Below are 55386 nucleotides of genomic sequence, written 5' to 3'. Positions count from 1 at the left end.
TAGCCAAGCGCCCATGACATGTCTACCTGCCAAAGGGTGTGCCGGAAGGCCGACGTTGTAACCGCCCTTGAATTAATTAACGCAAAAATTAATATTCACTGGAGACCGCTTGCATCCGTTTGCCCATGCCGCGCCCGCCCGCCAAACCGAAACCTTCCGCCCGCCGCAGCCCCGGGCGTCCTGCAGCCGGCCAGCCCGGCCAGCGCGAACGCATCCTCGATGCGGCCACCGACCTGTTCTCGCGCCAGGGCGTGGCCGGCACCGCGGTCAAGGCGATTGCCACCCAGGCCGGCGTGACGCCAGCGCTGGTCCATTACTACTTCAGCGACCGCGAATTGCTGCTGGACGCCGTGGTCGAGGAAAAGCTGCAGCCGCTGGTGGCCAGCGTCTTCGCTGCCGCCGGGGATGCCGAGCCGATGGCCATGCTGATCGGCATTGCCGGCCAGCTGATCCGCACCGCGGCCGCCACGCCCTGGTTTCCCGGGCTGTGGATCCGTGAAGTCGCCAGCGCCGACGGCGCCCTGCGCGAGCGCGTGCTGGACCGCTTCGCGCTGCAGCGCGCCGGCGCACTGAGCGCGCCGCTGGCGGCCGCGATCGCGCGCGGGCAGCTCAATAGCGGCCTGGAGCCGGCGCTGGTGATGCCGTCGCTGATCGGCCTGACGCTGCTGCCGCTGGCCACCACCCATATCTGGCGCAGGCTGCCCGGCGGCGAAGCGGTTGATACCGACACGCTGGTGCGCCACGTATCCGCGCTGCTGACGCACGGGCTGGCACCGGCGTCCGACGCCGGCAAGTCCAGGCTTTCTCCGGAGTCATCATGAACCCCGCCCACTCCACCCGCCCGCAACTGCCGGCAGCGGTGCTTGCCACCTTCGCGGCGGTGCTGCTGGTCGCCGCCTGCAGCCGTGAACGCGCCGACACCTGGCAAGGCTATGTCGAAGGCGAATTCGTCAGCGTGGCCTCGCCCTTCGCCGGGCGCCTCGACACGCTGTCGGTGCAGCGCGGCCAGCAGGTCGGCCAGGGCGCCGCGCTGTTTGCCCTCGAATCCGACGACGAGCGCGCCGCGCGCCAGCAGGCCGAAGACCAGTTGCGCGCGGCCGAGGCCCAGCTGCAAGACATGAAGACCGGCAAGCGCCCGGTCGAAGTCGAGGTCAGCCGTGCCCAGCTGGCGCAGGCACAGGCCCAGGCGCAGCGCAGTGCCGCGGCCTTGCGGCGCGACCAGCGCCAGTATGAGATCGGCGGCATCGCGCAGGCGCAGCTGGACGAATCGCGCGCGCAGGCCAACAGCGACGCCGCACGTGTGCGCGAACTGCAGCGCGATATCGACGTGGCCCGGCTGCCGGGCCGGGATGCGCAGCAAGCCGCGCAGGCCGCGCAGGTGGCCGCCGCGCGCGCGGCGCTGGCGCAGGCCGAGTGGAAGCTGTCGCGCAAGACCGTGGCCACGACCCAGGCGGGGCTGGTCTACGACACGCCCTACCGCCTCGGCGAGTGGGTGCCGGCGGGCAGCCCCGTGGTGCGCATGCTGCCGCCGGGCAACGTCAAGGTGCGCTTCTATGTGCCGGAGACGGTGGTGGGCGCGCTGCGCAACGGCCAGGCGGTGCAGGTGCGCTGCGACGGCTGCGCCGCGCCGGTGGCGGCCACCATCAGCTACGTTGCCAACGAGGCCGAATACACGCCGCCGGTGATCTACAGCAACGAGACCCGGCGCAAGCTGGTGTTCCTGGTCGAAGCGCGCCCGGCGGCTGCCGATGCGCCCAAGCTGCGGCCGGGCCAGCCCGTTGAAGTGGTACGGCAATGAACACGACAATCAACGGCGGCGCGGCCGGGCTCGCCATCGACGTGCGCGGTCTGAACAAGCACTTCGGCGACAAGCACGTGGTCAACGACCTGAGCATGCAGGTCGCGCGCGGCGAGATCTTCGGCTTCCTCGGCCCCAACGGCAGCGGCAAAACCACCTCGATCCGCATGATGTGCGGCCTGCTGACGCCCGATTCCGGCACGGGCACCTGCCTGGGCTACGACATCCGGAGCGAGTCCGACGAGATCAAGCGCCGCGTCGGCTACATGACGCAGAAGTTCTCCTACTGGGACGACCTGTCGATCCGCGAGAACCTGGACTTCGTCGCGCGCGTCTACGGCATGCCGAACCGGCGCGAGGCGGTCGACCGCGCACTGGAACACCTGGGCCTGGCCACGCGCTCGGCGCAGCTGGCCGGCGCGCTGTCGGGCGGCTGGAAGCAGCGGCTGGCGCTGGCGGCCTGCCTGCTGCACGAGCCCGAGCTGCTGCTGCTGGATGAACCCACCGCGGGCGTGGACCCCAAGGCCCGGCGCGACTTCTGGGAGCAGCTGCACCAGCTGGCCGCGCGCGGCATCTCGGTGCTGGTCAGCACGCACTACATGGACGAGGCCGAGCGCTGCCACAAGCTGGCCTATATCGCCTACGGCAAGCTGCTGGCGCAGGGCACCGCCGATGAAGTGGTGGCCAGCCAGAATCTGTCGACCTGGAGCGTGGAAGGCGACGACCTCGCCGCGCTGTCGGAGCAACTGCAGGGTGCGCCGGGCGTGGAGCAGACCGTGGCCTTCGGCACCGCACTGCATGTGACCGGGCGCGATGCGCAGGCGCTGGCCGATACGCTCGCGCGGCTGGCCGGACCGGGCCGGCGCGTCGAGCAAACCCAGACCAGCCTGGAAGACGTGTTCATCCACATGATGAGCGGGGCCGAAGACAATATGGCGGCCCGCAAGGCCAGGGAGGCGTCATGACAGCCGCCGCCCGCAAACCGGCCGCGCAACAGCGCTTCTCGCTGCAGCGCTGGTGGAGCATCGTGCTCAAGGAGTTCCTGCAGCTGCGGCGCGACCGCGTCACCTTCGGCATGATCATCGGGCTGCCGATCATGCAGCTGCTGCTGTTCGGCTTTGCCATCAACACCGATCCGCGCCACCTGCCAACCGCCGTGATTGCCGCCGACCAGAGCGAATTCACGCGCTCCTTTATCGCCAGCATGGAGCAATCGACCTACTTCAAGCTGGTCGGCACGCTGCCCGACGAACAGGCCGGGCGCGAGGCGCTGATGAAGGGCGAGGTGCAGTTCGTGCTGACCATCCCGCCCGACTTCACGCGCCGGCTGCTGCGCGGCGAACGGCCCGCGCTGCTGGTCGAAGCCGATGCCACCGATCCCTCCGCCACCGGCCAGGCCATCGCCGCGCTGCCCCAGCTGCCCTACCGCGTGGCCACGCATGACCTGAAGGGACCACTGGCGCCGCTTGCCGGCGGCAAGCCGCCTTTCGACGTGCAGGTGCAGCGGCTCTACAACCCCGAAGGCATCACGCAATACAACATTATTCCCGGCCTGATGGGCGTGATCCTGACGATGACCATGGTGATGATGACCGGCCTGGCCATGACGCGCGAACGCGAGCGCGGCACCATGGAGAACCTGCTGGCCACGCCGGTGCGGCCGCTCGAGGTGATGACCGGCAAGATCGTGCCCTATATCTTCATCGGCCTGATCCAGTCGACCATCGTGCTGCTGGCCGCGCGCTGGATCTTCAGCGTGCCGTTCGTCGGCTCGGTGCTGGCGGTGTACCTGGCGGCGCTGCTGTTTATCGCGGCCAACCTGACGGTGGGCATCACGCTGTCGTCGCTGGCGCAGAACCAGTTGCAGGCGATGCAGCTGACCTTCTTCTACTTCCTGCCCAACATCCTGCTGTCCGGCTTCATGTTCCCGTTCGCCGGCATGCCGGGCTGGGCGCAGGCCATCGGCAACATCCTGCCGATGACGTATTTCCACCGCATGGTGCGCGGCATCCTGCTCAAGGGCAACGGCTGGGTCGAGCTATGGCCCAATGTGTGGCCGATGGCGCTGTTCATCGTGGTGGTGATGGCGATCGCGGTGCGCTTCTACCGCCGCACGCTGGATTGAAGGGGTTCGCCATGTCTCGACTCACGCCTGTCTTTGTCGCCGCGGCACTGTTGTGCGGCTGCGCCGTCGGTCCCGACTTCCGCGCGCCCGCGCCGCCCGATGACGCCGGCTACGTGCCGGGCCCGCAGCCAGTGGCAACCGTCGCGGCCGACGCCGCGGACGCGGGCGGGCAATCCCACGCGCAAACCCTGGCCGCCGGCGCCGATGTGCCCGCGCAGTGGTGGGCGCTGTTCCGCAGCCCGGCGCTGGACGCCACCATCCGCGGTGCGCTGGATGCCAGCCCCACGCTCGCACAGGCGCGCGCCCGGCTGCGCGAGGCGCAGGAGAACCTGGCCGCGCGCACCGGCGCCACGCGCTGGCCCGCCGTTGACGCAAAGCTGAACACCACGCGCCAGCAGGTCGATTTCCAGTCCCTGGGCATCACCGCGATCCCCAGCCCCGGCCCGTTCACGCTGTACGGCGCCACGGTGCAGGTGTCGTACGTGCTCGACCTGTTCGGCGGCCAGCGGCGCGAACTGGAGGGACTGCAGGCAGCGGTGGATTACCAGCGCTATGAACTGGAAGCCGCGCGCCTGGCGCTGACCGCCAACGTGGCCACCGCGGCCATCCGCGAAGCCGGCCTGCGCGCGCAACTGGCCGATACGGCCGCCGTCGCTGCGGCCCAGCAGCGGCAGCTTGGCATCACCGAGGAGCGCCTGCGCGCGGGCGGCGTCGCCCGTGTCGACGTGCAGCGCCAGCGCGCCGAACTCGCGCAAACCCAAGCCCTGGTGCCGGCCCTGCAACGCCAGCTCGATGCCACGCGGCACCAGCTCGCGGTGTACACGGGCCAGACCCCGGCCTCGGCCACGCTGCCCGAATTCCGCCTCGACGAACTGCAGCTGCCCGACACGCTGCCGGTCAGCCTGCCGGCCACGCTGGCACGCCGCCGGCCGGACATCCGCGCGGCCGAGGCCCTGCTGCACCAGGCCTCCGCCAATATCGGCGTAGCCACCGCCAATCTCTATCCACAGATCACGCTGAGCGCCAACGGCGGCACGCAGGCCACCGCGGCGCGCGACCTGTTCAGCAGCCTGAACGTATGGAGCCTGGCTGCGGGGCTGGTGCAGCCTGTATTCCGCGGCGGCGAGCTGCAGGCCCGCAAACGCGCGGCGGAAGCGGCCTATGAGCAGTCGCTGGCCGCGTATCGGCAAGCCGTGTTGCAGGGCCTGCAGAACGTGGCCGATTCACTGCGCGCACTCGAAGCCGATGCCGCGGCGCTGCGCGAACGCGCCGACAGCGCGCGGCAGGCGCGCGATACGCTGGCAGTGGTGTCGGAGCAGTACCGCCTGGGCGGCGTCAGCCAGCTGGCGGTGCTGGATGCCGAACGGCAATCACGGCAGGCGTCGCTGGAACTGGCACAGGCGCGCGCCGACCGGCTGGCGGATTCGGCGGCGCTGCTGCAGGCGTTGGGGGGTGGGTGGTGGAAGGAGGAAGGCGGCGCTGTGGCGGCAGCGCCGCGGTGACGGCGGCGGCCGGCTACTTCTTGTCGCTCTGGGTGTACCAGTAGGTGCGCTTGCGCTTGCCGATCCCCGGCGGCGAGATCTTCTGCGCACCGAGCGACGAGGTATTGTCGCCACCGCCCGGCCCGTTCTGGTTGCCGCCGCCGATCAGCACCGGCACGTTGCTGGTGTTGCCCTGGGCATCGCTCACCGCCACCACGCCAAACACCGGCGACGGCGGCAGGCCGCCATTGTTGAACTGGACATAGCGGTTGTCGTTAAGACCCTTGCCCGTCAGGAACGACACCGCGTAGCCCCTCGCGATACCCAGGTCCGGATAGCAGGCCCCTGACTTGGGCACGCTGGGGGTATTGGTGCCGAAGTAGGTGTAGCCGGCCACAGTCAGCGGCGCGTTAACCACCTTCTCGCCGGTACCCAGCGTCAGGTAGAAGCCCTTGCCGGTACCCGAGTCGGCATACACCGTGGCGGTGGCGTTGAACAGGCTGCTCTCGGTCAGCGGCGTCCATGTCGCAGGCAGCCCGCCGGTGAGCGCGGTGTCCTTCAACATGTAGAAGCGGTTGGTGACGTTATAGGCCAGGCCCGCCGCGTTGCTGGTGGTGTATAGCGGATGCTCGCGGTCGCCGCTGCCGATCATCACCGCGTCATAGGCGCCGGTGGTGATGACATCTGGTGGGTACATGAACTTGCGCGCATCGTTGCTGGTCTGCGCGCCGCCCAGCGCGGCGAACTTGCCCAGCGTCCAGGCCGCCGGGCCCGTGCCGGCAGCCGTCTCGAAATCCAGCCGCCAGACATTGCCGCCCATGTCGCCGACATAGCCCTTGTCGATCAGACCGTCGCCGTTGCGGTCCACCACCGCGACGTCTGACGGGATGGCGCGGTTCAGGCCGGCGGGTACCGAGCAGACGGTGGCGCCGAGGCCGGTGCAATCGGCCAGCCACGCCCGCACCACAGTGCCCGTGAGCGCATCGAACACGATCACGCCGCGCCCCTGCCCCGTCGCGCCGCCGCCCTGCGACGGCTCGGCGTCTTCGGCTGCGTCGTAGCCGGCGCCCATCACCACCAGGGGGTTGGTGTAGCCCTTGACCCGGATCACGCGCGGCTGCGACCAGGTCTGGCCCAGTTCGGCGATCTGGTTGCTGTCGGACTTCCAAAGGAACTCGGGCGCCACCGGGTTGGTCACGTCCAGCGCATAGACCAGCCTGCCGCCGCGCCGCGCGGTCAGGTAGATCACCACGCGCGGATTGGCCGGATCGCGCAGGTCCTGGAACACCGTGGTGGTGCCGTCGAAGAAATAGTCGCGCGGTTTGGCGCCTGAGCCGGTCGGCGAGCCGCTCAGCTGCACCTCGGGCGTGTTGGTGTAGAGGCGGCCGAGCTTGCCATAGAACTCCGGCGGCACGAAGCCCCACAGCTCCCCGCCGGGGCGCACCCCGTTGATGCCGGTGGTCTGGTTGCCGTTGACCGCATGGAAGACGCCGTCGTTGGCACCGTAGAAGACCACCACGCCGGTGGTGCCGCCATAGTTGATCACCACCGGGCGCGAGTGCAACACATCACCGTGCACCGAGCCGCGCACCGTGACGCTACCGCCGGGGCCCTTCTGCTGCTCCGTGCCGGCCACGGTGCTCTCGCCCAGCGCCTGCACGTCGCGGCCGCGCACCCAGTTGATCAGGTTCTTCACGTCGGCAGCGCTGCTGTTCAGCGCCGTCTGCCCGGTGGTGTTGGTCAGCCAGGTGTTGGCGGTATCGAACGACGCCAGGGCCTTGGTGGTGCACGCTCCCGACGGGCAGGTGTAGAGCTTGCGCGCGTCCTGGTCGGTGACTATTTGCGCGCGCAGCATTTCGCCGGCGCCGCCCTTCTCGACGATCTCGCCGTCGCCACCGGTGACGCCAGCGGCGCCGTCCGCAGAGTCCAGCGCCCCGGCCGCGCCCGAGGGGCTATTGACCCAGAAGCCCTTGGCGGGCCAGCCGGTGACGGCACTGCCGGAATAGCTGCTTCCGCTGAACGCCAGCGGCGGCTCCGCGGTCCAGAAGCTCTTGGCGTTGGGCGAGATAAAGCCCGTGCCGGCATTGCTGATCGCGCTCTGCTGGTTGGGCCCGCTCGGATTCGCATCCAGCACCACAATCTGCTTGCTGCTGTCGTAGCCAAGCTTGTATTGCTTCAGATTGCCCATCCAGCGCGGCGCCGCGGTGGCGTCAGGACGAAACATGCCGATGTAGATCTGGTTCAGGTACGAGCCCTGCCCGTTCACGCTGACCGGCAGGCTCACCGACGAAAACACGTTGTTGACGGCCTGCATCTCGTTGAAGATCTGCAGCAGCGCATCGACCAGCGCCTGCACGTCGCCCAGCTTCACCACGTAGCGCTTGCCGCCGCCGTTGTCGCCCATGCTGCGGGTCGACTCGACATAGTCCGGGTTCTCGTCGTCGGTGACGGCGATGGTGTAGGTGATGATGTTCTGGTTGTTCTCGACATTGCCGTTCACGTCCGTCTGGTACATGAACCGCGCCCATTCATCACCCCAGTTGCTCTCGTACTTGTTGGCGGCCGGATTCAGCTTGAGCGTGGTCAGCTGCGTCGCGTTGGCCCCGGCCGCCACCAGCGCATCCTTGGCATCCGTGCCGGTGTCCTGCGGCTTGCCGTTGTTGACCGCATTGGCGATGTAGATGACGAAATTCTTCTGGCACGGGTTGGTGATCGGCGACTTGTACTGCGTGCCCGACAAGCCCTTCTTACCCGCGAAGAATGCCCACGCCTCCTGCATGCCGCCGCCCACCTGCGAGTTGTTCGAGTTGTCGCGCAGGCGGTCGATGCTCTTGATGTACTGAAGGAACGCGTTACCGTTGGTGGCATCCATGGTCGGCAGCGTATAGGGCGCCGCCGACGGATAGCGGAAGATCCCGCCAGTGTTGGTGCTGGTGCCGAACATCATCAACCCCATGTTGATGTTGCCGGCGAGCTGCGGATTGGTCACGAGCGTGTTGACCGCCCGGTACAGCGCGCACTGGATCGCGCCGACATCGGTGCCGGCATTGTTGGCGCTGACCACATCGGGAATGTCGCAGCCCTTGATCGTGGTGCTGGCGTTCCAGGTGGACGCGTTGTCCAGCAGCAGCAGCACGTTGGGCTTGGTGCCGGCGTTGGTCTGCAGACCGGTGAACAGGTCGATGTCCTCGGCGCGCGCGCCGTTCACGCCCGCAAAGGTAAGCAGGGCGATTGCGAAAGCCGCAAGGCGGCGCTGCCGGCAGGCGTTGGTCGTCATGCTGGTTCCCGTCCGATCGATGGTGAAGAGGTCGTAGTGTCCTGCGCGGTCACGGACAGGCCGAACCGGTCGGCATGCGCACCGCCACGCCCTGGTGCACGGTTGCAACGGTGCCGGTATTGGCGGCATCGTTGACAGTGGCCGCCACATCCCATTGCGTGGCATTGCACAGCGAATTGCCGCCGCTATTGCCTGCAGTCACGATCCCGGTGTTCTGCACGCCGCTGCCGATCAGGCAAGACACGTCGTCGGCATCGCTCAGGTCGAGCTCAACGTTCTTCATTGGCTTGCTTGTCACGCACTCTGGCTGCGCCACCTGTGCCACGTAGTCCGCCTTGCCGTCGCCGCTGACGTCCACCGGCACCGCAACCGCGGCCGGCGCCTTGGTGAAATCGTTGCTGATCACCTGCTCGATCGCCTGCTGCGCCACGTCGCGCGCCTCGGCGGTGTGCTGCTGGTTGGCGGCCACTTTCACGTTGACCAGCCCGGAATTGACCATGGCCATGGCGATCAGCAGGAACAGGACCATAAACACCAGCGTCACGACCAGCGTGACCCCGTCCTGCCCGCGGCGCAGTGGCCGGCCCTGCGGTTGGCGACCCGTTTGCTTGATCATTGCTTGCTCTTTGCGGGGTGAGGTCATTGCTCGCGCAGTCCGGCCACGTTGACCAGCCGCGCCACCTGGGCGTACACATGGCGCTTGAAACCGTCGTTGAACGGACCGCTGGCGGCGGCGCGGCCCACGTCGTAGGTGCGGTTGTCGGACTGGCCGCCCGAGGGCTTCAGCGTGCGCGCCAGCAGGTTCACGCGCACGGTGGTGACGTTGCGCCAGTTGGCGAGCGCGTTGGTCCAGTCATAGCCCGGCACGGTGGCGCAGGCCGCGGCGTTGTTGGCGCCGGGGTCGGCCACGTAGCAGTCGGCCGAGCCGTTGCTGTCCAGGTCCACGCCGTACTGCAGGTGCATGTCCTGCACGCCCTGCGCGACCGAGCGCGACTGGAACGCGCCGCCCACCAGCTCGGCCATCTTCAGCGTGGGGATGCCGTCGCCGCCGTTGCTGCAGCGGTCGCAGCCCGCCAGGTAGAACACGCGCACCACGGCCTGTCGCAGCGCGGCCGGCTGGGCGGAATCGCAGGCCTTGGTGCGCAGGCCGAAGGCCGCCGCGGCGCTGGCGTCGAAGACGAAGGAGTTGGTATCCTGCGGGCAGGCCGAGACCTGCAGATAAGGCACGCCCGGCGTGGGTGCGGCCACCGGCGTGGTCGATACGCGCCGCACCACCAGCACCTCGGAGGTGGCCGCCAGGTCAGGCAGGCATGCCGCCGCCACCCCGGGGCCGTAGCCCGTCAGCGCCAGCGGCACGGTCAAACCCGCCGCGGAGAAGCCCAGCGCCGCCGGGTCTGCCGCGCACAGCGCTGGCTCGGCCACGGTAGCGCCGCGCGCGATGCTGCCGGCGCCGAAGAACCCCGCCAGCTCCACTTCCCGCCGGATCTGGTCCAACGCGTAGCGCCCGTTCTCCACCTGCTCGGCTGACTTGACAAACTCTGTACGCGACAGGCTGTTGGCGTAGTACAGGCTCGCCAGCGCGGTCAGGAGCACCAGGCCGATGGTCATGCCGATCATCAGCTCGATCAGCGAAATGCCGCGCTGGCGGCGCGCGGACAGGCGCAGGGGGCTCATGACACGGTTCCGAGGGTGCCGACGCGGATCTGCGTGCTGACCGCGCGGCGATAGGCATCGTTGCCGTACTGGTCCTTGCCGCAGCCCAGCGCGGGCGCGCCGGTGGTGGCCAGGCCCTGCCAGGCCACGGTGATGCGGTAGATATTGTTGACGGCGTCCACGGTCTCGATGCAGCCGCGCGCGCCGATCATGGCGCCGACGGCCTGAGCGGCATCAGCGGCGCTGGCCCCCGGGCGCTTCTCGGCACTACCCAGCAGCGCCGTGTTCCAGGCCTGCAGGTCCGCATCGGCGGTAGCTTTCTGCGCGGCGGTGCCCTGCGTGCACGCCGCCGGCGGCGCCGCCGCGCTGCCCAGCTGCATGCCGGTCGCGCCGTTGGCATAGCACGATGCCACCTGGCGGTTGGCGTTGAGGCGCGCAACCATGTCCTGCAGCAGCGCCAGCGCCTGCACGCGCTGGTAGGACTCCATCTCGGTCTGCCCCGAGCGCGCCACTAGCCCGGCGGTGCCAAGCAGCGCGACCAGCAGGATCACCACCGCCACCAGCACCTCGATCAGCAGGAAGCCGCCCTGCGTGCGGCGGCCAGGCATGCGCGGCCGCAGCCGCGGGGTTCTGTGCTTCATGAGCAGGCTCCCGTGGCGGAGGCGACGCGGCCAGTCTCGCTGACCTGCACGCAGACGCGCGACGCCGCTGCCGTATCGCCGTTGGGTGCCACTTCGAAAGTCATGGCCGCGCCCGTGAGCCGGCCGTCGTTGCCAAGCGCAAGGGCCCCGGCAGCGCTGGGCGTGATGGTCAGGCCGCCGTAGGGCCCGAAGCTGCGCACCGTCTCGGGGCCTGCGGTGACCGCCCAGCCGGCGGTCCAGGCGGCACCGGTGGCTGCCAGCGTGACCGTGGCATTGCGCTTGACCGCCTCGCTGCGCGCCAGCAGCAGCGCCGAGGTCAGGTCAAGCGAGGCGCCGCGCACGCGCTGGTTGGCGATCAGTGAAGAGAACGACGGCGCCGCCACGACCGCCAGGATCGCCAGCACCGACATGGCGCACAGCAGTTCGACCAGGGTGAAGCCGCGGCGGGTGGGCCGGCCGGGCGAAGACGGCGTGAACGTGGCGCGCCGCATGGTCAGTTCCAGCAGTCGGTGCCTGAACCAGACGCGGATTTCGCGCCGGCACTGGTCAGCGTCAGCGAGCCGCAGTCGGCGTCGCCGGCAACCTGGCTGCCCTTGGGCGTGGCCACTATGCTGTAGCCGGGCGGCGGCGCCGCGTTTGGCGTCACGGCGACGTCGTAGCGCGTTGCCTGCGCGGCCGGTACCGACATGCCCAGCGTGCCCAGATTGGCGGCGTAGGCGCGGTTGTCGACCAGGTAGCGCTCCTGGGCGCCCGAGACCTCCAGCATGAAGGACTCGATTGCGGCCCGGTGCGAGCGCACGACGTGACGGCTGTAATTTGGAATGGCGACGGCGGCAAGAATGGCAATGATCGCCACCGTGATCATCACTTCGATCAGCGTGAAGCCATGCGCTGCCCTGGCGCCGCGCAGGCGCCGGCCCCGGCATGGATTGCCGGTTGCCCCAACTTCCCCAATGACCCGAAACGACGAGTTGACCCTCCCGCCGTGTCGCACTGCCGGGCTTCTATGTCCCATGCTCGCGCTCCGATACCAATTATGTTCCGGTTGACCGAATTCCGGAGGTTATGGCGCGGAGTGTAAGTCACGATCCGCCAAGTGGGTAAGGAAAATATGATGCCGGCTGGCCGGCGTTGTAGCGAACAGACAGTGGCGTTACGGGATCTGCACAGGGCATACAGCCAAGGCATGCGGCAGACGTTATCCGGCAGCGAGGGGGAACCCTGACCCGCCCTGGTTCGACTGGCCCGATGCGCGCCCGGGTGCACCTGTGCAACAATCGTTACAAACACCGAATCCGGAATGCCCATGCCGCCCGACAGCCCCACCCCATCGCCGCAAGCGCCGCCGCAGGACCTGGACGCCCTGATGGCGCTGCTGCGCAGCAACTTCCCCACCCTCAGCACGCAGTTCCAGGGCGGGGCGCGCTACCTGCTCGACCATCCGCAGGACGTGGCGGTGCTGTCGATGCGCAAGATCGCGGCCAGTGCCGGGGTGCAGCCTGCCACCCTGGTGCGGCTGTCGCAGCATCTCGGCTTCGAGGGCTGGCAGGGGCTGCGTGAGTTGTTCGTTGATGCGCTGCGCGGCGGCAGCCAGCCGTACGCGCGCCGCGCGCGCAAGGTGGTGCGTGAAAGCAGCGCCAGCCGCATGCTGGGCGAGATGCTGGACGCGCAGCACCACAACCTCGACATGATCGCCGCCAACAATGAGAAGACGCTGCAGCAAGCGGCAGAACTGTTGTCGCATGCGGCGTGCGTGCATGTGGCGGGTTTCCGCTCGTGCTTCCCGATCGCGTTCACCTTCCACTATGTCTACCGGCTGTTCCGCAGCACCGTGCACCTGATCCGCGCCGATGCCGGCACGCTGGAGATGGAGCTGCGCGGCCTGGCGCCCAAGGATGCGGTGCTGGTGGTCAGCTTTGCCCCCTACTCGCAGGAAAGCATCCGGGTCGCCGCGGCCGCGCGCGAGTGCGGCTGCAAGGTGATCGCGCTGACCGACAGCACAGTCGCGCCGATCGCGCTGGCGGCAGACTGCACGCTGCTGTTCTCGGTGGAAAGCCCATCGTTCTTCCCGTCCGTCACCGCCGGCGTGGCCATGGTCGAGGCCCTGGTCGAGCAACTGCTTGCACGCAAGGGCAAGGGCGCAATCCGCGCGCTGGAGCAGGCCGAGGGCGAACTGCACCGCACCGGCGCCTATGTGGCGGCCGGACGCGGCTGAGCCGGCCCGCCGCGCTTAATCGAAGGCCTCGTCGTTGGGGTTGGCGTAGGCCTTCTTCAGCGGTTCGCTCATCGGCAGCTCGAAGTTCACGTGCTTGGGCGGCACCGGTGCGGCAAACCATCTGGCGTAGAGCTTGTTGATCTCGCCGCTGCGGATCAGCCCCGTGATGGCACCGTCGACCATCTGCTTGAAGCCAGGGTCGTCCTTGCGCATCATGAACGCGTAGGCCTCGAATGACTGCGGCGTACCCACCACCGCCCACTCCGCGGGATTGGGCGCCAGCGTGCGCGCGCCGGACAACAGCACGTCGTCCATCATGAATGCCGCCACCCGCCCGGACTGCAGGATCAGGAATGACTCGCCATAGTCCTTGGCGCTCTGGACGGTGATATTGGCCTGCTTCTCGTCGTTGAGCCGGCGCAGGATGCGCTCGGAGGTGGTGCCGGCGTTGGTCACCACCGCCTTGCCCGACAGGTCGGCGAAGTCGCGCACCGGACTGCCCTTCTTCACCAGCAAGCGCGTGCCCGCAACAAAGAAGGTGGTCGAGAACGCCACCTGCTGCTGGCGCGACTTCAGGTTGGTGGTGACGCCGCATTCCAGGTCCACGGTGCCGTTCTGCACCAGCGAGATCCGGTTCTGCGAGGTCACCGGCACCATGCGCACCTGCAGGCCGGGCACGCCGGTCTCGCGCTTCACTGCATCGATGACGCGATCACAGATGTCCTGCGAGAAGCCGATCACCTTCTGGTTGGCGTCGTAGTACGAAAACGGGATCGACGAGGTGCGGTGGCCGATGGCGATCGTGCCCGACGACTTGACCTTGCTGAGCGTCGGGCTGGCCGCCACGTCGGCAGCACCCGCCGTGCCCGCGAATAACGCCAGTACGGCGGCGGCAAGTGGCTCCGCCAGGGGACGCTGCGAACTGCGCGGACAGGTGACTTGTGCTGCTTTCATACCAGGCTCTCCTTGGGTAGCGTTCACGCGATGCGCCTTTGCACCGGAATGCTAGGCAAAGAGCAACAAGTGTTCCATCATGGATAACCATGAAACATATGTATTTTTACCCGGCGTGGTGAAACAGACGCGTCCGGCGGCAGGCGGTTGCGTAGCTATGGGGCAGCCATGCGCCGCGCAGGTGCATGACGAACGATCTGTGTTGGGAGGACGGGCCGGAACGGCCTGGGGAAGGAAAAGGCGGAAAAGGCAGCGGGCGACTGTGGTGCCGCCCGCGGTGTATTGCCGGCTGCGGCCGACCGCGCGCGGCTTACTGCGAGCACTTCTCCCGGTACGCCTGCTGCAGCGACTTCTTCGGCCGGTCACGCTCCAGTTCCGGGATCATGCGGCCCTGGGCGGTCTCGATGGCTGGCTGGGTGGCGCGGTATTCGCGCTTGGGCGCTTCGGCAATCTGCGCGGCCAGGGCGCGGCATTCGTCCGACTGGATGCTGCCCGGCGTTGCCGCCGGGTCGGGACGGTAGGGCGTGGTGCCCTGCTGCACCGCTTCGTTGATGGCCGCGGCGGCGGCACTGTCCCCGTCCGGCCTCTGCGCATGCGCGCTGCAGGCCATCGCCAGGGCAGCGATGGCGGCAATGCGGATCAGGGTTCGCTGGCTCGGCATGATGACTTCTCTCCTGTGGCTGGATGAATTTATGCAAAGGCTGCCAGCTTAATCGTTCGCGGCCTGCCTGACATTACCGGCATTTTCAGCATTTGCGGCGTCGATGCCACCTGCAACGGCTCCGCTGCCCTCCTTGTCTGCCCGGGTGCGCGCGGCCTCGCGCCAGCCCCGGCGCTGGCGCCGCATCTGCCCCAGCGCCATCCGGGTCATGCTGGCCCAGCCGGACGGCCGCGGATCGGCCAGCATGCTGAGCGCGCGTGCGTAGTCCAGCGTCAGGCCGGGCGTCCAGGCCATGGTCTTGGCGCGCTTGCGGATCTGCGCCGCCACCCACAATTCCGGCGTGGTCAGCAGGCGCCAGAGCGGCCGCCAGCCCCGGGCCTGACGCCAGACCCGGGCCGACGCGCCTTCCAGCGCCGCTTCCAGCGCGTGCGAGACGGTGCTGGAACAGTTGCGGTCGGTCAGGTTGTAGGTGGTGTTCTGGCGGTAGGCGCTCCAGAAGCGGCCCAGGCGCTCGGGGTCATAGTTGCGGATGCGCACCTGCACCGTCGACGGGCACCAGGCGCGCGATTCGGTCTGGTAATCCGGCTGGAACTTGCCGCCCACGTCGTTTTCGCGGGTGGCGCGCAGGATGCGGGTGAATTCGTCTGGCGAGCGGTCGATTTCCTCGGCCGGGTACAGGCTGATATAGATACCCTCGGGCGATTCCAGCGCGGCATGGCCGGTGGAGATCACGCCGTCGCGGTCCACCGCGGCGATATAGCGGTCGACCAGCGGCTGGCGGCGCGCTTCGCCGCGGGCGGACCCGACCGGGGTCCAGACATGCACGGTCAGCGCATGCTCGCCGGGCTCGGGCGGGCCGTCCCAGAGGGTCATGTCGGGTGCATCGGCAGCAGCAGCCGTATCGGTTGCCGGGGCGGCGGCGGCGGGAGCGGCCGGTTTGGCATCGGCTTCGTCCATGCCGGGGTTGTGGTCCAGCCGGCGCAGGCGTGAGGCCAGCAGCAGCATGTTCCAGCCGCCGAAGATCAGCCCCAGGGCCAGGCAATAGGGCACGGTGCCCACATAGTGGGTCGGGTACGGCTGGTAGAAGAAGATGGCCAGCGCGATCTCGAACATGCCGACGGCTACCGCCAGGCGCCAGGTGCGGAACCGTACCACGCGGGCCGAGACGATCTGCAGCAGCCGGTCGGCCAGGAACAGCGTGCCGAAAATCATCGACAGCACGAAGTTGCCGTGATGATGGCCGGCCAGGATCAGCACCGCGGCAAAGCAGAACGACACACCCTTGACCTGCCGCAGCGTGCGCTGCCCGCCGATGCCGGTGCGCGCCACCACCAGCGTTGCCAGCCCTTCGAGCAGCAACACCACCGCGAACGGCGTCATCGGGAAATAGATGGCGTTGTCCAGCGCATCGACAAACATGGCCACCCCCAGCAGCACGCTCAGGCAGCCCAGCCGCAGCAGGCCGCGCCAGCGCGTGCGCAGGTAGTCCACGCCCAGCAGGATCATCACCAGTCTTGCCATGTCAGGTCGTCCTCCTTCCGTTGCCGGGCCGCCGCTGAGCGCGGCCCGTGGTGGGGTCACATGAGCGGTGATTCCGCTAGGGAGCGCGGCGCCCGCCTCCTTCGTCGCGCTCAAGCTCCCAGTCGCGGCGCATCATCACATAGGTGAACGAGGTGGACCAGCCGATCAGGATCAGGCCGACCAGCGGCTCGATGCTGGCGATCAGGCGGCTGGCGCCCACCGGGACGATGTCGCCCAGGCTCTGCGTGGTGAAGGTCTCCAGCGCAAAATAGGCATAGACCAGCGCGCCTGGCTGCGTGTGAACGCCGGACACGCCGGCACTGCCCATCGCGGTCAGCCCGCCCAGGCCCAGCACGTGGTCGGCGAACCAGAAGCCCAGCGCAAACACCAGCGCTTCCAGGCAATGGACCACGATGATGCAGACGATCAGCACGCCGATGTTCATGCGCCCGCTCCAGCGCCGGGGATGTATCGCCGACAGCAGCCGCAGCGCCTCGTAGTGGATGCCGACCACGGTCACGGTCAGCACCGCGGCGCACAGCAGGGCCAGCGAATAGTGTTCGGCGGAGGTTTCCATGCGCAGCGGCAGAGCCTGGTCGGTGTCCGGGAGGATCGGGAACAGCGCGGGAAAAAAAAGCGCCCTCCAAAATAGCACTGGAAGGCGTTCAGGAAAACCAGGGAGCGGGGTGCGGCTGGCGCGCGGCCGTGCTCGTAGCCCTGGCAGAGGGTTGGTGGCGGCCGGGTGGCCGCCGCATGGATCAGCTGCTGCTCTTGCAGGAAAGACTGACGTACAGCGCGCCGCCCCATTTGAAGTTGCGGTTGCCACTGACCTGCACCTGGACAATGTCGTTAGCCGCCACCGTCGTCGTGGCCGGCGCCGAGCAAGTCCGCACGGTGGCGCCAAGCGAGCAGGCGGACGCGTCGGTGATGGCAAGCGGGGCGATCGTTTCCAGCGCCGCGCCGCTGGCGACACGGTATGCCGCCAGGGTGTACTTGACTTCGTCATCGGGCACGGTGCCCGCCAGGCTCGCGTTCAGGGTCAGGCCGCCACTGCAGCCCACCGGCATCACCGCGCCGAAATTCGGATCGATACTTTGGCGGTCCAGCCCGGTGCCGGTCATGACATAGGTGCCATTGCCATCCGGCGAGTTGTACACAGCGAAGTTGGCCGTGTAGATCGTCGCTCCGGCGCCGCCATTCCCGCCTGCCTCTCCTTGCTGGCCCTGGGGGCCGGTGGCGCCAGTCTCGCCGGTATCACCCTTTTCGCCCTTTTCGCCCTGCGGACCTTGCGCCCCGGCCGCGCCGTCGGACCCGGCCGGACCCGCCGGCCCGACCGGACCGGTCAGGCCGACCACGGAGACCCCGGCCGGCCAGCCTTCCGCCGTCTTCGGGCCGAACAGCGTGTTGGTGGTCGTATTGAGGTAGAAGCTGCCTTCGCCGCCATCGGCAGCGGTGGGATCTGCCGCGCCGTGCAGCAGCACGGCGCCGGGCGCGCCGGCTACGCCCTGCGGGCCGACCAGCGACACGCCGGCAGGCCAGGCCCCGCCAGCCTTGGGCCCGTAGAGCGTCGAGGTCGTGGCATTGAGGTAGAAGTCGCCGTCCGTGCCAGCGTCCGCCGTGGGCGCATTGGTGCCGGACAGGATGGTCTTGCCGTTCGCGCCGGCCGGGCCGGCCACACTGGCGGATGGCGCAGCGTTGGCCGGCGCGGAATCGCCGCCACCGCCACCGCAAGCGGCGAGCAAGATGGCGAGGCAGGCGAGCGGGATCGCCGCAAGTCTCAGGTCAATGTGTTGCACGATGGAAGCCCCCCGGTTTCTCATTAACGGCATGCCCGGATCCGTGCCGGGTGAGCCCAATCTAGAGATCGCGGCGATTCCGATAAATCGTGCATTCGCACGGGCTGTTTCATTAATGAAGCGCGTTCCCGGAGCATCGGAAAACTGCTCCCGCTTCAATAGCGCCAACGCCCGTTTAAAATTCAGGTGACTCGGGATAATGCTTATGAAAATACCCGGATTGCCGCGCCTGGCGGTGACACGAAGGCTGCCCGGCCCAATTCAGAGCAGGCGGATTCAAGCATCATGCGACCGCATCCGTGCATGTCGGCGCGACCAGAAAATACCGGAAATATCTCGCCCAAATGGTTGAGTTCCGGATGAGACGGCGTAACTCCGGGTTGTTCAAAAGCGAAACGAATAATCGCCATTTACCCCTTCATGGGGGGATATGCGCAGCACCGGCAAAACCAGCCGACTCACGCCGCACCCGGCCAGGTGCGGGACGGCGCGGCGATGGACTATGCTGGAAATCCCAACAGCGTCTTCGTGGAGGCCATCGTGCGCAAATCTGTCCTTGTCCTTATGGCACTGCTGCTGGCCGGCGCCCCCGGCCTGGCGCTGGCCCATAACTGCCCCAATGAGATGAAGGCCATCGACGCCAAACTGTCGACCAGGCCGGCGCTGTCGCCAGAGGATTCCGCCAAGGTCGCCAAGCTGCGCGCCGACGGCGAGGCCTATCACAAGGCCGGCAAGCATGACGAAGCGATGAAATCACTGCTCGAAGCGAAGAAGATCCTGGGTATCTGATACCCATCGCAAAAAAAGAGCCGCCACGCGCCCTGGCGTGGCGGCCTTGTTTCTTTTTCCCGCGGCCGTCGCCGCAGCAGGCCGGGTCAGGAACCCGATCCGACCTGCTGGACCACGCCGTTGGGCGCCACCAGGTAATATTCCGCGCCAATCCCGACCCAGCGGGTGCCCTTGCGCGGCGCGGGCAGGTTGTATTGCTTATAGTCGTCGATCACATACTGGCGGTCCCTGAACTCGGTGGGCAGCCGGTCACCCTTCTTCCACTGCTGCACCTGCATATAAGGCGAGTTCTGCGCCGCCGGCGCGGAGGCGGCCATGGGATCCGTCATCGGCTTGGGCTTGGACTTGGCACCGCCCTGCGCCATCGCAAACGGCGCCGCCAGCACGCTTGCCGCCAGCAACAGCGCCGGCATCGCTTTCTTGGTCTTCATCGTGATCTCCTTGCGTACGGGAAAACCGAACTGCCGGAGGATCCGGACAGCATCTACCAGATTAGTCACAAATACGGACAACTGCGGCATCGGCCATCCATGGCGACGACGCTTCATATGACTGATGATGCATTCGGCTTGGCAGATTGTTCACAATTGTTTGCGGGTTGGCGCCCATTGGGGGGGAGCCGCTAACGTCACCCAAGACTAGAATGGGTCCTGACAGAAACAATTTGTTACGGGCGGCCGCTACGTAGTCTGTCAGCGGGCCGTGGCCCCGCGGCCCCGCCGCTGCGGGCGCGCACCGCCCGCTATGTTCCCTGGCTCACGCCCTGTTCACGGCGCTTCGCACGCGGGCACCCGTCCCTGCCAGAGAACCATAAAAACAGGGGACTCTCCGTGTTGCACGATGCTGGTCAATTCCTGGCCCTGGTCAATCCCGCCATTGCCATCCTGCTTTCGCTCTGCTTCCTGCTGGCCTGGAACCATGAGCGCACGCGGCACTATCTGCTGCAGCTCGGTGCCTGCTATTTGCTGTACGCGCTTGCCGTCGCCCTGCAGATCGTCTGGGTGCCGCGCAACGGCGGCGGCAACGCCACGGTCACCGGTGCGCTCTACCTGGGCAGTGCCGTGCTGATGCTGCGTGGCATGCTGGCGCGCATCGGCGCGCGCGTCGATACCTGCGCGCTGGTGTCGCTGCCGCTGGCCCTGTTTGCGGCGCTTGCCTGGTTTGATTTCGTGCAGCCCCAGTTGGTCGCCCGCATTTACATCCTGAATATCGGCATCGCGCTGATCCTGCTGCTGGGGATCGCGCCGCTTGCCCGCCTGCGCACGGGCAGCACCGCGGACCGGGTGCTGTTCTGGGTCTTCCTGTTGTTTGCCCTCCATTTCCTGCCGCGCACGGTACTGACCATTGCTCCGGCCACCGGACAGGACGCTGCCGCCTTCACCCGCTCGGCCTATTGGCTGTGGCTGCAGGTCACGCTGGCATTGCTGCTGCTCACGCTGGCGCTGGCGCTGCTGGCGGCGGCCATGCAGGACGTGATCGACGGCCTGCGGCATGAACGCGACACCGATCCGCTGACGCAGCTGCACACGCGCCGCAGCCTGGAGGCGCTGGCCGCGCGCGAAATCCCGCCACCTCAGGGCAAGCCGCTGAGTGTGCTGCTTTGCGACCTCGACTTCTTCAAGTTCATCAACGACAACTACGGCCACAGCGCCGGCGACGCGGTGCTGGCGCAAATCGGCCGGATCATCGCCGCCGGCGTCCGCCGGCGCGATATCGCCGCGCGCCTGGGCGGCGAGGAGTTCGTCGTGCTGTTGCCCGATACCCCGCCCGATGCAGCCTTGCACCTGGCCGAACGGTTGCGCCAGACGCTGGAGAGCTCGGAAATGGACGTGCTGCCGGGCATGCACTCGGTGACCGCCAGCTTTGGCGTGGCCACGCTGCGGCCCGGCGAAGACCTGGAAGCACTGCTGATGCGCGTGGACAACGTGCTGTATGCGGCCAAGAACAAGGGCAGGAATTGCGTGGAGTGGGAACGGGAGGCCGGCATGCCGGTGCTGGCATGATGCTCGGCTATGCAACCGCAGGCGCATCGCCCACAGCGAACTCGGGCCCGTCATAGCCCTCCGCCACGGCCACGCCGCCATCGAGCAAGCGCTGGCTCCAGTGGTCGATCGCCGCGCGCGCGGCCGTGCTGACATCGCGGCCCAGGGCGAGCCGAACGGCCGCCGGCGCTTCCAGCCCGAAGCTGTGGATGGTTCCCCATGCGATCCGGTCCCGCTTGAAATCCCCGATCGCCAGCTCGACGCACAGGCCGCTGTCGGCCACCGCGGAAGCCAGGAAGACATCGGGATGCCTGCTGGTCCAGTCGAGCACGTTGCCGATCTGGCGGATGCCCGCGGCACGGCAGGCGGCGATGGCACCGTCGCGGCCACCGTCGATCATCGCAAATACGATATCGGCGCCGGCGCGGGCCTGCGCGGCAACCGCGCCGCCGGCCAATGCCGGATCGTGCTGGTTGCCGCAGAAGGTCGTGAGTGCCGGCAGGCCAGGCACCACGCTGCGCACGCCATGGAGAAACGCCGCGCGCCCCTTCAGCCCGGGGCACACCTTCTCGCCCGACAAATGGGCAACCACGCCGGTGCGCGAATCCATCGCCGCCAGCACGCCCGCAAGGAAGGCGGACTGTTCCTGCAACACCGCATAGCTCGCGGTGTTGGCGCACAGCACGCTGCCCTGCGTGACCACGAAGCGCCGGGCGGGATGGCGAGCCGCGGCAACCGAAACGGGATAGTCCCCCTGTCCGCCATGCGCAACGATCAGGTCCGGACCGGTCTCGCACAGCGCCAGCAGCGCTGCGGCACGCGCCTGTGGATCCGGATCGGCAATCCACGTCACCGCCAAGTCGTGGCCGGCATTGCGTGCGCGCATGGCGCCGACATGCCCGGCTTCGTTGAAGCTGCCGCGTCCTTCGGGTCCGAACAGCACTACCTGGATGCGCGCGCTCATGACAGCGTCGCCCCGGTTGCCGCGACCACAGGACCCCAGGCCTGCGCCTGCTGGCGTACGTAGGCGGCGAACTCATCGGGCCGGCGCTCGGCCAGCACAAAGCCCTGGGCCTCCAGGCGGCCGCGCAGGGCCGGTTGTTGCAGGATGACCTGCAGTTGTTGATGCAAGCGTTGCACGATGTCCTCGGGCAGGTTGGCCGGCGCGGAGACGCCGACGAAATTTTCGGCCACCAGGCCGGGATAGCCGGCTTGCGCCACGGTGGGCAGCTGGGGCGCCTGCGGCACGCGTTGCGCCGAGGTCACCGCCAGCAGGCGCAAGGCGCCGGACTGCAGCAATGGCAGGTTCTGCGGCAGGGCATCCACCGCAAACGGGATCTGTCCGCCGAGCAGGTCGGCGCGCATCGGACCCGCGCCCTCGTATGGCACGTGCGTCAGCCGTAACCCCGCCTGCTGGCCAAACAGCTCGCCGACGATATGCGCCACCGACGCCGCCCCGCCACTGCCGAACGGCACGGGGTCGCGCTGCGCGCGGATCCACGCCGCCAGCTCCGCGAGGTTGCGCGCCGGCACCGACGGATGCACGGCAAAGACCGTCGGCACCGCGCCGATGTAATGCACGTGCGTGAAGCTGCGTACCGGGTCGTAGGCGGGCCGCCTGAGCAGGAACGGCGAGATGCTCAGCGCCGCCGAGTTCGACATCAGCAGCGTGTAGCCGTCATTGGGTGCCGCGGCGACCGCTGCCGCGCCAATCGTCGATCCCGCCCCCGGCCGGTTGTCGGTCACGAATGGCTGCCCCAGCTTTTCCTGCAGCACCGGTGCCAGCAGCCGCGCCACGATGTCGCTGGACCCGCCCGGCGGGAAGGTCACCACCAGCCGTACCGGATGGCGCGGCCATGCCGTGGCGCCGCTGTCCGCGCGCGCCGGCATCCCCGGCAATGCCGGCGCGGCCAGCGCCGCGGCAAGGAACTGTCTTCTCGAAATCACGATGGCCCTCCGGCTTTACAAGCGATGGCGCAGGCCGACGCCGCCGCCGAACTTGTTGCCACGCACGCCCATGAAGGCGGGCAGCGCATAGCTGCCGCTGATGCGGTTGAAATCGGCTTCCGCATAGACGCTAGTGCGTCTGGACAAGCTGTACTCAGCCACGCTGGTCAGCATCAGCCGGTGGCCGCTGGCGGCGGTCTGCCGGTCATAGCCGGCCGCCAGCGACAACGCCAGCGCGGGCGTTGCCTGCACCGTGGCGCCGCCGGTCAGCACATGATTGCGGGTCGGGCTCAGGTGATAGCGGTTGTCCAGGTAGCCGAGCGCCAGCTTGACGCGCCCCAGCTGGCTGCTGCCGCCGATGCCCCAGATCGTGCGCTTCTCTTCGTTCGCCAGGGCACTGGTGCTCTGGAACAGGGCGCCCACGTCGATCCGTGCCGTGATCCAGGCCAGCGCCAGCCCCCGGCTGCTGCTGGCCGCCGCATCGCCCGGCACTTCGCCGAAGGTGTAGTGCGCCGTCGCCGAGAATGCGTTCCACTGGCCCGCGTACTTCGCCATGTTGTCTTGCCGCGGACCGGTATAGCCGTTGAGGATGGCCACCGCATCGAGATTGGGATGGCCATAGGGCTGGAAGCGGAAGGTCGCGTCATAGGCCGTGGTGAACTGGCGGCCGACCGTCAGCTTCCCCCACGCCAGGTGCTCGATCCCCAGGTACGACTGCCGGCCGAACAGCCGGCCTGTACCCTGCGTGCCGACCTGTCCGTAGTTCGACGCCGCAGTGCCTTGCAGCGAAGTGCCCGTAGCCAGGTCGAAGCCGCTTTCCAGGTTGAACAGCGCCGACCATCCCGCACCCAGCGCCTCATTGCCGCGCACGCCCCAGCGCGAGCCGCTGAAGTAGCCCTCGCTCAGTTCAGCCAGGCTCTGGTCCCCGCGGTTGTTGTCCGAGTATCGGACCATGGTGTCGATCAGGCCGTAGACCGATATGGAAGTCGATACTGATTGCGCCAGCGCTTGCTGCGCAACGCCGCAGATCGCCCCCGCCAGCACGCCCGTGAGCGCCATGGCGTGACTGCGCCTTGTGTTCCCCACCTTCACGCACCACCCTCAATTTTGCATACAAATTAAGAATGCAAAATATAGGGGGTGGCCGCACATCCGCATACGAATGTGTGCGCATGAGGAAATGCGGTTTGCGCGGAGAATGCGGGCGCAAAAAAGCCCGCGTAGCGGGCTTTCGGGGTGATGCGTGAAGCGAGGTAGGAATCAGAACGGAATATCGTCGTCCATATCCTCGAAACCATTCGAGGCCGGCTGCTGCGGACGGCGTGCCGCGCCACCGCTCTGGCCGCCACCCTGGGCACCGCCCTGGCCGCCGCGGGCGCCACCGCCGTAGCCGCCGCCCGACGCTTCGCGGCTGTAGCCACCGCCGCCTGCGCCGCCACCGTAGCCGCCTTCGTCACCGCCACCGCCGCCGCCCGGGCGCGAACCCAGCATCTGCATCTGGTCGGCAACGATTTCAGTGGAGTACTTGTCCTGGCCCGACTGGTCCTGCCACTTGCGCGTGCGGATGCGGCCTTCGATATAGACCGACGATCCCTTGCGCAGGTACTGGCCGGCGATTTCGGCGATCTTGCCGAAGAACGAGACGCGGTGCCATTCCGTGGCCTCCTTCATCTCGCCGCTCTGCTTGTCCTTGTAGCGATCGGTGGTCGCCAGGCGGATATTGGTCACGGCGTCGCCGCTGGGCAGGTAGCGGGTTTCCGGGTCTGCGCCGAGGTTGCCGACGAGAATGACTTTGTTGACCGATGCCATGTGAATGTTCTCCAAAAGCCACGCGCTGTGTTGAAAAGCGTGGCAATACGATGACGGTAAAGCGGATGTAGTGTGACGCGATACTGCGGTGACGTAAACGAACATCGCGCCCCCGGCCAGACGTCGGGTGGCGCGATCATGCTAGCCCTTTTCCAGGCCGGATTCTTTACGATGTGATGCAGGTCAGGCCGGCGTTGCCGGTGCAGCTTCCTGCCCGCGCGCCGGCGGCGCCTTCATGCTCCAGGCGATTATAAGCCAGAGCAACAGCACCACCGCGCAACCGACGAACACGGCGCTGCGCCCCTCGTGCTTGAGCAGCCAGCCACCAGCCGCGCCGCCCAGGAACAGGCCCAGCGCCTGCGTGGTGTTGTAGACGCCCAGGGCCGCGCCGCGCGCGGCCGCGGCGTAGCGCGACACCAGCGACGGCTGCATCGCCTCCAGCACGTTGAACGCGACGAAGAAGAGCAGCAGGACGCCGACGATGGCCCACAGCCCGTGCACGGCGGCAAACAGCAGCTGCACCGCGGTCATCAGCGCGACCGCGCCCAGCAGCACCGGGCGCACGCGGCCGTAGCGCTCGGCCGCCATCATCGGGCCCAGCATCAGCACGAAGGACACCAGCACCACCGGCAAGTAGACCTTCCAGTGCTGGTCCAGCGGCATGCCGGCATCGGCCAGCATGGCGGGCACCACCATGAACATGGCCACCTGCGAAGCGTGCAGCGCCAGCACGCCGACATTCAGGCGCGCCAGGTCGGCGTTGAGCAGCACCTTTCGGAACGGCAGGCGCACCGGATGCGGCGGCGGCGGGGTCGGCACCAGGAACAGCGTCACGCCGATGGCCACCAGCCCCAGCACCGACATCAGCCCGAAGATGCCGGACATGCCGATGCTGTGCAGCAGCGGCGAGGCGATCACCAGCGACAGCGCGAAGGTCAGGCCGATGCTGCCGCCCACCATTGCCATCGCCTTGGTGCGATGGCGCTCGCGCGTCAGGTCGGCGATGCAGGCGGTGATGGCCGCGGAGATCGCGCCCATCCCCTGCAGCGCGCGGCCGGCGATGATGCCGCTGAGCGTGTCGGAGAAGGCGGCCACCAGCCCGCCGGCGATGAACAGCAGCAGCCCGGCCACCATCACCGGCTTGCGCCCGATGCGGTCGGACAGCCAGCCCAGCGGGATGTGCAGGAATGCCTGCATCAGGCCATAGATGCCCATGGCCAGGCCCACGCGCTGGGCGTCGTGCCCGTCGGGCAGGCTGTGCGCGAATTCGGCAAAAACGGGCAGGATCAGGAACAGGCCAAGCATGCGCAGCGCGAAGATGCTGGCCAGCGACACGGCGGCGCGCAGCTCGGCGCGGGTCATGCGTTCGCGGGCGGGGGCCTGGGATGCGTCAGCGGCACCCGCACCCGGGGAGGAAGACTGGATCGACGGCATTGCGATCGTGGGATCGTGGAATCTGTCAGGCTGGCTGCCGGTGCATCGCAACGGCAGTTTCGATCGGGATCGCGGGGGGAAGTTGCCGCCCGGAACCCGGGGCCGGCGGCGGCTTCGCCGGGCGCCTGCATGGCGCGGGCAACCCCGGAAACCGAAGTTGGGTATATTAACAGGTTTGCTCCTTCGCGCTTCCCGGGTCACCTGGCCATGCCAGCTGGCCCCCGGGCGTGTGCCCGGGCGCGCATTCCGGCCGTCGCCAGCGGTCGGAAGTGCCAAATACGGTACTTGTTTCTGGGTTTTGCGATTCCTTCAGACAGCCTTGCCAACCCCGGCAGGGCGGCCTGTCTGGCGACGACTTTTCGGCATATGGAAGAAATCAAGATCCGTGGGGCGCGTACCCACAACCTGAAGAACATCAATCTCGACCTGCCGCGCAACCGGCTGATCGTGATCACCGGCCTGTCGGGCTCGGGCAAGTCCTCGCTCGCCTTCGACACGCTCTATGCCGAAGGCCAGCGCCGCTACGTGGAGTCGCTGTCCGCCTATGCCCGCCAGTTCCTGCAGCTGATGGAAAAGCCGGACGTGGACCTGATCGAGGGGCTGTCGCCCGCGATCTCGATCGAGCAGAAAGCCACCAGCCACAACCCGCGCTCCACGGTCGGCACCGTCACCGAGATCCACGACTACCTGCGCCTGCTGTATGCGCGCGCCGGCACGCCCTACTGCCCCGACCACAACCTGCCGCTGCAGGCGCAGAGCGTATCGCAGATGGTGGACGCCGCGCTGGCACTGCCGGAAGACACCAAGCTGATGATCCTGGCGCCGGTGGTGGCCGACCGCAAGGGCGAGCACTCGGACCTGTTCGACAGCATGCAGGCGCAGGGCTTCGTGCGCTTTCGCATCCGCTCGGGCGGCGGCGCCGCGCACGAGGCCGAGGCCAAGGTCTATGAGGTCGATGCGCTGCCGAAACTGAAAAAGACCGAGAAGCACACCATTGAAGTGGTGGTGGACCGCGTCAAGGTGCGCGCCGACATCAAGCAGCGCCTGGCCGAGTCGTTCGAGACCGCGTTGCGCCTGGCCGATGGGCGCGCGCTTGCGCTGGAACTCGACAACGGCAAGGAGCATATGTTCAGCTCCAAGTTTGCCTGCCCGATCTGCTCGTATTCGCTGCAGGAGCTGGAGCCGCGGCTGTTCTCGTTCAACAACCCGATGGGCGCCTGCCCGAGCTGCGACGGGCTGGGCCAGATCACCTTCTTCGACCCAAAGCGCGTGGTGGCCTTCCCCAACCTGTCGCTGGCCTCGGGCGCGATCAAGGGCTGGGACCGCCGCAACCAGTTCTACTTCCAGATGCTGCAAGGCCTGGCCGCGTACTACGACTTCGACACCGAGACGCCGTTCGAGGAGCTGCCGGAAAACGTGCAGCAGTCGGTGCTGCACGGCTCGGGCGAGCAGGAGATCCCGTTCACCTATATCAACGAACGCGGCCGCACCACCGTGCGCGAGCATGTGTTCGAAGGGATCATCCCCAACCTGGAGCGCCGCTACCGCGAAACCGATTCGGTCGCCGTGCGCGAGGAACTGGCCAAGTACCAGAACAACCAGCCCTGCCCCGCCTGCCACGGCACCCGCCTGCGCACCGAGGCGCGCCACGTCAAGCTGGGCGAGGGCGAGCAGGCGCGCGCGATCTTCGAGATCAACGGCTGGCCGCTGCGCGACGCGCTGACGTACTTCCTGACGCTGGACATGCACGGCGCCAAGCGCGAGATCGGCGACAAGATCATCAAGGAGATCTCGGCGCGGCTGAACTTCCTGAACAACGTCGGGCTGGACTACCTGTCATTGGAGCGCAGCGCCGATACGCTGTCGGGCGGCGAGGCCCAGCGCATCCGGCTGGCTTCGCAGATCGGCTCGGGACTGACCGGCGTGATGTATGTGCTGGACGAACCCTCGATCGGCCTGCACCAGCGCGACAACGACCGCCTGATCGGCACGCTCAAGCACCTGCGCGACATCGGCAACTCGGTGCTGGTGGTCGAGCATGACGAGGACATGATCCGCGCCTGCGACTACGTAGTCGACATCGGCCCGGGCGCCGGCGTGCACGGCGGCATGATCGTGGCCGAGGGCACGCCGCGGCAGATCGAGGAGTCGCCGGCATCGCTGACCGGGCAATACCTGTCCGGCCAGCGCCGCATCGAGGTGCCGAAGGAACGCGCCGCGCCCGACGATGAGCGCCTGCTGCGCATTGTCAACGCCAGCGGCAACAACCTGCGCAACGTCACCGCCGAGGTGCCGGTGGGCTTGCTGACCTGCATCACCGGCGTGTCCGGCTCGGGCAAGTCGACGCTGATCAACGACACGCTCTACCACGCGGTGGCGCGCCACCTGTACGGCTCAACGCCGGAGCCGGCGCCGCATGACCGCATCGAGGGGCTGGAGCATTTCGACAAGGTCATCAACGTCGACCAGAGCCCGATCGGCCGCACGCCGCGCTCCAACCCGGCCACCTACACCGGCCTGTTCACGCCCATCCGCGAACTGTTCGCCGGCGTGCCGTCGGCCAAGGAGCGCGGCTACGATCCGGGCCGCTTCTCGTTCAACGTCAAGGGCGGGCGCTGCGAGTCCTGCCAGGGCGACGGCGTGCTCAAGGTCGAGATGCACTTCCTGCCGGACGTCTATGTGCCCTGCGATGTCTGCCACGGCAAGCGCTACAACCGCGAGACGCTGGAGGTGCTGTACAAGGGCAAGAACATCTCCGAGGTACTGGACCTGACCGTCGAACAGGCGCATGAGTTCTTCAGCGCCGTGCCGGTGGTGCGGCGCAAGCTGCAGACGCTGCTGGACGTGGGCCTGGGCTATATCCGGCTGGGGCAGTCGGCGACCACGCTGTCGGGCGGCGAGGCGCAGCGCGTCAAGCTGTCGCTGGAACTGTCCAAGCGCGATACCGGGCGCACGCTCTATATCCTGGACGAGCCCACCACCGGGCTGCACTTCCATGACATCGAACTGCTGCTCAAGGTCATCCACAAGCTGCGCGACCAGGGCAATACCGTGGTCATCATCGAGCACAACCTGGACGTCATCAAGACCGCGGACTGGCTGATCGACATGGGGCCGGAAGGCGGCGCCGGCGGCGGGCAGGTGATCGCGCGCGGCACGCCGGAGGATGTGGCCAGGAGCAAGGCCAGCTTTACCGGCAAGTACCTGGCGCCGCTGCTAAAGCGCGCATAGGGGTGTGCAGGCGCATGCGGGCCGGTGGCGCCGCGCCGCTTGCATTCACCACCCCGCGCCCTACCATGAACCCGATGGCGGCAAGCCCTGCGGCCATTCGGGAGCCTGTCATGGAACTGTCGGTCGTGTCGGTCACCAAGCCGGAAGCCACCAACTTCATCTTCGGCCAGTCGCATTTCATCAAGACCGTGGAAGACCTGCACGAGGCGCTGGCCGGCACCGTGCCGGGCATCCTCTTCGGGCTGGCGTTCTGCGAGGCCTCGGGCAAGCGCCTGGTGCGCTGGTCGGGCACAGATGAAGACCTGATCGACCTGGCCTGCGAAAACGCCCGCGCCATCGGCGCCGGGCATACCTTCCTGATCTTCCTCGGCGACGGCTTCTTTCCAGTGAACGTGCTGGCCGCGGTGCGGGCGGTACCGGAGGTGTGCCGCATCTTCTGCGCAACGGCCAACCCGACCCAGGTGATCATCGCCCAGACCGATGCCGGGCGTGGCGTGGTGGGCGTGATCGATGGCGCCTCGCCGCTGGGGATCGAGACCGATGCCGATGTGGCCGAGCGCAAGGCGCTGCTGCGGAAGTTCGGCTACAAGCTCTAGCGTCGCCGCTCAGTGCTGCGCTGCCTGCACGGTCGACACCGTCGGCAGGTCGTCTTCCTTCATCCGGCTGCGGTTGAGCACCCCAGCCTGCTCCAGCACCGGATAAGCCGTCGCACAGAACAGCGAATTCAGGCGCTTCAGTTCGCTGATCACATCCAGGTGCAATGAGCTGGTCTCGATGCTCTCGGCGGTCTGCACCGCCACGCGCTGCAGGTGGGTGCGCGCGTACTTGCGCTCCAGCTCGCGGAAGTTCGCTTTCTCGGCCATCAGCGCCTGCGCGCTCTTGAGGTCGCCGTTGAGGAACACCGACAGGCCCAGCCGTAGGTTGGCGACCAGGCGTGCGTGCATCTCTGCGATCTCCTGCATGCCCGCCTCGGAGAACATCAGGTTGTGGGCGATCTTCTTGTCCTTGGTATCGAGCAGGATGCGCTCGATGATGTCGCCCGCGTGTTCCAGGTTGATGGTGAGCGAGATGATCTCGGTCCAGCGCTGGCCGTCGCGCTCGTCCAGCGCTTCCAGGCTGATGCGGGTCAGGTAGAGCTTGATCGCGGTGTAGAGGTCGTCCACCTCATTGTCGATGCGGCAGGTGGCGTCGGCCAGCTTGGCGTCGTTGGTGCGCAGCACGCGCAGCATGTTGTCCAGCATCTGCTCGACGCGGTCGCCGATGCGCAGCACTTCGCGCGCGGCGTTGGCCAGCGCGAGCGTGGGCGTGGTCAGCGCGGCCGTATCGAGGTGGCGCGGCGTGACCTGGCTGTCGCCGGTGTTGCGCCCGGGCAGCACCTTCTCGCACAGGCGCGCCAGCGGCGCGGTGGCGCCCAGCAGCAGCACCGCCAGCGCGACGTTGAACAGCAGGTGGAAATTAACGATCAGCCGTTGCGGGTCATGGTCCAGCAGCGCCAGCAGCTCTTCGGCCTGGCCCAGCAGCGGCAGCGCCACCAGGCAGCCCAGCAGGCGCGACAGCAGGTTGCCCAGCGTCACGCGCTTGCCCGGCTGGTTGTTGCCCGAGGTGGTCAGCAGCGCCGAGATGCCCGAACCCAGGTTGGCCCCCAGCACCAGCGCCAGCGCCACGTGGATCGACACCACGCCGGCCGACGCCAGCGCGCCGCAGAACAGCACCACGGCCAGGCTGGAATAGCACAGGATGGTCAGGAAGGCACCGACCAGCATGTCCAGCCCCGAGTCGCCGGTCAGCGAGGCGAACAGCACCTTGACGCCGGCGGCCTGCACCACGGGACGGGTGGCGATGGAGATCAGTTCCAGCGCCAGCGTGATCAGCCCCAGGCCGATCAGCACGCGGCCGACGTGGCCGGGCTTGCTGCCCTTCCAGGTCAGGTGGCAGATCACGCCAACGAAGATCAGCAGCGGCGACAGCCATGACAGGTCCAGCGAGAACACCTGCACCATCAGCGCGGTGCCGACGTTGGCGCCGAGCATGATGGCCAGCGCCGGCGCCACGGCGATCAGGCCCTGGCCGACGAAGGAGCTGACGATGACCGCGGTGGCGTTGCTGCTCTGGACCAGGCCCGTGACGCCGAGCCCGGCAAGGAAGGCGGTGAAGCGGTTGGAGACGCTGGTCGACAGGACATGGCGCAGGTTCGCACCGTAGACGCGCAGGATGCCGACCTTGACGATGTTGGTGCCCCAGACGAGCAGGGCAACGCCTGATAGCAGGTGAAGGAGTACGCCCATTGTGCGCCTTTGTGTGTCCAGTGCCGACAAAACCCTGGAGGCTCGGCCCGGTCATCGTGTAGTTGTCAATGGGGCATTATGCGCCCGCCACCCGACAGCGGCAACGGCACGGGTGCGGCGTGCGGGCAACGGGCAACACCGGCAAAGCATGCCGCAACGAGCGCCCGGGTGCGCGCCAGGCGACGGCGCTCAGGGCAGCGCGACCTTGATCCCCAGACCGACGAAGATCGCCCCGGCGGCGCGGTCCAGCCAGCGGCCGGTGGCCGGGCGGCGGCGCAGCCAGGCGCCCAGCCAGCCGGCGCACAGCCCGAACAGCGAGAACACCACCGCCGTCTGCAGCATGAAGACCACGCCCAGCAGCAGGAACTGCAGCCCCGGGTGCGTGGCATCGGCGCGCACGAACTGCGGCAGGAACACCAGGAAGAACAGTGTCACCTTGGGATTCATGATGTTGCCGAGCACGCTCTGGCGGAACACGCGCCCCAGCGGCACCGCATCGACATCACCGCCCTGCGCCAGCCCGCCCTTTGCGCGCAGCGCCTGAATGCCGATCCAGATCAGGTAGGCCGCGCCCGCGTACTTGATCAGCTGGAACGCCAGCGGCGACGAGCGCAGCACCGCGGCCAGCCCCACCGCCGCAATCACGGTGTGGAACAGGCACCCGACCGAAAAGCCCAGTGCCGCCACCAGCCCCGCGCGCCGGCCCTGCGCCATGCCGCGCGCCAGCACCTGCAGGTTGTCGGGCCCCGGGGCCACAGTCACGGCAATCGAAGTCAACAGGAACAGCAGCAGGTCAGGCATGGGGTCTCCTTGCGTGGAAATCTTGCGGGCCGGTCAGCGTGGCTCAGTGACCTTCAAACTTGCACACGGTGAACAGCGGCAGCCCGCCGTCCTGCAGCAGCTTCGAGCCGCCCAGTTCGGGCAGGTCGACGATGGCGGCGCCCTCCACCACCGTCGCGCCCAGGCGCTCCAGCAGCTTGCGCCCGGCCATCATGGTGCCGCCGGTGGCGATCAGGTCGTCGACCAGCAGCACGCGGTCGCCGGCCTTGCAGGCGTCGGCATGGATCTCGACGGTGGCGCTGCCGTATTCCAGCTCGTACTCCTCGGCCACGGTCTGGAACGGCAGTTTGCCCTTCTTGCGGATCGGCACAAAGCCCAGGTTCAGCTCATACGCGACGATCGCGCCCAGGATAAAGCCGCGCGCGTCGATGCCCGCCACCAGGTCGAGCTGCGCATCCATGTAGCGGTGCACAAAGACATCGATCAGCACGCGCAGCGTCTTGGGATTCTGCAGCAGCGGGGTGATGTCGCGGAACATCACTCCCGGCATGGGCCAGTCCGGCACGGTGCGGATGCGCTCGCGCAGGTAGCCGGTGACGTCGCCGAGCTCGGGGGACTGGATGATGGAATCTGCCATAGGGGTCTGGAGACGGTAGGCGCGCAGCGTGGCGCGCACCAGTCAGAAAGGGGTCGCAGTGGGTCGCGGCAGGGGTGGCCGCCGGCGCGGTAACCAGTTACCACCCGCGCCACCGGGGCGGCCAGCACAATGGCCCTGCCGGCCCGGTTGGCTAGCCAAGGGGCCGGGCTGCCGCGTCCGGCACCCGCCGGACACCCGTAACCATACAGGAGACCGCGATGGCAAAAAAGATTCTGATGCTGGTGGGCGACTACGCCGAAGACTACGAAACCATGGTGCCGTTCCAGGCACTGCAGATGGTCGGCCACACCGTCCACGCCGCCTGCCCGGACAAGCAGGCGGGCGACGCCTGCGCCACCGCCATCCATGACTTCGAGGGCGACCAGACCTACACCGAGAAACGCGGCCACAACTTCACCCTCAACGCGACCTTTGCCGGGATCGACCCCGCCAGTTACGACGCACTGGTCATCCCCGGCGGCCGCGCCCCGGAATACCTGCGTCTGAACGCGCGCGTGCTGGAGATCGTGCGCCACTTCGCCCAGGCGGACAAGCCGATCGCCGCGGTCTGCCACGGCGCCCAGCTGCTGGCCGCGGCAGGCGTGCTGGAAGGCAAGACCTGCTCAGCCTACCCAGCCTGCGCGCCCGAGGTGAAGCTGGCCGGCGGCACCTATGCCGATATTCCCGTCGACCACGCCCATACCGACGGTAACCTCGTCACCGCCCCGGCCTGGCCCGCGCATCCGGCCTGGCTGGCACAGTTCCTTGCCGTGCTGGGTACGCGGATCGTACATTAGAGCTTTCCGCACGCGGCGCCCCCACGCGTGAAGGCACGGCCCGCCCCCCTGCGGCGAGCCGTGCACATGCCCGCCGGCCGCGCCGCCCGCACGGGAGCATCCATGTGTGAAATCTTTATCCGCGCCAATCCGGCGTCGTACCAAAGCCAGTCGCGCTCGCTGCGCCTGCATGGCGTGGCCACCAGCATCCGGCTCGAGAGCCTGTTCTGGGAAGTGCTGGAAGAACTGGCGCGACGCGACGACATGACCGTCAACCAGCTGATCACGCGCCTGCACGATGAACTGACCGAACATCGCGGCAGCGAGGCGGTGGCGGGCAATTTCTCGTCCTTCCTGCGTGTGTGCTGCCTGCGCTACCTGATGCTGCAAGGCGAGGGCCGCATCCCGGCCGATACCAGCGTGCCGATCCGCTCGCTGGACGCACGCGCCGTGCTCGACAACCTGCCGGAATCCTGGGTCGAGGCGCGTCCGCACTGACGCATCCGGCGGCCCCGCTTAGCCGTTCAGGATGCGCGTCTCTGCCGCTTCCAGCGCCTCGGGCGGGCCGCGCAGCACTACGATGTCGCCCGGTTCCAGCACTGTCTCGGGCTCCGGGTCGAAGGCGCGGATGCCGCGCCGGCGCACCGCGGTCACTTCCACGCCGATGCGCTCCAGCCCCAGCACGCCAAGGCGCCGCCCCACCGCCGTGGATTGCGGCCCGAGCGACACGGAGTGCAGCCGCACCGAATCGCGCTCGACCATGTCCTCATCATCGTCGCGGCCGTGGAAATAGCCGCGCAGCAGGCTGTAGCGCGCGTCGCGCGCCTGCTGCACGCCGCGCACCACCCGGCGCATCGGCACGCCCAGCAGCACCAGCGCGTGCGAGGCCAGCATCAGGCTGCCCTCGATGATCTCGGGCACCACTTCGGTGGCGCCGGCCTTCTGCAGCGTGTCGAGCTCTGAATCGTCCACCGTGCGCACGATCACCGGCAGCGCCGGCGCCAGCTCCTGCACGTGGTGCAGCACCTTAAGCGCCGATGGAGTGTTGGCATAGGTGACGATCAGGGCGGCGGCGCGGTGGATGCCGGCGGCGATCAGCGCCTCGCGCCGGCCGGCGTCGCCGTAGACCACGGTATCGCCGGCCGCGGCGGCCTCGCGCACGCGGTCGGGGTCCAGGTCCAGCGCCACGTAGTTGATGCCCTCGCGCTCCAGCATGTGCGCCAGGTTCTGCCCGCTGCGGCCGAAGCCGCAGATGATGGCGTGTTTCTCGGTCTGCAGGCTCTGCGCGGCGATGCGGGTCATGTTCAGCGACTGCATCAGCCATTCGTTGGCGGTAAAGCGCAGCACGATGGCGTCGCTGTACTGGATCAGGAATGGCGCGGCCAGCATCGACAGCAGCATCGACGCCAGGATCACCTGGATCAGCACCGGGTCGACCAGGTTCAGGCCGTCGATCTGGTTCAGCAGCACGAAACCGAATTCGCCGGCCTGCGCGAGCCCCAGCCCGGTGCGGATGGCCACCCCCTGGCGCGAGCCGAAGACCCGCGCCAGCAGCGCGATCAGCACCAGCTTGAACAGCACCGGCACCACCAGCAGCGCCAGCACCAGCCATACGTGATCCAGCACTACGCGGATATTGAGCAGCATGCCGATGGTGACGAAGAACAGCCCCAGCAGCACGTCGCGGAACGGCTTGATGTCCTCTTCCACCTGGTGGCGGTAGGGCGTCTCGGAGATCAGCATGCCCGCCATGAAGGCGCCCAGCGCCATCGACAGGCCCAGCCGCTCGGTCAGCGCCGCCATGCCCAGCGTCACCAGCAGCAGGTTCAGCATGAACAGTTCCTGCGAACGGCGCGCCGCCACCACGTGGAACCAGCGGCTCATCAGGCGCTGGCCGAGGAAGAAGATGGCGCCCAGGGCCACCACGATCTTGACCGTGGCCAGGCCCAGCGCCACCATCAGGTCGCCCGGATCGCGCGACAGCGCCGGGATCACGATCAGCAGCGGCACCACCGCCAGATCCTGGAACAGCAGGATGCTGATGATATTGCGGCCGTGCTCGCTTTCCAGCTCCATGCGCTCGGACAGCATCTTGGAGACGATCGCGGTGGAAGACATCGCCAGCGCCCCGCCCAGCGCCACCGACGCCTGCCAGGACAGCGGGAACAGCCAGTTGAAAGCCCAGCTGGCCGGCACCACCGCCAGCATCGACAGCACCACCTGCGAGCCGCCCAGGCCGAACACCAGCCGCTTCATCGAGCGCAGCTTGGTCAGGTTGAACTCCAGCCCGATCGAGAACATCAGGAAGACCACGCCGAATTCGGCCAGGTACTTGGTCTGCGCGGTGTCGCTGGCCAGCCCCAGCGCATGCGGGCCGATCAGGATGCCAACGGCCAGGTAGCCCAGCATCGGCGGCAGCTGCAGCATGCGGAATGCGACCACGCCGAAGACGGCGGCGGCCAGCAGCACCAGGGTCAGTTCCAGCGGAGAATGCATCAGGCGGTCTGGGTGACCGGCCAGGCGCGCGTCCGACCCGGCACGGGCACCCTGCCGGCAAAATACGGCGAGCACGGCAAGCACGACGTGCGCCATGGGTCGGGCCAGGCGCCATCGCATTCGTTGGTATACTTCGTCGCCATGATAGCCAATTTCGATGCGGATCGAGCACTCAGACTCGCCCGCGACACTCTCCAGACCGAAGCCGATGCGGTTTCCGCACTTTCCGGACGCCTGAACGGCGACTTTGCCCGTGCCGTGCTGCTGATCCTGCAATGCACCGGGCGCGTGGTCGTCTCGGGCATTGGCAAGTCCGGCCATATCGGACGCAAGGTCGCGGCCACGCTGGCCTCTACCGGCACGCCGGCGTTCTTTGTGCACCCGGCCGAAGCCAGCCACGGCGACCTGGGCATGGTCACGCGCGACGACGTGCTGATCGCCTTCTCCAATTCTGGCGAGACCGGCGAGCTGCTGTCGATCATCCCGATCGTCAAGCGCATCGGCGCGCGGCTGATCTCGGTCACCGGCAACCCCGACTCCAACCTGGCCAAGCTGGCCGACGTCCACCTGGACGCGGCGGTCGAGAAAGAAGCCTGCCCGCTGAACCTGGCGCCGACGGCCAGCACCACCGCGGCGCTGGCGCTCGGCGATGCACTGGCAGTGGCGGTGCTGGACGCGCGCGGCTTTGGCGAGGAAGACTTCGCCCGCTCGCACCCCGGCGGCGCGCTCGGGCGCAAGCTTCTGACCCATGTGCGCGACGTGATGCGCACCGGCAACGCCGTGCCCGAGGTGCGTGAGAACACGCCGCTGGCCCAGGCGCTGATGGAAATCACCCGCAAGGGCATGGCCATGACCGCCGTGGTGGATCCGGACGGACACGCCATCGGCGTCTTCACCGACGGCGACCTGCGCCGCCTGCTGGAAACCCCGCGCGACTGGAAGACCGTGCCCATCGGCGAGGTCATGCACCGCAACCCGCACGTGGTCAACGAGAACCAGCTCGCCGTCGAGGCGGTGCAGGTGATGGAAGCCAACCGCATCAACCAGCTGCTGGTGGTGGACGACGACGGCCGCCTGACCGGCGCGCTGCATATCCACGACCTGACCCGCGCCAAGGTCATCTGAGCGGGCGCGGGCCCGGCACAACCGGCACAACGCCAAGGACACCATGCAGGCACTCCTCGCCTCCCTCAGCGGCATCGTCATGCGGCTGCTGCCGCTGCTGCTGATGGCCTTCGTGGCGGGCAGCACGTTCTGGCTGGTCCAGATCAACTCCCCCAAGGAAGACCTGGCCGCGCAAAGCACCAAGAAGCATGAGCCTGATTACTTCATGGACCGCTTCTCGGCCACCGAGCTGGCGCCGGACGGCAGCACCAAGATCCGCTTCACCGGCGAGCGCATGGTCCATTTCGAGGACGACCAGACCTACGAAGTGACCCGGCCCGCCATGCGCGCGTACGAGCCGGACCGCCCGCCGGTCACCGCCCGCGCCGATATGGGCCGCATGAACGCCGAGGGCTCGGTGATCGACCTGTACGGCAACGGCTTCGTCATGCGCCAGCAGGGCGTGGACGTGTCCAAGGACCCGCAGCTGACCGCCGCATCCAGTTATTTCCAGCTGCTGATCAATGACGACATCGTCAAGACCGACAAGCCAGTCAAGCTGACGCGCGGCCCGTCGGTGATGACCGCCAACGGCCTGATCTTCAACAACGTCACGCGCGAAGTACAATTGCTCGGCAATGTACGCGGCACCATCATCACCGGGCCGTCCCCAGGCCGCGCGCCGGGGTCCTGAGCCCCGGCCCGGGGGCCGCACCAACCCGCACCAACGTACCCAGACGCCCTCAAGCAACCCCTGCCAACATGACTGCTTCCCTGACGACATCGTCCCGTCGACGCACCGCCCCGGCTCTGCTCGCCCTGGCCATGGCCTTCGGCCTGCTGGCCCAGCCCGCCCTGGCCGAGCGCGCGGACCGCGACAAGCCGATGGTGCTGGAGGCGGACAACGCCAGCTACGACGACGTCAAGCAGATCTATACGCTGACCGGCAACGTGGTGCTAACCAAGGGCACCATGATCCTGAAGTCCGACGCCGCCGAACTGCGCACCGACCCCGAGGGCTACCAGTTCGCGGTAGCCACCGCCAAGCCGGGCAAGCAGGCCTACATCCGCCAGAAGCGCGAAGGCGTCGACGAATACATCGACGGCTGGGGCGACCGCATCGAGTACGACGGCAAGCAGGAGTACTCCAAGCTGATCGGCAATGCCCGCATGGCGCGCCTGCAGGGCGCCAAGCAGGTCGATGAGATCCGCGGCGCGGTGCTGACCTACGACAGCCGCAAGGAGTTCTACACGGCCGCCGGCGGCGGCAGTGGCGACGCCGCGGCCGCCAATCCGTCCGGTCGCGTGCGCGCGGTGCTGTCGCCGCGCCAGGACCAGAAGGCCGGCGCCACGGGCAATGGCGGCTCGCCGCTGGACCTGAAGACGGCGCCCGCGCCTGCCAACAAACCCTGACGCCTGGCGCCGGCTTGCCTGCCCGCGCCAGAAACGCCTGAACGCCAGACCGTGCCAATGACCGATACCGCAACCATCGCCGACAAGCCTTCCGTCGAAGCCTCCACCGTCCTTCCCGGCGGCAGCACGCTGGTCGTGCGCCACCTGAAGAAGCGCTATGGCTCGCGCACGGTGGTCAAGGACGTCTCGCTCGACGTGAAGAGCGGCGAGGTGGTCGGCCTGCTCGGGCCTAACGGCGCGGGCAAGACCACCTCGTTCTACATGATCGTGGGCCTGGTGGCGCTGGACGAAGGCGATATCGTGCTCGACGGCGACCACATCAGCGGCCTGCCGATCCACGAGCGCGCGCGCATGGGGCTGTCGTACCTGCCGCAGGAAGCCTCGGTGTTCCGCAAGCTCAACGTCGAAGAGAACATCCGCGCGGTGCTGGAGCTTCAGGTGAGCAACGGCAAGCCGCTGCCCAAGACCGAGATCGAGCGCCGCCTGGATTCGCTGCTCGACGACCTGCAGATCGCGCACCTGCGCAACAACCCGGCGCTGTCGCTGTCGGGCGGCGAGCGCCGCCGCGTGGAAATCGCGCGCGCGCTGGCGTCGTCGCCGCGCTTCATCCTGCTGGACGAACCCTTCGCCGGCGTGGACCCGATCGCCGTGGGCGAGATCCAACGCATCGTCAGTTTCCTCAAGGCACGCAATATCGGCGTGCTGATCACCGACCACAACGTGCGCGAGACGCTCGGCATCTGCGACCACGCCTACATCATCAGCGAAGGCACGGTGCTGGCCGCGGGCCAGCCCGAGGAAATCATCGCCAATGACGCAGTGCGGCGCGTCTACCTGGGCGAGAACTTCCGCATGTGACTTAACGGCCTGCCCGCGAGCGGCAGGCCTCTTCGCGGGCGCGCGTGGGCCCTCCCACAGCCAGCGGCGATCGGACCGCATAAGCGATAGCAATTTCCGTTCCAACAACGGAAAGATGCGCATAGAATAGCTCGCATGAAACCGTCGCTACAGCTCCGTCTTTCCCAGCATCTGGCCCTGACCCCGCAACTGCAGCAGTCGATCCGGCTGCTGCAGCTCTCCACGCTGGAACTGCAGCAAGAGGTCGAACAGGCGCTGACGGAAAACCCGCTGCTCGAGCGCGAGAACGACTGGATCGAAAGCCCGCTGCGCGTGGCGGCCGACGGCTCGGTCAACCTGCAGAGCGCACCGGCGCCCGCCCCGGCTGAGCCCCAGGGCAATGGCGAGGCTCGCGCCGACGGCGCGGGTGACGACGACAGCTATGGCGACAGCGGCAACGGCAACGGCGACGACTACGGCAGCGGCGACTGGAGCCTGGACGACTTTGCCCGCCGCCCCCAGGGCGACGAGGATGAAAAAACGCCGATGCAGCTGCGCGAGGCCGAGCCCACGCTGCGCGAGTACCTGATGGAGCAGCTCACGCCGCTGAAGATCTCGGCGCGCGACAAAGGCCTGGCCATCTTCCTGATCGAATCGCTCGACGACGATGGCTACCTGAGCGCATCGCTTGAGGAGATCTGCACGGAGTTGCCGGAAGAACTCGAGTTCGAGATCGACGAAGTCCACGCCATCCTCACGCTGCTGCAGAGTTTCGACCCGCCCGGCGTGGGTGCGCGCAACGCCGCCGAGTGCCTGGCCCTGCAGTTGCGACGCCTGACGCACCCGCAACGCGAACTGGCGCTGAACATCGTTAGCAATCACCTGGAGTTGCTCGCAGTACGCGACTACACGCGGCTGAAGAAGGCGCTGCAGGTAGATGAAGTGGCACTGAAGTCCGCACACGAACTGATCCGCTCGCTGGCGCCCTACCCCGGCCATGCGTACAGCCGCCCGGAAGCGGACTTTGTGGTGCCGGACGTGTTCGTGCGCAAGGGTGGCGGCGGCTGGATCGCGCAGCTCAATCCGGATGTGATGCCGAGGCTGCGCATCAACGATATGTATGCCCAAATCCTGCGTGGCGCGAAGGGTGAGTCCGGCACGGCCGGACTGCAGCAAAAGCTGCAAGAGGCGCGCTGGCTGATCAAGAACATCCAGCAAAGGTTCGACACAATCCTGCGTGTCTCGCAGGCCATTGTCGAGCGTCAAAAGAACTTTTTCAGTCACGGCGAAATCGCCATGCGCCCCTTGGTTTTGCGGGAGATTGCCGATACACTGGGTTTACACGAGTCAACCATCTCCCGGGTGACGACCAATAAATTCATGGCAACGCCGATGGGTACTTTCGAACTGAAGTACTTCTTCGGCAGCCACGTGTCCACCGAAACCGGTGGCGCGGCTTCATCAACGGCCATCCGCGCCTTGATCAAGCAACTGATAGGAGCCGAAGACCCGAGGAATCCCCTTTCCGACAGTCGCATTGCCGAACTGCTGGGTGAGCAAGGCTTTGTTGTTGCGCGCCGCACTGTTGCCAAGTATCGCGAAGCCCTGAAGATCCCCGCAGTCAATCTCCGCAAGTCTTTGTAGCCGAGCCCACCGCCTGCCTGGTGAGGCTCTTTCAGAAGGAGAAGCGCTATGAACTTCAAGATCAGTGGACACCACCTGGACATCACGCCCCCTCTGCGTGAGTACGTGGAAACGAAGCTGGAGCGAATCGTCAGGCATTTCGATCAGGTCATTGGCGTTAGCGTGCTGCTCTCTGTCGACAACCACAAGGAAAAGGACCGGCGTCAGTACGCGGAAATTAATCTACATCTCAAGGGCAAGGACATCTTTGTCGAGGCGCATCACGAAGACCTATATGCAGCGATCGACGCACTCGTCGACAAGCTGGACCGTCAGGTGATCCGCTACAAGGATCGCGTGCAAGGCCACGACCGCGAAGCGGTCAAGTACCAGATGGCCGCAGCGCAAATGCAGCAATGACCGTGCCCGGCAGCCCCGCAGCGGGCTGCTGAATCAGGATTGAACAGGCAAGCCGCGCCACGAAGCGCGGCTTTTTTGCGCCCTTGCGTTCCGGGTTGCCGCCGGCATGCCGCGCCCGCACTGGCGGTGCGGCCCGGCTGTGGCGCCGGAGCCAACGCTTTTCACCCGAATGGGCAAGAGTGTTCGCAAGCGCAGCGCCAAGGTGTATGCTGCGCCATACAAAGAGAGGGAATCCTGGCCGCGCCCCGCATCGGTGCGCCGGCTCCCGGCCCGGAGGCACGATTGCATCACCATGTATCGTTCTGCACCGGCTTGCCCCGCTGCGCTGCACAATACGGGGGTAGTCGCTGCTCTATAATGGGCCGGACGCCTCCGGCCAGGCCAACGGCAGCCCGGAGCCAGCCCACTGCCCCGCGGAACGATCTGCCCGCTAACTGAAATCCTGCGCATCGCCCATGAATCGTTTGGCCAAATTGCTGCCACCCGGCAACATCACCCTGGACGTCAGCGTCACCAGCAAGAAGCGTGTGTTCGAGCAGGCCGGGCTCCTCTTCGAGAACAACCATGGTGTGGCGCGCGCCATCGTGACGGACAACCTGTTCGCGCGCGAGTCGCTGGGATCCACCGGCCTGGGCGCCGGCGTGGCGATCCCGCACGGCCGCATCAAGGGCCTGAAGCAGCCGCTGGCCGCCTTCATGCGCCTGGCCGAGCCGATTCCGTTCGAATCGCCGGATGGCAAGCCGGTATCGCTGCTGATCTTCCTGCTGGTGCCCGAACAGGCTACGCAGCAGCACCTGGAAATCCTGTCAGAAATCGCGCAACTGCTTTCCGACCGCGACATGCGCGAAGGACTGGCCACGCTGCCGACGCCCGATGCCGTCCATCAGTTGCTGATCGCATGGCATCCCTGATCCCCTGATCCCCCAGGCGGGCCGGCACCAGACCGGGCAGGCGCCAGGCGCTTCGCAAACCGCCCCACCAGTCATACCGCATGGAACTCACCGGCGTCACCTCCCAGTCCATCTTCGACGACAACGCAGCCGACATCAAACTCTCGTGGGTGGCCGGCCTGGAAGGCGCGGACCGCGCCTTCGACGTGGAGTTCGCCCGCGAAGCCACCTCCGCCGCCGACCTGGTGGGCCACCTGAACCTGATCCACCCCAACCGCATCCAGGTGCTCGGCAAGCCCGAAATCACTTATTACCAGCGGCTGGACGATGAGACCCGCAAGCGCCAAATGGGCGAGCTGATCCTGTTGGAGCCGCCCTTCCTGGTGATCGCCGACGGCATGGAGCCGCCGCCCGACCTGGAACTGCGCTGCACGCGCTCGTCCACGCCGCTGTTCACCACGCCGGTGTCGTCGGCCGCGGTGATCGACCACTTGCGCCTGTACCTGTCGCGCATCTCCGCGCCGCGCGTGACCATGCACGGGGTCTTCCTCGACATCCTGGGCATGGGCGTGCTGATCATGGGCGAATCGGGCCTGGGCAAGAGCGAACTGGGCCTGGAACTGATCTCGCGCGGCCACGGGCTGGTGGCCGACGATGCCGTGGACTTCGTGCGCCTGGGGCCGGATTTTATCGAAGGCCGCTGCCCGCCGCTGCTGCAGAACCTGCTTGAAGTGCGCGGCCTGGGCCTGCTCGACATCAAGACCATCTTCGGTGAGACCGCGGTGCGGCGGAAGATGAAGATCAAACTGGTGGTGCAGTTGGTGCGCCGCAACGACGGCGAGTTCGAGCGGCTGCCGCTCGATTCGCAATACCTGGACGTGCTGGGCCTGCCGATCCACATGGTCAAGATCCAGGTGGCGGCCGGGCGCAACCTGGCCGTGCTGGTCGAGGCCGCGGTGCGCAACACCATCCTGCGCCTGCGCGGCATCGATACGCTGCGCGACTTCATGGACCGGCAGCGCGCCGCGATGCAGGCCGATGCGGTTTCGCGCGGCCAGGGCCGCCTGCTCTGAGCCCCAGCGTTTTCATTTGCTTACAACGGCGTTGACGCAGAACGTCAACGTTCTTCAGGCATGCTCCGTTTTGTGCTGTAATGGGCATCGCGCCCGTTACGGAAGCTGCAACGCCGGCAATGGCGCGCGGCCATGAAGTTTTCCACACCCAGGAGAGCAAGCATGAAGAAACTGATCGCGATGTGCGCGCTGGTCACCCCGATGATCGCCGCCAGCGCTTTTGCACAGACCACGGCCACGCCGGCAACCCCCGCCACGCCAGCCAAGCCAGCGGCCACCGCACCGGCAACGCCGGCCATGCCTGCCACGCCCGCCACCCCGGCTACCCCGGACAAGCCCGCAGCCAACGCCCAGCAGGACAAGATGAAGGCCTGCAATACGCAAGCCGCCGGCAAGAAGGGCGACGAACGCAAGGCGTTCATGAAGGAATGCCTGTCCAAGGGCGCGTCCAAGACCCAGCAGGAGAAAATGGCTTCCTGCAGCAAGTCGGGCAAGGGCAAGAAGGGCGACGAATACAAGGCCTACATGAAGGAATGCCTGTCCAAGGCAGCCTGAGCCGCAGCCAGCGCTGCAAACTGACGGCAAAAGCATGGCGAACCGCGAGGTTCGCCATGCTTGCTTTGTGCGTGGTGTCATGACGCCTTCATCACGTGATGCTATGCTTCAGTTGCTATGCGCATCATCCTCATCACCGGCATATCCGGTTCCGGCAAGTCCGTCGCACTGAACGTGCTCGAAGACGCAGGCTACTACTGCGTGGACAACCTGCCGGCTCAGTTCATCCCGGAACTGACCCGCTACCTCGACAGCCAGGGCTATACGCACCTGGGCGTCGCCACTGACATCCGCAGCCGCGAGTCGCTCGACCAGCTGCCCGACACCGTGCGCGCGCTGGCCGCGGAGCACCAGGTCGAGGTGGTGTTCCTGACCGCCAGCACCGACGCACTGGTGCAGCGCTATTCCGAGACGCGCCGCCGCCACCCGCTGTCGGTGCGTACCGACGGCATGCCGGGCCCTGGCGTTGAACCGGCCTTCAACGACACCGCGCTGATGGAAGCGATCGAGATGGAGCGCGCGCTGCTGAGCCCGCTGGCCGAGGCCGCGCACCGCATCGACACCAGCAATGTGCGCACCAATACGCTGCGCAGCTGGATCAAGGAGCTGATCCGCGACGACAGCCAGCGGCTGACGCTGCTGTTCGAGTCGTTCGGCTTCAAGCATGGCGTGCCCAGCGATGCGGACATGGTGTTCGACGTGCGCTCGCTGCCCAACCCCTATTACGACCTGGCCTTGCGCCCGCTGACGGGGCGTGACACGCCGGTGATCGACTTCCTGCAGGCCCAGCCAATGGTGCTGGCAATGGCCGAGGATATCCGCGCCTATGTGGAAAAGTGGCTGCCAAGCTTCATTGCCGACAACCGCAGCTACCTGACCGTGGCGATCGGCTGCACCGGCGGGCAGCATCGCTCGGTCTATATTACGGAAAGGCTTGCCAACTACTTCCGGGCGCATGGTAATGTGCTGGTGAGACACCGAGAGCTCGCACCGGCGGGCTGACGCAGGCGGGACTGCCCACTGGGATCACTGGCATCTGCGCACCGCGTTGGCCGGCTGGCCCATTGCTGCGCGATACCCAAGCTGGCACTGCATGTCCTCGACCGACCTCTACCGTCCCACGGGATCAGAAGTTCCGCCACGGACGCTCGACAACCTGCCGCTGTTCCCGTTGCACACCGTGCTGTTTCCCGGTGGACGGCTGCCATTGCGCGTGTTCGAGGCGCGCTATGTCGACATGGTGCGCAACTGCTTGCGCGACAACACACCCTTTGGCGTTTGCCTGATCGAAAGCGGCGAGGAAGTGGCCCGGCCGGACCAGCCTACCGTGCCCGAGCTGGTCGGCTGCCTGGCGGAAATCGTCGACTGCAACATGGAGCAGCTGGGCGTGCTGCTGATCCGCGCGCGCGGCCGCGAGCGCTTCCATATCGTCAGCCATGACACCCGCGACGACGGCCTGCTGGTCGCCCGCGCCGAGGTGCTGCCCCCCGACATCATCGACTGCAAGCTGGAGCTGCTGGGCGAATGCCTGGATGCGCTGCGGCGCATTGTCACGCGGCTGCACGCCGAGCACCCTGACCGGCTGCCGTTCGACGAGCCCTACCTGTGGGACGACCCGAGCTGGGTCGCCAACCGGCTGTGTGAGTTGCTGCCGGTGCCGCTCAAGGCCAAGCAGATGCTGATGGCGCTGCCCGATGCCGGCATGCGCATCGAGATCGTGCACCGCTACATGCGCCAGAACCACATGCTCTAGGCGCGGATCCCCAACCCCAGACTTCAGAACAGCCCGCCGCGCGCCTGGTCCTCCAGCAGCCTGCGCACCGGCGCGGGCGTCCCCACCGCATCGAGATCGTCAAGCGAGATCCAGCGCTGCGCGGCTTCCGCGGCGCTGTCCTGCGCCATCAGGCTTGCGCCGTCCGCACTCACATCGACCCGGATGGCACGGATCAGCAGGCGGAAGTGCGTGAACACATGGGTCAGCTCGCCGGTCAGCGCGGCGCGCGCGGGCTTGCCGAAGGCGCTGGCATAGTCGAGCGCCGCCGCCTCGGCGGCTTCCGCGTCGAAGGGCACGCTGTCGACCGGCATCTCAGGCAGGCTCCACAGCCCGCCCCAGATGCCGCTGCCGGGGCGCAGGCGCAGCAGCACTTCGCGCTGGCGCCGGACCAGCAGCATCACCGTGCTGCGCTCGGGGATGGCCGCGCGCGGCTTGGGCGTGGGCAGCACGCCGGTGAGACCGTCGCGGCGCGCCACGCAGTCGGCCGACAGCGGGCACGCGCCGGCATCGGCCAGGCAGGCCGGCTTGCCGCGCGAGCATACCGTGGCGCCCAGGTCCATCAGCCCTTGCGTATAGGCGATCATGTCCTCGGCCTGGCGCGGGCCTGCCGCTGGCAAGGCCAGCTCGGCCAGCTGCCACATGCGCGTTTCCACCACGCGCTCGCCCGGATGGCCGTGGATGCCGAAGCAGCGCGCGAACACGCGCTTGACGTTGCCGTCCAGGATCGGCGAGCGCACGCCGGCGCTGAACGCGGCGATCGCCGCGGCGGTGGAGCGGCCGATGCCGGGCAACGTGGCCAGCAGCGCGGGATCGGTCGGGAAACGGCCACCGTGCTCGCTCACCACCTGCATGGCGCAGCGGTGCAGGTTGCGCGCGCGCGAGTAGTAGCCCAGCCCCGCCCATAGCGCCATGACCTGGTCGGCAGGCGCCGCCGCCAGTGCCTGCACCGTGGGCAGCTGCGAGACAAAGCGCTGGAAGTAGTCGATCACCGCGCTCACCTGGGTCTGCTGCAGCATGATCTCCGACAGCCAGATGCGGTACGGGTCGCGCGTGTTCTGCCACGGCAGGTCGTGCCGGCCATGCTGGCGCTGCCAGTCGACCACGCGGGCGCCGAAGTCGGGCGGCACGCGGATATCGTCGGGGATGGCGGGAACGGCACGGGGGGCTGGTTTGCGGGGCATCTGGGTGAAACGTTCTGAAGCGCGGGGGCACGGCGGCGCACCAAAGTAAATGGCGCCGCTCAGTGCGGCGCCACATGATATACCGGCTTCAGGATCTGGCTACGCCACCGCAAGGCTCGCGCTGTCGGCGGCGGCCGTCGGCCGCAGCAGCCGCTGCGCGTAGCCCTCGATACGGCCGCTGCGCTCGTCCAGGCCGTTGAGCACTTCCTCGAGCTCGGCAATGCGGCTTTCCAGCGTGTCGGTGGCCTCGTGGATGCGCTCGATCGAATCGACGCGCCGGCGCAGCTGCTTCTGGTGCTCGCGCACCTGCGCCTCCAGCGGCGTCATCACCGACTTGAGCCAGACCTCGATATCGCGGTTCAGGTCGCGGAAGTTCTCCAGCACGCGGCTGGCCATGGTGCTGAAGGCGCTCTGCACCAGCTGCGGGCGCGAGCGCGTCAGCATGCTGACCGTGCCGAAGTGCGCATGCACCAGGCGCAGCGTTTCCTCAAGCTCGGCCACGTAGCGCTCGGCAGTGAACTGCATCGGCGCGGGCAGCGTGAAGCCGTGCTCGGCGTTGAAGCGCCGGTACATGCTTTCGATCAGCTGGTGCAGCTGGCCGATCTTGTTGTCGGCATCGGTCACCAGCCTGGTCAGCTGCGCGAACAGCGCGTCCATGTCTTCGCGCAGGCCGCGCGAGAAGAAGCGCTCTTTCATCTGCTCGCGCGCGCTGCGCATGGTGAGGCGCACGTCGCGCAGCTGCAGGCTCTTGATGATGTCGGCACTGTGGCGGCCGAAAACCAGGCGCAGCGCCTGGAACTTGCTGATGCTCTGCTCGAACTCTTCCTTCTCGCCCTGCACGCGCATCAGCATGTGCTTGACCATCGCGTGGTTCTTGCCGCGCAGGCCGCGCAGCTCGAACAGCTGCTCGACGATATCGCGGCGGCGGGTCTGCAGCAGCTGCTGCGCGGCGCGCGCCATGTCCTGCACCAGGCGGTGCGCCTGGTCTGAAACGATCTCGCGCCGGCGCGGGATCAGCTGGTCGGACAGCACGTGCTCGAACTCGGGCAGGCCGCTGCGCGCCAGCAGCTCGTCGTCGTGTGTGACCTTGGCCACCAGGCCTTTCTGCGCCGATACCGGATAGACGCGCGACTGCTCGATACCCAGCACCTGCCCGGTGGTGGACACCTGCCGCGCAATCTCCTGCGCGATCTCGCCCGGCTCGCGCAGCGGATCCCACAGCCCGTCGATCTTGTTGAGCACCGCCAGGCAGCCGCGCCGGTGGCCGGCGCCGACATGGCTGCGCCACAGCTCCAGGTCGCTCTTGGTGACACCCGCATCGGCGGCCAGCACGAACACCACCACATGGGCGTCGGGGATCAGCCGCAGCGTCAGCTCGGGCTCGGTGCCGATCGCATTCAGGCCCGGCGTGTCCAGGATCACCAGGCCCTGGCGCAGCAGCGGATGCGGGAAATTGATGACGGCGTGGCGCCAGCGCGAGATCTCGACCATGCCCTCGGCATCGACCGCGTAGGCGGCATCGGGATCGTTCTCGTGGTACAGGCCCAGCGCCTCGGCCTGCGCGGGCGGCACGCGCACGGTCTGCACCACGTGCTGGAACGCAGCCAGCATGCCCTCGGGCGAAGACGGGTCCAGCGGCACCGAATGCCAGTGCGAAGCCGAGGTGCCGGCCTCCAGGAAGTCAGCGGTAGAGGCCTCCTGCAGGCGTGTCTCGATCGGCAGCAGCCGGATGCACGGCGGCTCGGCCTCGTCATAGCGCAGCTCGGTCGGGCACATCGTGGTGCGCCCCGCCGACGACGGCAGGATGCGGCGCCCGTAGTCGGCAAAGAAGATGGCGTTGATCAGCTCGCTCTTGCCGCGCGAGAACTCGGCAATAAAGGCGACCTTGAGGCGGTCGCTGCGCAGCACGCTCTGGATGCGCTGCACGCGGTCATCGGCCTGGGCGTCGTACAGGTCGTGCTGCTGCAGCCAGGACTGGAATTCGGCCAGTGACTGGAGGACCCCGGTTCTCCAGGCGCCGTATTGTTCGAATTGATGGGCGAGCGTTGTCATGGAGCTGTTCGGCTGACTTGGTTTTACCTCGGGGCACGCCGCTTTCGCGCTGCGCCCGTGTTCGCGCAATGCCGGCCCGACCACTGTCTACCCTGCAAGCGGTCGGGCCATTTTGTAACTTTTTATGACTGCACACACGATACAGGTTTCCACAGCGGTTTTGTGGAATTCACGCCCCTCGGTCATGGCTTGCACAAGGAGTGTTGCGCCGACCCATCGACAATCGCCGGCGGCGCGCATTGTGCGCCACACGGCGCCTGCCCGGGCGGCTGCCGCCAGGGCTCAGTGCTGGCAGTTCGGGCAGTAGAAGGTGGAACGCTGGCCCTGCACGATCTGGCGCACCGGCGTGGCGCAGACGCGGCACGGCTGGCCCGCGCGGTCGTAGACCAGGCAATCAAGCTGGAAATAGCCGCTGGCGCCGTCGCTGCCGACAAAGTCGCGCAGCGTGCTGCCCCCGCGCTCGATCGCCTGCGCCAGGGTCTCGCGCACCGCCTGCGCCAGGCGGTCGCAGCGCGCGCGGCTCAGGCGCCCGGCCGGGGTGGTCGGGCGGATGCCGGCGCGGAACAGACTCTCGGACGCATAGATATTACCGACGCCCACCACGATGCCACCGGCCAGCAGCACGGTCTTAATGGCGGCGCTGCGCCCGCGCGTGTGGCGGTGCAGCCAGGCGCCGTCGAAGGCAGGATCGAAGGGCTCGATGCCGAGCGTGCGCAGCAGCGGATGCGACGGCAGTTCGGCCTCGGGCAGCGTGCTCCACAGGATGGCGCCGAAGCGGCGCGGATCGCGAAAGCGCAGCACGATGGTGCCCGGTTGGGTGCCCAGCGCGGCGCCGGGCGCGGGGGCCAGCAACAGGTCCAGGTGGTCGTGCGCGCCAGGCGGCGGCGCATCGGGCAGCACCCGCAGCGTGCCGGTCATGCCCAGGTGGACCAGCAGCCAGCCGGCCGACTCGCCCGCCGCCTCGCTCACGCATTCCAGCAGCAGGTATTTGCCGCGGCGCTCGATCCGGCGCACCACGCGCTGGGCCAGCCGCATTTCCAGTTCCGGATCGACCGGCCAGCGCAGGCCGCGGTGGCGCACCGTGACCGCGGCGATGCGCCGCCCCACCACATGCGGCAGTAAGCCGCGCCGGGTCACTTCGACCTCGGGCAATTCTGGCATCGAACCTCTCCGTTGGTTACCGCTCAAAACTCCTGCGGCGCCTGTGGGCACCGGCCCGCGGCGCCAAGCAGCGCATTGTAGCGGCAGGCTACAATGGCCTCATCAATGCGTTTTCTCCCATCCTTCGCCAGCGCGCGCCGGAGCAATCACTACATGTCGGACCTCATGCCGGACCTGATGCCGGACTCCACGTTGCAAGCCACCGCGGGCGGCCTCCCGATCGCTTTTCCAGGCGCCGTTCCCCGCACAGCGCGCACGGCTGGCGCCCTGGCCCGGTTTTTCCAGGCGCCGCGCCGCCATGCGCGCGCGCTGGCCGCCTCGGCATTGCTGGCCCTGGCCGCCGGCGCCAGCCATGCCGCGCCGCCCGCGGGCGCCATGCCATTGCCATCGGCACTGCAGTTGGCCGCGGCCGAAAGCGAGCGCCCCGCCGCCGCCAGCAAGCCGGCACGCAGCGCGCTGCCGTCGCTGGAGCTGACCGACGACATCGTCTATATGGTGCTGGCCGCAGAGATTTCCATGCAGCGGGGCCTGGTCGGCCCGGCCTACCGGACCTACATGGAACTGGCCCGGCAGACCCGCGACCCGCGCTTCGCGCAGCGCGCCACCGAGATCGCCTTCAATGCGCGCATCCCGCAGCAGGCGCTGGACTCGGCGCGCCTGTGGAAGGAGATTTCGCCGACTTCACCCGCCGCAAATCAGGTGCTGTCGACGCTGCTGGTGCTCAACGGCCGCTGGGACGATGCCCGGCCCCTGCTGCAGCAACAGCTGGCGGCGGTGCCGGCCACCCATCGCGGCGAGGCCATCCTGCAGCTGCAGCAGCAGCTGTCGCGCACCAGCGATCCGGCCGGCGCGGCCACACTGCTGCAGGACCTGACCAAGAATGACACCAAGCTGCCTGAAACGCAGCTGGCCCTGGCGCGCGCCAGGGAAGTCGCCGGCGACGAGCCGGGCGCGCTCGCCGCGCTCGACCAGGCGCTGCGGCTGCGCCCGGACTATGAAGCGGCCGCGCTGATGGCGGCCGAGCTGCGCGCCGAGAAACAGCCCGACGAAGCCGTCGCGATCCTGAAGCGCTTCCTGGACAAGTCGCCCGATTCGGTCAACGGCCATATCACGCTGGCGCGGCTGTACCTGCTGCGCAATGACATGCAGTCGGCCCGGCAGGAGTTCGAGACGCTGCGCAAGGTAGCCCCGGGCGACCCGCGCGTGCCGCTGGCATTGGGCCTGACCAGCCTGCAGGCCAAGAACTACGGCGAGGCCGAGCAGTACCTGAAGGAATACTTGCAGCTGGTCGAGAAGCAGCCCACCGCCAACCCCGACATTGCCTACCAGTACCTGGCGCAGATCGCCGAGGAGCGCAAGGACTACGCCGGTGCCATCCAGTGGCTGGACCGCATCGAGGACATCCGGCTGGCGCCCGCGGCCACCGCCAAGCGCGCACAGTTGCTGGCGCGCATGGGCAAGCTCGACGACGCCCAGGCGCTCTTCGGCGAGATGCTCACCGACGCCGAGGACATCCCCGATCCCGGCCAGCGCACGCAGCGCGTGACCGCCATCCGCCAGGCCGAGGTGGCCACGCTGATGGAAAGCAAGGCCTATGACCGCGCCCGCAAGCTGCTCAACGACCGCGTCACGGCCGAGCCCGACAACGCCGACTGGATCTACGAGCTGGCCATGCTCGACGAGCGCCAGAAGCGCTACGACAGCATGGAAAAGGGCCTGCGCAAGGTGATCGCGCTGCAGCCGCAGCAGAAGCAGGGCTACAACGCCCTGGGCTACTCGCTGGCCGACCGCAACGAGCGCCTGCCCGAGGCGCTCAAGCTGCTGGAGCGCGCCTCCGAGCTGGGGCCGGATGATCCGTACATCATGGACAGCCTGGCCTGGGTCAAATTCCGCATGGGCGACCTGCGCCCGGCGGCCGACCTGCTGCGCAACGCCTATTCCAAGGCGCCCGAGGCCGAGATCGGCGCGCACCTGGGCGAGGTGCTGTGGCAGCTCGGCGAGCACGACGAAGCGCGCAAGACCTGGACCGAGGCCGTCCGGACCGATCCCGAGAACGAGACCCTGGTCGACACGCTGCGCCGCTACAAGGTCAACATGCAACTGTCCAAGTAACCCCGCCGCCGCGGCCCGCAGCCCGGGTCCGCGGCGCCGGATTCCCGTCAGCCGGCGGCCGCCGCCGCGCCGCCGTCCTCACGACCAAGCCCATGAACCGATCCCGACGCCTGGCGCTCCTCTGCCTTGGCGCCCCGCTGCTGCTGCAGGCGTGTGCCAGCGTGGCACCGTCGCGCAGCTTTGATGGCGACCAGGCCGCCGCCAGCCAGCAATACACCGGCCGCTTCTCCGCCAACTACGTGCGCTACGGGCGCGACGAAGGCGTGCAGGGAAGCTTCCGCTGGGAAGAGCAGGGCCGCAACGTGCGACTGGACCTGGTGTCCCCGCTTGGCCAGACCCTGGCCGTGGTGACCGCCACGCCGTCCGGCGCCACGCTCGACCTGCCCAACCAGCCGCCGCGCAACGCGCCCGAGGTCGACACCCTGATGGAAGAAGCACTTGGCTTTGCGCTGCCGGTGTCCGGCATGCGCGACTGGCTGCACGGCCGCGCCACCAAGGGCGCGCCCGCGCGCACCACGCGCGACGAGCAGGGCCGGCTGGCAACGCTGGCGCAGAACGGCTGGACCGTGCGCTACGTCGCCTGGCAGGAAGCGGCCGCCCAAGTGCCGCGCCGCATCGACCTGGCGCGCGACGCCGGCAGCAATCCGCTGTCGGTGCGCCTCGTGATCGATCCCCAGACGCCGTGAACCACGCCATGCACCGCAGCCAGCCCCTGCCCCCGCCCGAACTGCGCGACTGCCCCGCGCCGGCCAAGCTCAACCTGTTCCTGCACGTGACCGGCCGCCGCGCCGACGGCTACCACACGCTGCAGACCGTGTTCCAGCTGGTCGACTGGTGCGACACGCTGCATTTCCGCAGGCGCGATGACGGCCTCATCGCACGTGTCACCGACGTGCCCGGCGTGCCGGCCGACACAGACCTGACAGTGCGCGCCGCGCGCGCCTTGCAGGCTGCCAGCGGCACGGCCTTCGGCGCCGATATCGCCATCGACAAGGTGCTGCCGATGGGCGGCGGCATCGGTGGCGGCTCGTCCGATGCCCCCACCACGCTGCTGGCGCTGAATCACCTGTGGGGACTGGGCCTTGCGCGTGCCGAACTGATGCGCATCGGCCTCGCGCTGGGCGCCGACGTGCCGGTGTTCGTGTTGGGCCAGAACGCCTTTGCACAGGGCATCGGCGAGGACCTGACGCCAGTCGAGCTGCCCGACAGCTGGTTCGTAGTCATCCACCCGAAACAGCATGTCCCCACCGCTGAAATTTTTTCGGACGAGTGCTTGACAAGGGATACGCCGCTCTCCATAATTGCGGTCTTCGCTGCTCGCACAAACAAATTCGATTTCGGTCGCAACGACCTGGAACCGATAGCAACAGCGAAGTTCGGCGAAGTCGCCCGAGCCCTAGCATGGCTGAAGCAACACAATCAGCATGCCAGGATGACCGGTTCCGGAGCCTGCGTGTTTGCGCGTTTTCCCGACGCAGCAACAGCACAGCAGGTTTTGGAAAGGTTGCCCCCTGAATGGGATGGCAGGTGTGTGCGCAGTCTGGCACGTCATCCGCTCGCAGCGCTCGCGTAGCAAGTTTTCGTTCGGCGCGGTACGGCAGTCTGGTACCACGAAGAACGGCCCGGTTGTGTAGGGGAGTCGCCAAGTTGGTCAAGGCACCGGATTTTGATTCCGGCATTCGAAGGTTCGAATCCTTCTTCCCCTGCCATTACATTCCTATAGTGTCCTTACGGACCCTCTGTATCAGTCACCGGCTTTGCCGGTGACACCAAGCTCCCCCAGCAGCAAGACAGGTGCCCCGAATGAGCAGCGAAGGCTTGATGGTATTTACCGGCAACGCCAACCCCAAACTCGCGGAGGCTGTCGTACAGCACCTCGGCATTCCTCTGGGCAAGGCGTTGGTTGGCCGTTTCTCCGACGGCGAAGTTCAAGTTGATATCCAGGAAAACGTTCGCGGCAAGCACGTCATCGTGCTGCAGTCCACCTGCGCGCCGACCAACGACAACCTGATGGAACTGATGGTGATGGTCGACGCGCTCAAGCGCGCCTCGGCACGCAGCATCACCGCCGCCATGCCCTACTTCGGCTATGCCCGCCAGGACCGCCGCCCGCGTTCGGCGCGCGTCGCGATCTCGGCCAAGGTCGTGGCCAACATGCTGGAAGTCGCCGGTGTCGAGCGCGTGCTGACGATGGACCTGCACGCTGACCAGATCCAGGGCTTCTTTGATATTCCCGTCGACAACATCTACGCTTCGCCGGTACTGCTGGGCGACCTGCGCGAGAAGAACTACGGCGACCTGCTGGTGGTGTCGCCGGACGTCGGCGGCGTGGTCCGTGCCCGCGCACTGGCCAAGGAACTGAACTGCGACCTGGCGATCATCGACAAGCGTCGTCCCAAGGCCAATGTGGCCGAGGTGATGAACATCATCGGTGAAGTCGACGGCCGCAACTGCGTCATCATGGATGACATGATCGACACCGGCGGCACGCTGTGCAAGGCCGCCCAGGTGCTGAAGGAGCGCGGCGCGCTGAAGGTCTTCGCCTACTGCACGCACCCGGTGCTGTCGGGTGGCGCGGCCGCCCGCATCGCGGACTCGGCGCTGGACGAAGTGGTGGTATGCGACACCATCCCGCTGTCCGAAGAAGCCGCCAAATGCACCAAGATCCGCCAGCTCTCGACCGCCCCGCTGCTGGCCGAGACCTTCACCCGCATCGTCAAGGGCGACTCGATCATGTCGCTGTTTGCGGGTTCCTGATAGAATTTAGGGCTTTACTGCGTTGATCGCCGTTTTTCAGCGATCAACGTGACCTGATCGGCGCATCATTTTCTGTTTGCGCCGCAACGAGGCTGTCTGGTCGCGGACAGCCTTCTTACATTTGGAGTCATCATGAAAGTTGTCGC

General features: G+C 67.5%; 52 protein-coding genes and 1 tRNA gene (1 of these 53 running past the window's edge). 29 read left to right on the top strand and 24 right to left on the bottom strand.

The genetic code is table 11. The features are described from left to right. Nucleotides 1–125 precede the first annotated feature (125 nt). From AC1Q7H_RS04460 to AC1Q7H_RS04440, 5 genes are read left to right on the top strand one after another with little or no spacing between them, the layout of a single operon-like run. Nucleotides 126–821 (top strand): TetR/AcrR family transcriptional regulator, encoded by a 696-nt coding sequence (locus tag AC1Q7H_RS04460; protein WP_492378164.1) that lies wholly within the window; start codon nucleotides 126–128, stop codon nucleotides 819–821. Then, nucleotides 818–1798, top strand: a complete 981-nt coding sequence (locus AC1Q7H_RS04455) for an HlyD family secretion protein (protein ID WP_492378163.1) — start codon at nucleotides 818–820, stop codon at nucleotides 1796–1798. The genes AC1Q7H_RS04460 and AC1Q7H_RS04455 overlap by 4 nt, the downstream gene beginning before the upstream one ends. After that, entirely contained in the window at nucleotides 1795–2763 is a 969-nt protein-coding gene (locus tag AC1Q7H_RS04450; RefSeq protein WP_013955510.1) for an ABC transporter ATP-binding protein, read from the top strand. Before AC1Q7H_RS04455 ends, AC1Q7H_RS04450 begins: the two co-directional genes overlap by 4 nt. Then, the gene (locus AC1Q7H_RS04445) at nucleotides 2760–3923 is read left to right on the top strand and encodes an ABC transporter permease (RefSeq protein ID WP_013955509.1); all 1164 of its coding nucleotides are present in this window, start codon (nucleotides 2760–2762) and stop codon (nucleotides 3921–3923) included. The genes AC1Q7H_RS04450 and AC1Q7H_RS04445 overlap by 4 nt, the downstream gene beginning before the upstream one ends. An 11-nt stretch (nucleotides 3924–3934) precedes the next feature. Then, nucleotides 3935–5425 (top strand): efflux transporter outer membrane subunit, encoded by a 1491-nt coding sequence (locus AC1Q7H_RS04440; RefSeq protein ID WP_153953215.1) that lies wholly within the window; start codon nucleotides 3935–3937, stop codon nucleotides 5423–5425. Nucleotides 5426–5438: 13 nt separating this feature from the next. On the opposite strand, the gene AC1Q7H_RS04435 is transcribed toward AC1Q7H_RS04440, so the two are convergent. Genes AC1Q7H_RS04435 through AC1Q7H_RS04410 form a run of 6 tightly spaced genes read right to left on the bottom strand, consistent with a single transcriptional unit; the run spans nucleotide 5439 to nucleotide 11990 of the window. After that, a complete protein-coding gene (locus AC1Q7H_RS04435; protein ID WP_492380994.1) occupies nucleotides 5439–8681 on the bottom strand; it encodes a pilus assembly protein in 3243 nt (1080 codons plus the stop codon). A 49-nt stretch (nucleotides 8682–8730) separates the two neighbouring features. Continuing rightward, nucleotides 8731–9297, bottom strand: a complete 567-nt coding sequence (locus tag AC1Q7H_RS04430) for a pilus assembly PilX family protein (RefSeq protein WP_492380993.1) — start codon at nucleotides 9295–9297, stop codon at nucleotides 8731–8733. A 23-nt stretch (nucleotides 9298–9320) separates the two neighbouring features. Next, entirely contained in the window at nucleotides 9321–10355 is a 1035-nt protein-coding gene (locus AC1Q7H_RS04425; RefSeq protein ID WP_492380992.1) for a PilW family protein, read from the bottom strand. After that, nucleotides 10352–10975, bottom strand: a complete 624-nt coding sequence (gene pilV / locus AC1Q7H_RS04420) for a type IV pilus modification protein PilV (protein WP_211980686.1) — start codon at nucleotides 10973–10975, stop codon at nucleotides 10352–10354. The genes AC1Q7H_RS04425 and pilV overlap by 4 nt, the downstream gene beginning before the upstream one ends. Further along, nucleotides 10972–11466: a GspH/FimT family pseudopilin gene (locus AC1Q7H_RS04415; RefSeq protein WP_492378159.1), complete on the bottom strand. Its 495-nt coding sequence runs from the start codon at nucleotides 11464–11466 to the stop codon at nucleotides 10972–10974. The genes pilV and AC1Q7H_RS04415 overlap by 4 nt, the downstream gene beginning before the upstream one ends. 2 nt (nucleotides 11467–11468) lie before the next feature. Next, nucleotides 11469–11990: a type IV pilin protein gene (locus AC1Q7H_RS04410; RefSeq protein ID WP_211980684.1), complete on the bottom strand. Its 522-nt coding sequence runs from the start codon at nucleotides 11988–11990 to the stop codon at nucleotides 11469–11471. Between the two features lie 291 nt (nucleotides 11991–12281). On the opposite strand from AC1Q7H_RS04410, the gene AC1Q7H_RS04405 reads away from it, so the two are divergent. Next, the gene (locus AC1Q7H_RS04405; protein ID WP_492378158.1) at nucleotides 12282–13190 is read left to right on the top strand and encodes a MurR/RpiR family transcriptional regulator; all 909 of its coding nucleotides are present in this window, start codon (nucleotides 12282–12284) and stop codon (nucleotides 13188–13190) included. A gap of 15 nt (nucleotides 13191–13205) precedes the next feature. Here the strand turns inward: AC1Q7H_RS04405 and AC1Q7H_RS04400 are convergent, their stop codons facing one another. The 5 genes from AC1Q7H_RS04400 to AC1Q7H_RS04380 all read right to left on the bottom strand — a co-directional run bounded on the left by AC1Q7H_RS04400 (nucleotide 13206) and on the right by AC1Q7H_RS04380 (nucleotide 18122). Beyond that, nucleotides 13206–14144, bottom strand: coding sequence for a glutamate/aspartate ABC transporter substrate-binding protein (locus tag AC1Q7H_RS04400; RefSeq protein WP_492378157.1), 939 nt, complete (start codon nucleotides 14142–14144; stop codon nucleotides 13206–13208). A 310-nt stretch (nucleotides 14145–14454) separates the two neighbouring features. Next, complete coding sequence (locus tag AC1Q7H_RS04395; protein ID WP_013955499.1) at nucleotides 14455–14805, bottom strand: hypothetical protein; 351 nt, start codon at nucleotides 14803–14805, stop codon at nucleotides 14455–14457. A gap of 48 nt (nucleotides 14806–14853) precedes the next feature. Further along, entirely contained in the window at nucleotides 14854–16326 is a 1473-nt protein-coding gene (locus tag AC1Q7H_RS04390; RefSeq protein ID WP_492380991.1) for an HdeD family acid-resistance protein, read from the bottom strand. A 76-nt stretch (nucleotides 16327–16402) separates the two neighbouring features. Then, nucleotides 16403–16903: a two pore domain potassium channel family protein gene (locus AC1Q7H_RS04385; RefSeq protein WP_153953212.1), complete on the bottom strand. Its 501-nt coding sequence runs from the start codon at nucleotides 16901–16903 to the stop codon at nucleotides 16403–16405. A 181-nt stretch (nucleotides 16904–17084) separates the two neighbouring features. Continuing rightward, nucleotides 17085–18122 carry a collagen-like protein gene (locus AC1Q7H_RS04380; protein ID WP_492380990.1) on the bottom strand — a complete coding sequence of 346 codons (1038 nt, stop codon included), beginning with the start codon at nucleotides 18120–18122 and terminating at the stop codon, nucleotides 17085–17087. Nucleotides 18123–18686: 564 nt separating this feature from the next. Between AC1Q7H_RS04380 and AC1Q7H_RS04375 the strand changes: the two genes are divergently transcribed. Continuing rightward, nucleotides 18687–18911, top strand: coding sequence for a PA2433 domain-containing protein (locus AC1Q7H_RS04375; protein WP_492378184.1), 225 nt, complete (start codon nucleotides 18687–18689; stop codon nucleotides 18909–18911). An 86-nt stretch (nucleotides 18912–18997) separates the two neighbouring features. Here the strand turns inward: AC1Q7H_RS04375 and AC1Q7H_RS04370 are convergent, their stop codons facing one another. Continuing rightward, entirely contained in the window at nucleotides 18998–19342 is a 345-nt protein-coding gene (locus tag AC1Q7H_RS04370; RefSeq protein WP_211980679.1) for an RcnB family protein, read from the bottom strand. Nucleotides 19343–19741: 399 nt separating this feature from the next. Here AC1Q7H_RS04370 and AC1Q7H_RS04365 point away from each other — a divergent pair, with 399 nt between their 5' ends. Then, nucleotides 19742–20914, top strand: a complete 1173-nt coding sequence (locus AC1Q7H_RS04365; protein WP_211980678.1) for a GGDEF domain-containing protein — start codon at nucleotides 19742–19744, stop codon at nucleotides 20912–20914. A 7-nt stretch (nucleotides 20915–20921) separates the two neighbouring features. On the opposite strand, the gene AC1Q7H_RS04360 is transcribed toward AC1Q7H_RS04365, so the two are convergent. The 5 genes from AC1Q7H_RS04360 to AC1Q7H_RS04340 form a co-directional block, all read right to left on the bottom strand. Further along, nucleotides 20922–21857, bottom strand: a complete 936-nt coding sequence (locus tag AC1Q7H_RS04360; RefSeq protein WP_153953210.1) for a BMP family ABC transporter substrate-binding protein — start codon at nucleotides 21855–21857, stop codon at nucleotides 20922–20924. Continuing rightward, the gene (locus AC1Q7H_RS04355) at nucleotides 21854–22840 is read right to left on the bottom strand and encodes a Bug family tripartite tricarboxylate transporter substrate binding protein (protein WP_492380989.1); all 987 of its coding nucleotides are present in this window, start codon (nucleotides 22838–22840) and stop codon (nucleotides 21854–21856) included. The genes AC1Q7H_RS04360 and AC1Q7H_RS04355 overlap by 4 nt, the downstream gene beginning before the upstream one ends. Before the next feature lie 15 nt (nucleotides 22841–22855). Then, nucleotides 22856–23899, bottom strand: coding sequence for a porin (locus AC1Q7H_RS04350; protein WP_228772307.1), 1044 nt, complete (start codon nucleotides 23897–23899; stop codon nucleotides 22856–22858). Between the two features lie 201 nt (nucleotides 23900–24100). Continuing rightward, nucleotides 24101–24649, bottom strand: coding sequence for a single-stranded DNA-binding protein (locus AC1Q7H_RS04345; protein ID WP_492380988.1), 549 nt, complete (start codon nucleotides 24647–24649; stop codon nucleotides 24101–24103). 183 nt (nucleotides 24650–24832) lie between these two features. Continuing rightward, entirely contained in the window at nucleotides 24833–26083 is a 1251-nt protein-coding gene (locus tag AC1Q7H_RS04340; RefSeq protein ID WP_013955484.1) for an MFS transporter, read from the bottom strand. A gap of 366 nt (nucleotides 26084–26449) precedes the next feature. Here AC1Q7H_RS04340 and uvrA point away from each other — a divergent pair, with 366 nt between their 5' ends. Continuing rightward, nucleotides 26450–29314 carry an excinuclease ABC subunit UvrA gene (gene uvrA, locus AC1Q7H_RS04335; RefSeq protein ID WP_492380987.1) on the top strand — a complete coding sequence of 955 codons (2865 nt, stop codon included), beginning with the start codon at nucleotides 26450–26452 and terminating at the stop codon, nucleotides 29312–29314. A 110-nt stretch (nucleotides 29315–29424) separates the two neighbouring features. Continuing rightward, on the top strand, nucleotides 29425–29910 hold the full coding sequence (locus AC1Q7H_RS04330; RefSeq protein ID WP_211980675.1) for an adenosine-specific kinase: 486 nt from the start codon (nucleotides 29425–29427) through the stop codon (nucleotides 29908–29910). A gap of 9 nt (nucleotides 29911–29919) precedes the next feature. Here the strand turns inward: AC1Q7H_RS04330 and AC1Q7H_RS04325 are convergent, their stop codons facing one another. The 3 genes from AC1Q7H_RS04325 to AC1Q7H_RS04315 all read right to left on the bottom strand — a co-directional run bounded on the left by AC1Q7H_RS04325 (nucleotide 29920) and on the right by AC1Q7H_RS04315 (nucleotide 33016). After that, complete coding sequence (locus AC1Q7H_RS04325; RefSeq protein ID WP_013955481.1) at nucleotides 29920–31599, bottom strand: Na/Pi cotransporter family protein; 1680 nt, start codon at nucleotides 31597–31599, stop codon at nucleotides 29920–29922. A gap of 189 nt (nucleotides 31600–31788) precedes the next feature. Further along, complete coding sequence (locus AC1Q7H_RS04320) at nucleotides 31789–32400, bottom strand: LysE family translocator (RefSeq protein ID WP_013955480.1); 612 nt, start codon at nucleotides 32398–32400, stop codon at nucleotides 31789–31791. Nucleotides 32401–32443: 43 nt separating this feature from the next. Continuing rightward, nucleotides 32444–33016, bottom strand: coding sequence for an adenine phosphoribosyltransferase (locus AC1Q7H_RS04315; RefSeq protein WP_013955479.1), 573 nt, complete (start codon nucleotides 33014–33016; stop codon nucleotides 32444–32446). 218 nt (nucleotides 33017–33234) lie between these two features. Here AC1Q7H_RS04315 and AC1Q7H_RS04310 point away from each other — a divergent pair, with 218 nt between their 5' ends. After that, nucleotides 33235–33813 (top strand): DJ-1/PfpI family protein, encoded by a 579-nt coding sequence (locus tag AC1Q7H_RS04310; RefSeq protein ID WP_492380986.1) that lies wholly within the window; start codon nucleotides 33235–33237, stop codon nucleotides 33811–33813. A gap of 102 nt (nucleotides 33814–33915) precedes the next feature. Then, entirely contained in the window at nucleotides 33916–34290 is a 375-nt protein-coding gene (locus tag AC1Q7H_RS04305) for a ribbon-helix-helix domain-containing protein (protein ID WP_035822648.1), read from the top strand. 18 nt (nucleotides 34291–34308) lie between these two features. On the opposite strand, the gene AC1Q7H_RS04300 is transcribed toward AC1Q7H_RS04305, so the two are convergent. Continuing rightward, nucleotides 34309–36288, bottom strand: coding sequence for a monovalent cation:proton antiporter family protein (locus tag AC1Q7H_RS04300; protein ID WP_013955477.1), 1980 nt, complete (start codon nucleotides 36286–36288; stop codon nucleotides 34309–34311). Nucleotides 36289–36429: 141 nt separating this feature from the next. Between AC1Q7H_RS04300 and AC1Q7H_RS04295 the strand changes: the two genes are divergently transcribed. The 11 genes from AC1Q7H_RS04295 (at nucleotide 36430) to AC1Q7H_RS04245 (ending at nucleotide 45956) form a co-directional block, all read left to right on the top strand. Next, on the top strand, nucleotides 36430–37413 hold the full coding sequence (locus AC1Q7H_RS04295) for a KpsF/GutQ family sugar-phosphate isomerase (RefSeq protein ID WP_035822810.1): 984 nt from the start codon (nucleotides 36430–36432) through the stop codon (nucleotides 37411–37413). Nucleotides 37414–37456: 43 nt separating this feature from the next. Next, nucleotides 37457–38086 (top strand): LPS export ABC transporter periplasmic protein LptC, encoded by a 630-nt coding sequence (lptC, locus tag AC1Q7H_RS04290; RefSeq protein ID WP_013955475.1) that lies wholly within the window; start codon nucleotides 37457–37459, stop codon nucleotides 38084–38086. A gap of 68 nt (nucleotides 38087–38154) precedes the next feature. Further along, nucleotides 38155–38805 (top strand): lipopolysaccharide transport periplasmic protein LptA, encoded by a 651-nt coding sequence (gene lptA / locus AC1Q7H_RS04285; RefSeq protein ID WP_013955474.1) that lies wholly within the window; start codon nucleotides 38155–38157, stop codon nucleotides 38803–38805. Nucleotides 38806–38862: 57 nt separating this feature from the next. Beyond that, nucleotides 38863–39663, top strand: a complete 801-nt coding sequence (gene lptB, locus AC1Q7H_RS04280) for an LPS export ABC transporter ATP-binding protein (RefSeq protein ID WP_013955473.1) — start codon at nucleotides 38863–38865, stop codon at nucleotides 39661–39663. A 135-nt stretch (nucleotides 39664–39798) separates the two neighbouring features. After that, nucleotides 39799–41286 carry an RNA polymerase factor sigma-54 gene (locus AC1Q7H_RS04275; protein WP_492380985.1) on the top strand — a complete coding sequence of 496 codons (1488 nt, stop codon included), beginning with the start codon at nucleotides 39799–39801 and terminating at the stop codon, nucleotides 41284–41286. A 48-nt stretch (nucleotides 41287–41334) separates the two neighbouring features. Continuing rightward, entirely contained in the window at nucleotides 41335–41685 is a 351-nt protein-coding gene (gene hpf / locus AC1Q7H_RS04270; RefSeq protein WP_010814386.1) for a ribosome hibernation-promoting factor, HPF/YfiA family, read from the top strand. A 455-nt stretch (nucleotides 41686–42140) separates the two neighbouring features. Continuing rightward, a complete protein-coding gene (gene ptsN / locus AC1Q7H_RS04265) occupies nucleotides 42141–42596 on the top strand; it encodes a PTS IIA-like nitrogen regulatory protein PtsN (RefSeq protein WP_010814385.1) in 456 nt (151 codons plus the stop codon). An 80-nt stretch (nucleotides 42597–42676) separates the two neighbouring features. Continuing rightward, a complete protein-coding gene (gene hprK / locus AC1Q7H_RS04260; protein ID WP_010814384.1) occupies nucleotides 42677–43648 on the top strand; it encodes an HPr(Ser) kinase/phosphatase in 972 nt (323 codons plus the stop codon). Between the two features lie 162 nt (nucleotides 43649–43810). After that, nucleotides 43811–44203 carry a PsiF family protein gene (locus tag AC1Q7H_RS04255; protein ID WP_010814383.1) on the top strand — a complete coding sequence of 131 codons (393 nt, stop codon included), beginning with the start codon at nucleotides 43811–43813 and terminating at the stop codon, nucleotides 44201–44203. Nucleotides 44204–44320: 117 nt separating this feature from the next. Then, nucleotides 44321–45205, top strand: coding sequence for an RNase adapter RapZ (gene rapZ / locus AC1Q7H_RS04250; protein ID WP_013955471.1), 885 nt, complete (start codon nucleotides 44321–44323; stop codon nucleotides 45203–45205). Between the two features lie 91 nt (nucleotides 45206–45296). Next, on the top strand, nucleotides 45297–45956 hold the full coding sequence (locus AC1Q7H_RS04245) for an LON peptidase substrate-binding domain-containing protein (RefSeq protein ID WP_013955470.1): 660 nt from the start codon (nucleotides 45297–45299) through the stop codon (nucleotides 45954–45956). 23 nt (nucleotides 45957–45979) lie between these two features. On the opposite strand, the gene mutY is transcribed toward AC1Q7H_RS04245, so the two are convergent. From mutY to mutM, 3 genes are all read right to left on the bottom strand, one after another. After that, complete coding sequence (gene mutY, locus AC1Q7H_RS04240) at nucleotides 45980–47158, bottom strand: A/G-specific adenine glycosylase (protein WP_492378153.1); 1179 nt, start codon at nucleotides 47156–47158, stop codon at nucleotides 45980–45982. A 99-nt stretch (nucleotides 47159–47257) separates the two neighbouring features. Next, nucleotides 47258–49210, bottom strand: coding sequence for a dynamin family protein (locus AC1Q7H_RS04235; RefSeq protein WP_211980673.1), 1953 nt, complete (start codon nucleotides 49208–49210; stop codon nucleotides 47258–47260). Nucleotides 49211–49492: 282 nt separating this feature from the next. Further along, nucleotides 49493–50371 carry a bifunctional DNA-formamidopyrimidine glycosylase/DNA-(apurinic or apyrimidinic site) lyase gene (gene mutM, locus AC1Q7H_RS04230; protein ID WP_013955467.1) on the bottom strand — a complete coding sequence of 293 codons (879 nt, stop codon included), beginning with the start codon at nucleotides 50369–50371 and terminating at the stop codon, nucleotides 49493–49495. Nucleotides 50372–50524: 153 nt separating this feature from the next. Between mutM and AC1Q7H_RS04225 the strand changes: the two genes are divergently transcribed. The 6 genes from AC1Q7H_RS04225 to AC1Q7H_RS04200 form a co-directional block, all read left to right on the top strand. After that, the gene (locus tag AC1Q7H_RS04225) at nucleotides 50525–52483 is read left to right on the top strand and encodes a tetratricopeptide repeat protein (protein WP_013955466.1); all 1959 of its coding nucleotides are present in this window, start codon (nucleotides 50525–50527) and stop codon (nucleotides 52481–52483) included. 92 nt (nucleotides 52484–52575) lie between these two features. Next, entirely contained in the window at nucleotides 52576–53169 is a 594-nt protein-coding gene (gene lolB, locus AC1Q7H_RS04220) for a lipoprotein insertase outer membrane protein LolB (RefSeq protein ID WP_013955465.1), read from the top strand. A gap of 8 nt (nucleotides 53170–53177) precedes the next feature. Next, complete coding sequence (gene ispE, locus AC1Q7H_RS04215) at nucleotides 53178–54056, top strand: 4-(cytidine 5'-diphospho)-2-C-methyl-D-erythritol kinase (RefSeq protein WP_492381044.1); 879 nt, start codon at nucleotides 53178–53180, stop codon at nucleotides 54054–54056. 59 nt (nucleotides 54057–54115) lie between these two features. Beyond that, a tRNA-Gln gene (locus AC1Q7H_RS04210) sits at nucleotides 54116–54192 on the top strand. Nucleotides 54193–54286: 94 nt separating this feature from the next. After that, nucleotides 54287–55240, top strand: a complete 954-nt coding sequence (locus AC1Q7H_RS04205) for a ribose-phosphate pyrophosphokinase (RefSeq protein ID WP_010814374.1) — start codon at nucleotides 54287–54289, stop codon at nucleotides 55238–55240. A gap of 132 nt (nucleotides 55241–55372) precedes the next feature. Continuing rightward, on the top strand, nucleotides 55373–55386 hold the 5' portion of the coding sequence (locus AC1Q7H_RS04200; protein ID WP_153953202.1) for a 50S ribosomal protein L25/general stress protein Ctc. It continues 604 nt past the right edge of the window; 14 of the gene's 618 nt are visible here — the first part of the coding sequence; it begins with the start codon at nucleotides 55373–55375; the stop codon falls past the right edge of the window.

The sequence above is a fragment of the Cupriavidus sp. GW823-FHT06D04 genome (genome assembly GCF_058795055.1).
This window is presented reverse-complemented; position numbering and strand designations above follow the sequence as displayed.

Excerpts from the sequence above, each read along its gene's own strand:
- AC1Q7H_RS04430 (WP_492380993.1), bottom strand. The coding sequence starts at position 9,297 with ATGATCAAGCAAACGGGTCGCCAACCGCAGGGCCGGCCACTGCGCCGC.
- AC1Q7H_RS04330 (WP_211980675.1), top strand. The coding sequence starts at position 29,425 with ATGGAACTGTCGGTCGTGTCGGTCACCAAGCCGGAAGCCACCAACTTC.
- AC1Q7H_RS04340 (WP_013955484.1), bottom strand. The coding sequence starts at position 26,083 with ATGCCGTCGATCCAGTCTTCCTCCCCGGGTGCGGGTGCCGCTGACGCA.
- AC1Q7H_RS04370 (WP_211980679.1), bottom strand. The coding sequence starts at position 19,342 with ATGAAGACCAAGAAAGCGATGCCGGCGCTGTTGCTGGCGGCAAGCGTG.
- AC1Q7H_RS04295 (WP_035822810.1), top strand. The coding sequence starts at position 36,430 with ATGATAGCCAATTTCGATGCGGATCGAGCACTCAGACTCGCCCGCGAC.
- rapZ (WP_013955471.1), top strand. The coding sequence starts at position 44,321 with ATGCGCATCATCCTCATCACCGGCATATCCGGTTCCGGCAAGTCCGTC.
- AC1Q7H_RS04205 (WP_010814374.1), top strand. The coding sequence starts at position 54,287 with ATGAGCAGCGAAGGCTTGATGGTATTTACCGGCAACGCCAACCCCAAA.
- AC1Q7H_RS04440 (WP_153953215.1), top strand. The coding sequence starts at position 3,935 with ATGTCTCGACTCACGCCTGTCTTTGTCGCCGCGGCACTGTTGTGCGGC.
- AC1Q7H_RS04225 (WP_013955466.1), top strand. The coding sequence starts at position 50,525 with ATGTCGGACCTCATGCCGGACCTGATGCCGGACTCCACGTTGCAAGCC.
- lolB (WP_013955465.1), top strand. The coding sequence starts at position 52,576 with ATGAACCGATCCCGACGCCTGGCGCTCCTCTGCCTTGGCGCCCCGCTG.
- AC1Q7H_RS04460 (WP_492378164.1), top strand. The coding sequence starts at position 126 with ATGCCGCGCCCGCCCGCCAAACCGAAACCTTCCGCCCGCCGCAGCCCC.
- AC1Q7H_RS04320 (WP_013955480.1), bottom strand. The coding sequence starts at position 32,400 with ATGCCTGACCTGCTGCTGTTCCTGTTGACTTCGATTGCCGTGACTGTG.
- AC1Q7H_RS04455 (WP_492378163.1), top strand. The coding sequence starts at position 818 with ATGAACCCCGCCCACTCCACCCGCCCGCAACTGCCGGCAGCGGTGCTT.
- uvrA (WP_492380987.1), top strand. The coding sequence starts at position 26,450 with ATGGAAGAAATCAAGATCCGTGGGGCGCGTACCCACAACCTGAAGAAC.
- AC1Q7H_RS04350 (WP_228772307.1), bottom strand. The coding sequence starts at position 23,899 with ATGGCGCTCACGGGCGTGCTGGCGGGGGCGATCTGCGGCGTTGCGCAG.
- AC1Q7H_RS04435 (WP_492380994.1), bottom strand. The coding sequence starts at position 8,681 with ATGACGACCAACGCCTGCCGGCAGCGCCGCCTTGCGGCTTTCGCAATC.
- AC1Q7H_RS04255 (WP_010814383.1), top strand. The coding sequence starts at position 43,811 with ATGAAGAAACTGATCGCGATGTGCGCGCTGGTCACCCCGATGATCGCC.
- AC1Q7H_RS04400 (WP_492378157.1), bottom strand. The coding sequence starts at position 14,144 with ATGAAAGCAGCACAAGTCACCTGTCCGCGCAGTTCGCAGCGTCCCCTG.
- AC1Q7H_RS04385 (WP_153953212.1), bottom strand. The coding sequence starts at position 16,903 with ATGGAAACCTCCGCCGAACACTATTCGCTGGCCCTGCTGTGCGCCGCG.
- AC1Q7H_RS04305 (WP_035822648.1), top strand. The coding sequence starts at position 33,916 with ATGTGTGAAATCTTTATCCGCGCCAATCCGGCGTCGTACCAAAGCCAG.
- AC1Q7H_RS04405 (WP_492378158.1), top strand. The coding sequence starts at position 12,282 with ATGCCGCCCGACAGCCCCACCCCATCGCCGCAAGCGCCGCCGCAGGAC.
- AC1Q7H_RS04390 (WP_492380991.1), bottom strand. The coding sequence starts at position 16,326 with ATGGCAAGACTGGTGATGATCCTGCTGGGCGTGGACTACCTGCGCACG.
- ptsN (WP_010814385.1), top strand. The coding sequence starts at position 42,141 with ATGAATCGTTTGGCCAAATTGCTGCCACCCGGCAACATCACCCTGGAC.
- AC1Q7H_RS04360 (WP_153953210.1), bottom strand. The coding sequence starts at position 21,857 with ATGAGCGCGCGCATCCAGGTAGTGCTGTTCGGACCCGAAGGACGCGGC.
- lptA (WP_013955474.1), top strand. The coding sequence starts at position 38,155 with ATGACTGCTTCCCTGACGACATCGTCCCGTCGACGCACCGCCCCGGCT.
- AC1Q7H_RS04410 (WP_211980684.1), bottom strand. The coding sequence starts at position 11,990 with ATGGGACATAGAAGCCCGGCAGTGCGACACGGCGGGAGGGTCAACTCG.
- AC1Q7H_RS04315 (WP_013955479.1), bottom strand. The coding sequence starts at position 33,016 with ATGGCAGATTCCATCATCCAGTCCCCCGAGCTCGGCGACGTCACCGGC.
- AC1Q7H_RS04345 (WP_492380988.1), bottom strand. The coding sequence starts at position 24,649 with ATGGCATCGGTCAACAAAGTCATTCTCGTCGGCAACCTCGGCGCAGAC.
- AC1Q7H_RS04395 (WP_013955499.1), bottom strand. The coding sequence starts at position 14,805 with ATGCCGAGCCAGCGAACCCTGATCCGCATTGCCGCCATCGCTGCCCTG.
- mutM (WP_013955467.1), bottom strand. The coding sequence starts at position 50,371 with ATGCCAGAATTGCCCGAGGTCGAAGTGACCCGGCGCGGCTTACTGCCG.
- AC1Q7H_RS04445 (WP_013955509.1), top strand. The coding sequence starts at position 2,760 with ATGACAGCCGCCGCCCGCAAACCGGCCGCGCAACAGCGCTTCTCGCTG.
- hpf (WP_010814386.1), top strand. The coding sequence starts at position 41,335 with ATGAACTTCAAGATCAGTGGACACCACCTGGACATCACGCCCCCTCTG.
- AC1Q7H_RS04325 (WP_013955481.1), bottom strand. The coding sequence starts at position 31,599 with ATGGGCGTACTCCTTCACCTGCTATCAGGCGTTGCCCTGCTCGTCTGG.
- lptC (WP_013955475.1), top strand. The coding sequence starts at position 37,457 with ATGCAGGCACTCCTCGCCTCCCTCAGCGGCATCGTCATGCGGCTGCTG.
- AC1Q7H_RS04235 (WP_211980673.1), bottom strand. The coding sequence starts at position 49,210 with ATGACAACGCTCGCCCATCAATTCGAACAATACGGCGCCTGGAGAACC.
- AC1Q7H_RS04425 (WP_492380992.1), bottom strand. The coding sequence starts at position 10,355 with ATGAGCCCCCTGCGCCTGTCCGCGCGCCGCCAGCGCGGCATTTCGCTG.
- AC1Q7H_RS04245 (WP_013955470.1), top strand. The coding sequence starts at position 45,297 with ATGTCCTCGACCGACCTCTACCGTCCCACGGGATCAGAAGTTCCGCCA.
- mutY (WP_492378153.1), bottom strand. The coding sequence starts at position 47,158 with ATGCCCCGCAAACCAGCCCCCCGTGCCGTTCCCGCCATCCCCGACGAT.
- pilV (WP_211980686.1), bottom strand. The coding sequence starts at position 10,975 with ATGAAGCACAGAACCCCGCGGCTGCGGCCGCGCATGCCTGGCCGCCGC.
- lptB (WP_013955473.1), top strand. The coding sequence starts at position 38,863 with ATGACCGATACCGCAACCATCGCCGACAAGCCTTCCGTCGAAGCCTCC.
- hprK (WP_010814384.1), top strand. The coding sequence starts at position 42,677 with ATGGAACTCACCGGCGTCACCTCCCAGTCCATCTTCGACGACAACGCA.
- AC1Q7H_RS04275 (WP_492380985.1), top strand. The coding sequence starts at position 39,799 with ATGAAACCGTCGCTACAGCTCCGTCTTTCCCAGCATCTGGCCCTGACC.
- AC1Q7H_RS04450 (WP_013955510.1), top strand. The coding sequence starts at position 1,795 with ATGAACACGACAATCAACGGCGGCGCGGCCGGGCTCGCCATCGACGTG.
- AC1Q7H_RS04300 (WP_013955477.1), bottom strand. The coding sequence starts at position 36,288 with ATGCATTCTCCGCTGGAACTGACCCTGGTGCTGCTGGCCGCCGCCGTC.
- AC1Q7H_RS04310 (WP_492380986.1), top strand. The coding sequence starts at position 33,235 with ATGGCAAAAAAGATTCTGATGCTGGTGGGCGACTACGCCGAAGACTAC.
- ispE (WP_492381044.1), top strand. The coding sequence starts at position 53,178 with ATGCACCGCAGCCAGCCCCTGCCCCCGCCCGAACTGCGCGACTGCCCC.
- AC1Q7H_RS04375 (WP_492378184.1), top strand. The coding sequence starts at position 18,687 with ATGGCACTGCTGCTGGCCGGCGCCCCCGGCCTGGCGCTGGCCCATAAC.
- AC1Q7H_RS04415 (WP_492378159.1), bottom strand. The coding sequence starts at position 11,466 with ATGCGGCGCGCCACGTTCACGCCGTCTTCGCCCGGCCGGCCCACCCGC.